The organism is Mesorhizobium sp. M0904 (assembly GCF_040319475.1).
Taxonomy (GTDB): domain Bacteria; phylum Pseudomonadota; class Alphaproteobacteria; order Rhizobiales; family Rhizobiaceae; genus Mesorhizobium.
The window spans coordinates 1-56,435 of the sequence record NZ_JAMYOC010000010.1 but is presented as its reverse complement, the minus strand read 5'-3'; the positions used below and the strand labels follow the sequence as shown (position 1 = coordinate 56,435).

Below are 56,435 nucleotides of genomic sequence, written 5' to 3'. Positions count from 1 at the left end.
GAGACGCCTTGGCGAAACAAACAAATAGCAATCGGCACCAACAGGAATAGAGTGGAACCAACGGACATAGATCGGAACGAACTTACTCGAAACGGGCCGATCACATTTGTATGACTTGGCGGGGGACGACCCTTTCCTGGTCGGGCAGCCTTTGAGCGTCTACCCATTCTTCACAACCTCCAGCTTCGGCTTGTTGTCGTCGAGGATGTCACCGAGAATCTCGCCGGCAAGGTCCAGATCACCGGTAGCCAGCTTCGCGTATTTTGGGGGTGGTCTCTATGTCTGTGCTTGTGGCCGAGCCACGTCTGGATGCGCTTGAGGTCGACGCCGTTCTGGACCGGCCAGCTCGCACAGGTGTGCCGCAGCGTATGGACCACAACATCGTCCCACCCGAGGGTCTTCTGCATCTCGTCCCACAGGTCTCGGAGGTGACGTGCCTTGCCGTCCGAGCCCTTCATGTGTTGGAACGGTCCCCTGATATCTGGGTAGGCACCATGTAGCCATCATTCTGTCAATGTCAGAGCCCACATCGGCATCATTGGCCGGAATGCAAAGATGGTTGAAAATCGGCCGCGCCTGTGACAAAAGGCGTGTCGAATGTGACGGGACGCGACGATCCGCTTCTGCAGAATGTGATAAGAAGTAGGAAAAACAAAGACTTATTCACATTTTGGAGCGTATTTCTGGAGGATTTGTGCCGCGTTGAGCGGACAGATCGCCAAGTCCCGCACCAAAAGCCATTCCCGGCAAGATCATACCGGCAGGCTGTAAGCGGCAGGGGCCGTTTGACGGCCTCATTGGTGGAAACAAAGGTTTTATGATGCAGGTCACCGAAACGCTCAACTCCGGTCTCAAGCGCGAGATCAAGATCACCGTGCCGGCTGGTGACATGGAAGCCAAGCTGATGGCGCGGCTCTCCGATGCGAGGAACAAGGTCCGCATCAACGGCTTCCGCCCCGGCAAGGTGCCGGTGCAGCATCTGCGCAAAGTATACGGCAAGTCGTTCATGGCCGAAGTGGTCAACGAGATCCTCAACGATTCGACCCGTTCGATCATCACCGGGCGCGGCGAAAAGGCTGCCATGCAGCCCGAAGTGATCATGACCGAGGACGAGAAGGAAGCCGAGAAGATCCTGGCAGGCGGTGCCGACTTCGAGTTCCGCCTGAACTATGAGGTCATTCCGCCGATCGAGATCAAGGATTTCTCCGACATCAAGGTGACGCGCCAGGTGTTCGACGTGCCGGATGAAGAGATCGATGAGCAGGTCAAGCGTGTCGCTGAATCTGCCCGCACTTACGAGCCGAAGACCGGCAAGGCCGCCGAGGGCGACCGCGTGACCATCGATTACGTCGGCAAGATCGACGGCGAAGCCTTCAACGGCGGCGCCGGCACCGATCAGCCGCTGGTGCTCGGCTCGAAGGAATTCATCCCCGGCTTCGAGGACCAGCTGGTCGGCAGCAAGGCCGGCGACGAGAAGCAGGTCACGGTTACCTTCCCGGAAAACTACCAGGCGGCGCATCTGGCCGGCAAGGAAGCCACTTTCGACGTGACCGTCAAGGAAGTGTCGAAGCCCGGCGAACTTGAGATCAACGACGAGATGGCCAAAAATCTCGGCCTGGAATCGCTGGAGCGCCTCCGCGAGGTGGTGCGCGGTCAGATCGAGAACCAGTTCGGCTCGATAACGCGCCAGAAAGTCAAGCGGCAGTTGCTCGACCAGCTCGACGCTGCCTACTCGTTCGAGGCGCCGTCCAAGCTCGTCGAGGCCGAGTTCAACAACATCTGGAACCAGGTCAATCGCGATCTCGAAGCTGCCGGGCGCACCTTTGCCGACGAAGAGACGACGGAAGAAGAAGCGCGTGCTGAATATATGCGGCTTGCCGAGCGCCGCGTGCGTCTCGGCCTGGTTCTCGCCGAAATCGGCGAGAAGGCCGGCGTCACGGTGACGGACGAGGAACTGCAGCGCGGCCTATTCGAGCAGGTGCGCCGCTATCCGGCAAACCAGCAGCAGGAAGCCTTCGAATTCTACCGCAACAATCCCGAAGCGCTGAACACGTTGCGCGCGCCGATGTTCGAAGAGAAGGTGGTCGACCATCTGCTCGGCCAGATTTCGGTCACCGATGTCAAGGTCAGCAAGGAAGAGCTGCTGGCCGACGACGAGGATACGGAGACAACCAAGGCCAAGCCGGCGAAGAAGGCGGCTGCGAAAAAAGCGGACGCAAAGAAGGCCGACGACGACGCCGAAGAGCCGAAGAAAAAGGCCGCGCCGAAGAAGAAGGCCGCCAAGGACGCTGAATAACGTTCCTGCTGAATTCCGAAAGGCCGCCTTCTCGAGGCGGCCTTTTTCGTTGTGGCGCAGACGCAACGGATTTCACGTATCTGGCGGTCGAGGTAGCGATACGAAGCTTTGATGATTATCTGCGCTGGGTTGCGAAATCGCAGCGGTTGTTGGAGGCATCGTTGAGACAGTTCTTCGGTATCAGAAGCGTGGCGGCGGCGTTCCTGCTTGCGTCGGTCTGTGGCATTGCCCAGGCTGATACGGTTCTCGCCAACTGGCGGTTCGACAAGAGCAGCGATGGCCTTGTCACCGCCTCGCTTTACGCGACCAACAAGCTCATCACCGGCGGCGGCGCATTGAGCTACAGCCCGGTGTTGACGATCGCCTGCCGGACCGCCGGCGAACCGCGTTGGAGCGAATGGCTGCAGCTGAGCGACACCGTTTCCGCCAGCCGAACCATCGCCATGTCGGTGACTGTCGACCAATCCGCCAAGCTCAACGAAAGCTGGTCGGTCGGGCCGCACAGCAGGATGCTGGTCCGCGACGGTGCCGATGGCATCAGGCGACTGATTTCCGCGGACCGGTTGCTGCTGTCCTGGCGGTTCGGGCTGCTGTCGGGGCGCGGCAAAGCCGAGTTTGACCTCGCCGGAGTTGAAGAGGCGGTCGGCCGGATCGCCGCCACCTGCAACACCAAATTGCCTTGAGCGGATTGTCCGCATTAATCCATTGCATGATCGAACTCTACCTGCCGGCCGGGTTCCGTGGTATGTAGGTGCCGCAACTCCAGGCAGTGGATATCCGTTCTGCCATTCAAGAGCGCATGCCAGCGGACTAAAGGTGGGCCTGCGCAGGTCAGCCAGGGCAAATTGGCGATCAGGGAGGAAATGCCATGCGTGCCATTGTGTTTTTTATCGTAATGTCCGTCGCCACCGTCATTGCCGGCCCCTCGCGGGCACAGGATGCGGCGGCGGGTGAGAAGGTCTTCGCCAAATGCAAGGTCTGCCACGTCGCAGACAAGGACCAGAACAAGGTCGGTCCGTCGTTGAACGGCGTCATCGGCCGAACGGCCGGCACGCATCCAGGGTTCAGCTATTCCAAGGCCATGACCGAGGCCGGCAAGTCGGGCGTCAAATGGGACGAAGCCACGCTGACGACCTACCTTCGCGATCCCAAGGCGATGGTCAAAGGAACGAAGATGGCGTTCGCCGGCCTCAAGAAAGACGAGGACATCGCCAATGTCATCGCCTACCTGAAGCAATTCTCCAAATAGCGCGGCTCTTCCGCCGGATCTTGGTATCGCAAACAGGTCGAGGCATAGCCTCGGCCGCAATCTGCCGGCAGTGTCGGTGGTGAGGGCGGCTCGTTGCAAAAAAGACATTGGCCGGCTAGGCTGCCGTTCCCATCGGTGGTCGTCTGAATGTCGACTGAAGAAAGCCGTCTCAAGGATACCGGCATCCGCCTCTCGGAGGCGACGGCGGGCGATTTCATTGCGCTCTTGAAACCGCGGGTCATGGCGCTTGCCGTGTTTACTGCCTTCGTCGGCCTGATGATGGCGCCCGGCGTGATGAATCCAGTTATCGCCGTAATCGCCATCGGCGCAATCGCGGTTGGAGCGGGAGCCGCCGGCGCGCTCAATATGTGGTACGACGCAGACATAGACGCCTTGATGTCTCGCACGTCCAAGCGACCAATTCCGTCCGGTCGCGTCACGCCTGGCGAAGCTCTCGGCTTCGGTCTGGTGCTTTCCGCACTGTCGGTCATGACGCTCGGCGTGTTGGTGGGGTGGCTCGCCGCATCGTTGTTGGCGTTCACCATCTTTTTCTATGTCGTTATCTACACAATGTGGCTGAAGCGCTCGACGCCACAGAATATCGTCATAGGCGGCGCGGCAGGTGCCCTTCCTCCGGTGATCGGGTGGGCGGCCGCAACAGGCGCAATAGGCATTGAAAGTCTCATTCTGTTTCTGATCATTTTCCTTTGGACGCCGCCTCATTTCTGGGCGCTGGCCCTTTTCAAGGTCGGCGACTATGCCGCGGCGGGCATCCCGATGATGCCGAATGTGGCCGGCCAGCACTCGACCAGAAAACAAATCTTCGCCTATTCGTTGCTCTTGGCGCCAATCGGCGTGCTGCCTTGGGGCTTCGGCTTCGCGAGCGGATATTACGGCACTGCTTCAGCCGCGTTGGGTGCAGGTTTCATTTGGCAGGCTTGGAAGGTTCTCGTCGCCGACAAGGAGATGAAGCCGGCAAAGGCGCTGTTTGCGTATTCGATTGTCTATCTTTTCGCAATATTTGCGGCGTTGCTTGCCGACACCATTGTAATGCGAGTGATCGCTTCAGCCGGCTATTGACTCCGGCTCAAAAAATCACGTTGGCAGAGCACAAAATCCCAGCAACAGCAGAATAACGACGCCAAGGCCGAGTATGAGAACTGTCCTTCCGTCCATGACCTTCACCTTCGACTAGAAGAGCATATCGAAGAACCACGTCCGTAGCTAGTCGGGCTACCCGGGACCTCCTACTCCCGGGCCTTCCTACAAAGCGCGACAAGTCCCCCGCATGAGAGTATATTGATCATGGTGCAGGTCGCGGTTTGCGTGGGCCAATCATGCAGAACGGCAGCACCGTAAAACGCGACCTTACCGGACCTGGTCTGGAGGAATGGTCATGGCAAGCTTTCACGTGATAGCAGGCGCCAGCGAGACGCTGGAACACACCAGAATTCGAAAAATCGGTGTCTCCGATCTTTTTGATGCGCTCAGGCGTGGCGTCGATGATTTCATGGTCAAGCCGTCGCACATCGTATTTCTCTGCCTGATCTATCCGATTGCCGGAGTCGTGCTTGCTGTCTGGACATCAGGCAACAACACGCTGCCGTTGCTGTTTCCGCTTGTGTCCGGCTTTGCGCTGATTGGTCCGTTCGCGGCGATCGGCCTCTATGAGATCAGTCGGCGGCGGGAAGCCGGGCTCGACGCCTCGTGGAGACACGCCTTTGAGGTCAGGAGTTCTCCAGCGCTGCCGGCTATTGCAGCGGTCGGTGTCATGCTGCTTGCGATCTTCATCGCCTGGCTTTTGACGGCCCAGATATTTTACCAGACCCTGTTCGGACCGGCGCCGCCGCAATCGCTGTCCAGCTTCATCAGTGAAATATTCGCCACGGGACGCGGCTGGACGCTCATCATCCTGGGTCACGCCATCGGCTTCGTGTTCGCGGCGGTTGTGTTGTGCACCACGGTCGTCGCATTCCCGTTGTTGCTCGACCGCGATGTCGGCGCCTACGAAGCCATCCACACCTCGGTGCGCGTTGTGCTGGCCAACCCGATCGTGATGGCGGTGTGGGGCCTTATTGTCGCCGTCGCCCTGATCATCGGATCGCTGCCAGTGTTCGCCGGGTTGGCAGTCGTGCTGCCGATCCTTGGCCATGCCACCTGGCATGTTTACCGGAAAGTTGTGGAATCGCCGCCGGCGACCAGACCGTGAGCTGAAAAAATGCACTCTGCCCGCACCGGCGAAAGTGCCGGTGCGGGCAGGGTGAGGCAGAGCTTTCAATAGGCGGGGTGGCTGAAACGGGCTTGGCGCGCGTCCTTTGTCAGGTCGCGGAAATCTTTGCCGCTCACATGCACAAGCGTCTTGTGGTCGCCGCCCTCGAAATAGATTTCGGGAGCGTCGCCGAGGCTTTCATCGAGAACCACCGGCACATCATAGGCAGCGCCGATCGGCGGCACAGCGCCGACGTCGCAATCGCCGAACAACGAGACCACCTCGTCTTCGGAGGCAAGTCCAAGAGGCTTCTCCATGACATCCTGCAATGTCGCGAGTTCTATCCTGTGCGTGCTTGGAACCACGGCGAGCGCGTAGCCACGGTCGTGGTGAACGACCACCGATTTGGCCATTATGCTGCCGGGCACATGTGCCGCAATGGCGGATTGTCTGCTTGTCGCGGTGCGGTGATGCTCGACGGTGTCGTAGGAAATTCCTTTCCTATCGATGAAGTCCTTCAGTCTGTTTGCGATGGTCATCTTGGGCGCCCCTTGCTCGTGTTCGCGACGCATGTGGAAACGCCGGCATCGCCTGTCGTTTCCGATATCAACAGAAATGGACCAGCCATGGATTGTTTCAAGGCTAAGCCTCAAGGACCGGACCGCGTGGATCCGGACTGCATGTCAGGGCCCGGCCCCGAAAAACGCCATTCGGGTGAGCAGCGTGTAGTCCGCTTCGAAGACCATCATCGTCACGAACACCAGCACCAGCACGGGCGGCAGGATGATCGCATATGTCAGCGCCAGCCGTTCCCAGGCCATGTGCATGAAGATGGCGACGATCAGTCCGGCCTTGAGCATCATGAAGATCAGGATCAGCGACCATCTGAGATAGCCATGGAGACCGAAATAGTCGACCAGATAGGAGCAGGTGCTGAGGATGAACAGCCATGCCCACACCACCAGATAGAGCTTGATCGGGTGCTCCTGATGAACCTCCGCCGGGGTAACGCCGGTCGTCGTCGCATCATGCCTATGGGCGCTGTCCAGTGCGTGTTGTCCCAGGCCGTTTGCGGTTGCTTCAGCCATGTCCTGCCTCTCACCAAAGATAGACAAATGCGAAAATGAACACCCAGACCAGGTCGACGAAATGCCAGTAGAGCCCCATGATTTCGACGTTCTCGTAGCGCCCCCTCCGGCTGGTGAAGAAGCCGGGCCGTCCGACGTCGAAATCCCCGCGCCAGACCTTTCGCGCCACGATGATCAGGAAGATCACCCCGATCGTCACATGCGTGCCGTGGAAGCCGGTAATCATGAAAAAGGATGCGCCGAACTGTGCAGCGCCCCAGGGATTGCCCCAAGGCCGCACGCCCTCGGTGATCAGCTTGGTCCATTCGAAGGCCTGCATGCCGACGAAGGTCGCGCCGAGTGCTGCGGTCAAGAGCATCAGGACCGCCGTCTTGCGGCGGTCGCGGCGGTAGCCGAAATTGACCGCCATGGCCATCGTTCCGCTGCTCGAGATCAGCACGAAGGTCATGATGGCGATAAGGATCAGTGGAATGTCGGAGCCGCCGATGCGCAGGGCGAAAACCTCGCTCGGATTGGGCCACGGCACGCGTGTTGAGATACGCGCGGTCATGTAGGAGAGCAGGAAGCAGCCGAAGATGAACGTGTCGCTGAGCAGGAAGATCCACATCATGGCCTTGCCCCAGGACACGTTTTTGAACGCCCGCTGATCCGAGGACCAGTCGGCGGCGATGCCTTGCCAGCCTGCGGGCCGCGGCTCTGTTCGGCCGATGTGGGCCAGTGTCGTCTCTGCCATCCGCCCGTTCCTCCTAGGTCAGCAACCCTCGGCAAATGTCGATTAAAGTCGAAGCCCAGCCGGCCAGAAGCGCAAAGATGGCGAGCCAGACGAAAAGCAGGAAATGCCAGTACATCGCGCACAGCTCGACACTGAGGCGAAGCCGCTGCGGCTGCGCTCCGTTCCAGGCACCGACGCTCGTTCTGCCCAGCCCGACCAGTCCTCCCAGTATATGCAGGCCATGCATTCCCGTTAGCAGGTAGAAGAAGCTGTTGGCCGGATTGGATGCCAGAAAATAGCCGTCCGCACTCAGTTCCCGCCATGCCACAAGCTGTCCAATCAGGAAGACGAGCGCCGTGAGTCCAGCTGTGGCGAGGCCGAGCCTGACCATGTCCACTTGACCCTTGCGCGCCGCGAGCGAAGCGCACTGTATCGCAATGCTGCTCAAGACCAGTACGCCGGTGTTAAGCCAGAGCAGGGGCGGGATGGGCAGAGGCCGCCAATCCGACAGCGCCATGCGCATGAAGTAAGCACTGGTGAACAGCGCGAACAGGCAGCCGACGACGGCAAGGAAGACGCCGAGACCGATCTTTGCGGTCGGCAGCGCCGATCGGTCCAGAGCGACAAAATCCCCGGCCATGCTTTGCTCGAGCCACGGCTTCGTCATTAGCCGCTGATGGGAAAGCCACCACCCAGCAATACCGGCGATCACGAGCAGGAAGACCAGGATTACGCTCATGCCGGCTCCCTGGAGGGCGCGAAGGAGCCCGGAACGTTTTGTGGTATGAAGTCCTCCTTGGCTCCCGGTACGCTGTAGTCATAGGCCCAGCGATAGACGATCGGCAAATCCTTGCCGAAATTGCCGTGGGCGGGCGGTGTTTGCGGCGTCTGCCACTCGAGCGTCGTTGCCCGCCACGGATTGCCGCCAGCCTCACGGCCATGGCGGATGCTCCAGATGAGGTTGAACAGAAACACAATCTGGGCAAAACCGACCATAAAAGCCATGATGCTGATAAACGAGTTCAGGTGGTGGGCCGATTCCGTCATGATCGTCATGTCGGTCAATTCGTTGTAGCGCCGCGGCACGCCCATCAAGCCGAGATAGTGCATGGGAAAGAAAATCAGATAGGCGCCGAGAAAGGTGATCCAGAAGTGGAACCGGCCCAGTGTCTCGTTCAGCATCCGGCCGGTGACCTTTGGGTACCAGTGGTAGATCGCCCCGAAAATCACGAGGATCGGCGCAACCCCCATGACCATATGGAAATGGGCGACGACGAACATCGTGTCCGACAGCGGAACGTCGACGACGACATTGCCGAGAAACAAGCCGGTCAGCCCGCCATTGACGAAGGTAACAATGAAGGCGAGGGCGAAAAGCATTGGAATGGTGAGGTGGATATCGCCGCGCCACAGCGTCAGCACCCAATTGTAGACCTTGATGGCGGTCGGAACGGCGATGATCAGTGTCGTGGTGGCGAAGAAGAAGCCGAAATAGGGATGCATGCCGCTGACATACATATGGTGCGCCCAGACTACGAAGCTCAACGCGCCGATGCCGACGATGGCCCAGACCATCATGCGGTAGCCGAAGATGTTCTTGCGCGCATGGGTGCTGATCAGGTCGGACACGATGCCGAAGGCCGGAAGCGCAACGATGTAGACCTCCGGGTGGCCGAAGAACCAGAACAGATGCTGGAACAGGATCGGGCTGCCGCCGCCGTGCTGCAACTGTTCGCCCATCTCGACGATCGCCGGCATGAAGAAGCTGGTGCCGAGCGCCCGGTCGAGAAGCATCATCACGCAGGCGACGAACAGCGCCGGGAAGGCGAGCAGCGCCATGACGGTGGCGGTGAAAATACCCCAGACAGTGAGCGGAAGGCGCATCAGCGTCATGCCGCGCGTGCGGCCCTGCAGCACCGTCACGACATAGTTCAGGCCGCCCATAGTAAAGCCGATGATGAACAGGATCAGCGAGACGAGCATCAGGATGATGCCCCAGTCCTGGCCGCCGGGCGTACCGGTCATGATCGCCTGCGGCGGATAGAGCGTCCAGCCGGCACCCGTCGGTCCGCCGGGCGCGAAAAAGCTCGACACCAGAACCAGCACGGCCAGCAGATAGATCCAGTAGCTCAGCATGTTGACATAGGGAAAGACCATGTCGCGAGCGCCGACCATCAGCGGAATCAGGTAGTTGCCGAAGCCGCCCAGGAAGAGTGCGGTGAGCAGGTAGATCACCATGATCATGCCGTGCATGGTGATGAACTGGTAGTAGGCTTCCGGGGTGATGAAGTCGAATGTGCCGGGGAAGCCGAGCTGCAGCCGCATCAGCCAGGAAAGCACCAGCGCGACCATGCCGATCGCTGTCGCCGTCGCCGAATACTGGATGGCAATGACCTTGGCGTCCTGCGAGAAAACGTATTTCGTCCACCAGCTGTGCGGATGGTAGAGTTCCATTTCCGCGACTTCGGCCGGCGGTACCGCATCTGCAGGTGTGATATCGACCATAGGAACACCTCCGTGCCCTTTTCGGCCAGCCCGACAGTTCGGGCTTGCCGCACTATTTTCAATCCCGACGGCGCACCGTCGTTTCGGTTTCCTGCTCTGCCGAGCCCATCTGTTGGGGCGCGGACAGCTGCGCAAAAGTCTGCTGCTGGCCAAGCCACGCCAGATAGTCTTCCTGCGTATCGACCATGACCACGCCATGCATCATCGGATGTCCCTGGCCGCAGAGTTCGGCACACAGGACCTGGAAGGTTCCGGTCTTGGTCGGAGTGAACCAGAAATAGGTGACCGAGCCCGGGATCATGTCCATCTTGGCGCGGAATTCCGGCACGTAGAAATCGTGCAGCACATCGATCGAGCGGAGCAGCATCTTGACCGGTTTGCCAACCGGGAGGTGCAGGTCGGCCGCTTCCACTACGACATCGTCCTGGCCGTTGGCATCGGTGGCGATGACGCCGAGTGGATTTTCAGCGTTGACGTCGCGAGTGTCGGATGTGCCGAGCTTGCCGTCCTTGCCGGGCAGGCGGAAACTCCATTGCCACTGCTGGCCGACGACTTCGACCTCGGTTGCGTCGCTTGGAACGTTAACGAACCGGCTCCAGACGAACAGGCCAGGAACGAGCAAAGCCGTGACGCCAACCGCGGTGACGACCGTCAGCCAGGATTCGAGCCGCCTGTTCTCAGGTTCATATGCCGCCTGATTGCCTTCCCGATGACGGAAGCGGAAGACGCAATAGGCCATGAAAAGAACCACGGCGGCGAAGACGACGCCGGTGATCCAGAAAGTTATGATGATGGTGTTGTCGATATAGTCCCAGTTCGAGGCAATCGGCGTCCACCACCATGGGCTCAGGAAGTGGAACAACACCGAGCCCACGACTATCAGAACGAGTACAAGCGCAACGGCCATGTCCCGGTTCCTCCCGGTATTCCAAGCGGCGCAAGCCGTCCCGGGAAATACCAAGTGCATCATAACTTGATTTGCGATGAAAATTCTAGAGCCGGCTGTGGGAAGGGCAAAAATACCATTCGCGGCGCTGGCGGTCCTTCGGTTCGGCGGTGACAGCGGAAGGCAATGGCGAGCACGCCGAATGCGCCTGGCAGAACCACCGGAACGGCGATCGCCGGGGATACCTTCCACCTGCTCGACCGACAGCTCGACGAAGGGAGCGGCGTCACCTTATTTGCCGGCAGATGTCACCCGCCAAACTGTGTTGCCGACGTCGTCGGCTATGAGCAGGGCCCCGGTTTTGTCGACAGCCAGGCCGACAGGCCGGCCGCGCGCCTTGTTGTCCTTGTTCAGGAAGTCGGTCACCACGTCGGTAGCGACGCCGCTAGGATGGCCGCCGTTGAATGGTACGAACACCACCTTGTAGCCATTGAAGCGCGTGCGGTTCCAGCTGCCGTGTTCGCCAACGAAAGCGCCGCCGCGATATGCCTCGGGGAGGTTGTTTGCCGTATAGAAGGCCAGTCCCAGAGGGGCGACGTGGGAACTCAGCGCATAGTCCGGAACGATCGCTTTCGCGACCAGGTCCGGACGCTGGGGCATGACGCGGGGATCGAGATGCTGGCCATAATAGCTGTACGGCCATCCGTAGAAGCCGCCATCCTTTACCGAGGTCAGATAATCCGGCACGAGATTGGGGCCGAGCTCGTCGCGCTCATTGATCACGGCCCAGAGCGCCCCGGTCTGCGGCTCCCAGCTCAGGCCGTTTGGATTGCGCAAACCGCTGGCGAAAATGCGCGACTGGCCGGTGGCCCTGTCCACCTGCCAGATGGCGGCGCGGTTCTTCTCGGCCTCGATGCCGTTTTCGGCGACGTTGCTGTTCGAGCCGATGCCGACATAGAGCAGCGAGCCGTCGGGGCTTGCCACCAGGCTCTTCGTCCAATGGTGGTCGATCGGGCCGCCGGGCAGGGCGGTTAGCGGCGTTCCGGGCGCGGTGATCTTGGTTTCACCGGTGTTGTAGGGATAGCGGACGATGGAATCGGTATTGGCGACGTAGAGATCGCTTCCCACCAGCGCCACGCCGAAGGGGGAGCTCAGGTGGTCGAGGAAGACGCTGGTCAGCTCCGGCTTGCCATCGCCGTCGGCGTCGCGCAGCAGCGTAACGCGGTTGCTCGGGCCGCTGTCGCCGCCCGAGGTGACCCAGGACTCGATCCAGCCCATCACCAAATCCTTGGGCCGTTTGATCGGTTCGCCGCCCGGCGCCTTGGACTCGACCACCAGGACATCGCCATTGGGCAGCACATAAAGCGACCGCGGATGCTGCAGGCCGTTGGCAAAGGCCTGGATCTGGAGCCCCTGCGCGACGGTCGGCTTTTCGTCGTTCTTCCACCCGACCACGGAAGCGAGATGCATGGGCGGGAAGAAATATTGGATCGGCTCGGGCAGGTTTGGATTCGGCCCTATCTGACTGCTGGGATCCGGGTCGTTGCCGCTGCACGCTGCAAGAGTGATCGCCGCAGTGCAAATGAGCACGGACACCGTGATGCGCCCGGCTTGTCTGATGGAGCTTTCTACGCGCATCAATCCGCCACTCCGACGTGATGCCGGTAAACCATGGACCAGCCCAGCCAACCGGTGAAGATGAGGATGAGCACGACAACCGCCGAGAGGATCAAGCCGGTAGGAACGATGGAGGTCCATGCATCGCGGGTGTGCACGAGCATGTTGATGATGGACAACGCCAGCGCCAGCAGATTGCCTAGCACGTGCGGCAAGGCGGGGGGCTGTGCTCTTATCAGCGGATTGGCCAGGAAATCGATCAGCCCCGCGATCGCTGCAAGGCAGCCCATGATCACGCCGACGGTAACCAGCCAAGCGGAGAAGTCAGCCCACATCATCTCCGCTGTTCGCCAGTAGGCCAGATCCGTCAGCAGGGTGCCGACGAAGCAGGCGATCGGAAACGGCACCAGCATCGGATGAACGGGATGTCCTGCAATCCTGGCCGTCGAACGCGGATTGTCACCGACCATGATGCGCCATCCTTCTTGGTTCTCGTCCAGACAACCGCCTACCCGGCCTCCGGCGGCTGTTGCCGAGAGGCCGGCAGACGACCGATCGATCTGTCAGGCCCAAAAAGGGCGCTGGCTGGCTGCGCCTGCTAGGCGGCCGACTGGGTCGGCGGGTTCTGATACATCATCCAGAGCTCGATCGCCGCCAGCACCGCGACCAGAATGCCGATCACGACATGCACGGTCATCGCCGTTGTCGCCTGGAATCCAAGCACCCAGGGCGATACGAGAACCCACAGCCCGACGACCAGGTTCACCCACTCTTCCCACACGGCAAATGCTGCGAGGGCGGCAACCGACAGCACGACGATCAAGATTCCGCTGCCGAGGGCGTTCTGCGTCTGCGGGCCTGCCGCAAACGTGAAGATCCAGGGAGAGAAGAACAGAATTGCCCCAAGGATCAGGTTGGCTACGTCACAGAGCCTGGCGTTTGTCCACTGGTTCATGGCATCCTCCATAGGGAGCGTTTATGGCTCCCGAGTTCGGCAAGGTGGTGCCTGAGTTCGGCGAGATGCGCCCGAAGCCGCTCACTCCGTGTCACGGTAGTGCCCTGCCCAGCTGGAATTCGCATCTGGCGGTACTCCAGCCAAATCCGGCTATCTAACTGAATTCCGGGCTTTATGTTCCATTCGGCACCGGCACGCCTGGATCACTTGGTGGTGATCGAGCGATCCAAAGCTGCCTGTCAGGGGGCGGCGGGGCGGCGGCGCGTAGCTCATTCTGTCTTTTTATCGAGCCGGTGAAACATTTCTTATGGATCGCAGTTCTTGGATCCAGAGGAGTTGAATAAGGGCAACCTGCTTGCACGGGAGGAGCACGGAAGGCACAACTATAAATACGCTCTGCATAGAATACTTCGCAACGAGAAGCTCTCGCTTGTCTTGGTTGCCGCCGAAGCTTGTTTGAAAGACGGCGGTCGCCGCCGAAAAGATTTTCTAAATGAAAATAGCCCAGATCGCGCCACTAACCGAATCCGTGCCGCCCCGAACCTACGGTGGAACCGAGCGAATTGTTTCGTATCTGACCGAAGAACTTGTCCGACAGGGCCACGAGGTGACGTTGTTCGCCAGCGCCGATTCTCGTACCTCAGCCGAGCTGGTGCCGTGTTGCGACGTCGCGCTGCGCCTGAATCCCAGGGTCCAGGACGGTGGTCCGCACCACGTCATGATGCTTGAACGGGTGCGCCGGCGAGCCGATGAATTCGACGTTTTGCATTTCCACGTCGATGTTCTGCACTTCCCCATCATTCGGGATTTTGCCAGACGAACGGTTACCACGCTTCACGGCAGGCTCGACCTGCCCGATCTGGCGCAACTTTATGCTATGTTCGACGATGTTCCCCTGGTCTCGATCTCCTTCGACCAGCGCCGGCCCGTGCCGCCAGTCAATTGGATTGGAACCGTGCATCATGGCCTGCCACGCGATCTTCTGCCATTCCACCCGAACACCTCTGGCTATCTTGCGTTTCTCGGTCGCATCTCGCCGGAAAAGGGGCCGGAAGCGGCCATAGAAATAGCAGTGCGGGCGGGGTTTCCCCTGAAGATCGCCGCCAAGATCGACAAGGTGGACCAGTCGTTCTGGAAGGAAAGGGTCGAGCCGCAAGTGCTGCGGCATTCGAACGTGGAGTTCATTGGCGAAATCGATGAGCGGCAAAAGGCGGATTTTCTGGGCAATGCGAAAGCGCTTTTGTTCCCGATCGACTGGCCGGAACCCTTCGGGCTCGTGACGATCGAAGCAATGGCCTGCGGTACGCCGGTGATTGCGTTCCGGCGTGGCGCCGTCCCGGAGATCATCGATGACGGTGTGTCCGGATGGATCGTGGATACGGTGGAGGAAGCTGTGGGCGCGCTCCGGCGCATAGACTGCCTCGATCGCGCACGAGTGCGGCAGACGTTCGAGAAGCGGTTCACGGTCGAGCGCATGTGCAGCGATTATGTGGCACTCTACCGAGCACTCACGAACGGCACGGCGGGCGCAGGTGCCCCCACAAACGAACTCTCCCGAAATGTCGCGATGGTGGCTGTGCCGGGCTGAGGAACCGACAATCCACATGCAGACCACGAGGATGGCGTCAGGTGCGCCTGCAGGGTCTTATTGCCAAGCGCGGCGACTGCGCCAGAAGCCTTTGATCTGCGGCAAGCGTTCCAGAAGCTATGGTGTCCGCGAACGGTGGCAAACTGCCGCCCGGTCCGGATTGACGCGCGATACTTTCGCTGCAAAGGTAGTTTAACGACTTGTTTACCATGCGTCAGTCAGGGGTGGGGGGAATTTGGAACGGTTTTTGGGTGCGAACCGCCTTAATTGGGATGATCGGGCCGAACTGCACTCGACCGACACAACGGGCAGCTACCACATCGAGAATGTGCTGGCCGGCGGATCCAATCTCTACGAGCTGGAAACGCGCGAGGTCGGCGATATTGCCGGCAAGGATATCGTCCACCTGCAGTGTCACATCGGCCTCGACACGATCAGCCTGAAGAATCTCGGCGCAGGCAGTGTGACGGGGCTCGACTTTTCACCGGCGGCGATCGCGGCGGCGCGGGATTTTGCTGCGAAGGCAGGCACCGACGTGCGCTTCGTGGAAGCGCCACTGTTCGAAGCGGTGGAAGCGCTCGGTCGGACCTTTGACATCGCTTACGTTACATGGGGCTCGGTAAACTGGCTGGACGACGTTTTCCGTTGGGCGCGGGTGGTTGCCGACCTCCTGAGACCCGGCGGCCGTCTCTACATGGCCGAGGGCCATCCATTGATGTTTCAGTGCGATCGAAAGGCCGCGGCCCTGGAATTGAAGCACGACTGGCGAACGCCGATAGCTCGACCGCTCGCCTGGAACGAGGAACTGACCTACACCGGCGATGACCGCATCTTGAAGCATCCTCGCTATTATGAATGGATCCACCCGATCAGTGACGTGGTGAATGCGCTGATTTCAGCTGGTCTGACGCTCGATTTTCTCAATGAGCATGACACTGTTTCGTGGCAGCACTTTTCATTTGCCGTGCTGGCCGGCAAGGATATGTACGGCCTGCCAGAGAACTCTCCCAAGATACCGATGGCCTATTCCATTGGCGCGACGAAGCGCAGCATCGGCAAGATACCATACCTTGTGTCTCCCAAGGCGATCGAGGGGCACTAGTCCAGGTCGACGCTCCTGAGTACTCGGGTCGGAGCGTCGAAGTTTGCAATCGCTCGCGCTCCTCGATCTTCCGAAGGATCGCCGGCGCCAGCGCATCTCAACTCAATCAGTGGGACCATGTCAGTGGAAGTCGGCAGCTGGCTCCAACCGCTCGGGCCTGCAGCATCAGCAACGGGTCGGAAAGCGCAAAGCTCTAAGGAGCGTGAAGGTGACATTAAACATTGAAAGCTAATGTTTCCTCATCGGGTCGACCCGGGAACCTGAAATGGCACTTGAGGAATCGCCTATTGGCTTTTTTCCGCGCTAAGTTCGGCGGCATCAAGGAGGTCGTCTTTTCGTCGGCAAATATTCCGGCGGCGATCGCGCTTGTCGTCATACTTATCAGCGCCGCGTTCGCGGAGCACCAGAACAAAGTCGTCTCGGACCAGGCCGTCCGTGCGGACGTGTTGACCAAGGTCAATCTCATCCGCGCCAAGCTCGAAGGCAATATCAACGGAAACCTTCAACTCGTGCGTGGATTGGTCGCCGCCGTCGTGACCGAGCCTTATATGGGACAGCAACGCTTCGCCTCGCTGGCGAGCAATCTATTTGGCGCCGACTCGCAATTGAACAATATTGCCGGCGCGCCCGATCTGGTCGTTTCCCTGATGTACCCGATGGAGGGTAATGAGCAGGCGATGGGCCTGGACTACCGCAAGAACGAGCGGCAGCGTGCGGCTGCGCTGAGGGCGCGAGATGAACGCAAGCTGGTGCTTGCCGGTCCCGTCGAGCTGAAGCAGGGGGGACAAGGCTTCATCGGCCGCTTTCCGGTTTTCGTGCCCAGCGCGGGCAACACGGAAAGGTTCTGGGGCATTATTTCAGCCGTTGTCGACGTGCAGCGCCTTTACAAAGCGAGCGGCATGCTTGACGACGATCTCGGGATCGACGTAGCGCTGATCGGCAGGGACGCCCTCGGTCACCGAGGTGGTCAATTCTACGGCAATGAGGAGATCAGCAAAAGCGATCCGGTGACGGCTGACGTTTTGCTTCCTTCCGGCTCGTGGCAGCTCGCTGCCATTCCCGAGAACGGCTGGCCTTCGACGCCAAGTAACGCATGGTTGTTGCGCGCGATCATGGCGACGGCCGGGGCCTTGGTTGTGTTCCCTTTCCTGGTCACTGGTCGTCTGATAGGCGAAAGACAGCGCAATTATGCGGAATTGCGCCGATTGTCACGACGCCTCGAACTCGCTCTGGAAGCTTCGGCTATCGGGGTTTGGGAACACGATCTCGCGACCAACGAGCTTACATGGGATGAACGCGTCAATGAAATATATGGCAAACCAGCGGGGGAGCACCGGGGCTACACAGACTGGGCGGGAGCGATCCATCCAGATGATCTGGCTGGCGCCAACGCAGATTTCGATACGGCGGTGGCCAGCGGACGACCATATTTGTCGGAGTACCGGATTGTGCGCCCGAATGGCGAGGTCCGTCATGTCCGGTCCAAGGCGATCCTTTACCGGGCCACAAACGACACCCCAAAAATGATCGGCGCGGAATGGGACGTGACTGCCGACGTCCTGCTGAACAAGGATCTGGTTCGCGCAAAACAGCTGTCGGAGTCGAAAAATGCAGAACTCGAGTCGGCCAAGGCGCGCATAGAGCACATTGCGCTTCATGACTCGCTGACCGGCTTGCCCAACCGGCGTTACCTCGACCAGGTACTGGAAGACTACGCGGCAAACGCCAGGCGCTCAGGCGGGCGTGCGGCACTGCTTCACATCGATCTGGATCGGTTCAAGCACATCAACGATACGCTGGGCCACGCCGCCGGTGACGCGATGCTGGTTCACGCGTCGACAGTCCTCAGATCGAAGGTCGGCGACGAAGGATTCGTCGCCCGCATTGGAGGAGACGAATTCATCGTTCTGTGCGTGGTACGCGACGATACCAAGCAACTGGCGCTGCTTGCCGATCGGGTCATCAGCCAGATGCGCGAGCCCGTCTATTATCAGGGCCACCGGTGCCGTTTTGGCGTCAGCGTGGGTATAGCTGTCGACAACGGAAAAGATGTCGAAGCCAAACACCTGCTGGTGAACGCAGATATCGCGCTTTACCGAGCAAAGAGCCGAGGGCGCAATCGATACGAATTCTTCACTGACGCGATGCAAAGCGAAATCGTCGATACAAAACGGATTGCCGACGAAATTCTCGGCGGCCTCGAGCGCAACGAGTTCATCCCGTTCTACCAGCCCCAATTTGACGCAAAGACGCTCGAAATCGTTGGGGTTGAGGCGCTGGCGAGGTGGCAACATCCAGTAAAGGGTATTTTGGCGCCCGACATCTTCCTGAGGATTGCGGAAGAACTGAACGTCGTCTCGATCATCGACCAAGCCATATTGAAGCAATCGCTTTCGGATTTCGAAGAGTGGTCCGCTGCAAAACTTAACATTCCACGGGTGTCGGTCAATGTCTCGGCGAGGCGCCTTCAAGACGAGGAGCTTATCAAGAGCCTGCGAGAACAAGATATCAAGAGAGGAACAGTTTCGTTCGAGCTTGTTGAGTCGATTTTCCTGGACGAGAACGACGATCTTGTCACGTGGAACATCGAGCAAATAAAAGAACTGGGGATTGACATCGAAATAGACGATTTTGGTACCGGCTACGCTTCGATGGTCAGTTTGCTGAAGTTGCAGCCGCGCCGGCTGAAGATAGATCGGCAGCTGGTCACCCCAATCGTCAAATCGCCGCAGAGAAGGCAGGTTGTCTCGTCGATCATCGAAATCGGCAAATCGCTGGGTATCGAGGTCGTGGCGGAAGGCGTCGAGACGATGCAGCACGCACGGCTACTCAAGGGCCTGGGCTGCGACATATTGCAGGGTTATGCCTTCGGCCACCCGTTAGACTCCGAGGGACTTAAGACATTTGTCCGATCGCGGCGCCTGCGCACGGCCAGCTGAGCCTCGGCGCCAGAATTTATCGAGCCGACCGCCTTGAGGTTGCGGTACATAGGCGCACAGCGGACAAAGCTGAAAACAACGCCAAACCTCAGATCAGCAGCAGGCCCTTCATGCTGGAGTGGCCTTTCCTGCCGATGATGATGTGGTCGTGAACGGCAATGCCAAGCGGTTTGGCCGTCTCTATGATCAGCTTGGTCATCTCGATGTCGGCGCGCGACGGCGTCGGGTCTCCCGACGGATGATTATGCGCCAGAATGATCGCCGTGGCAGAGAGCTCCAGGGCGCGCCTGACCACCTCGCGCGGATAGACCGGTGTGTGGTCGACGGTGCCGACCTGCTGCACTTCGTCGGCGATCAGCGCGTTTTTCTTGTCGAGGAACAGGATGCGGAACTGCTCGCGCTCCTCGAAGGCCATCACCGACCGACAGTATTCGAGAACCTGCGTCCAGGTCGACAACAGCTCGCGGCCGGCGATCTCGCCGCGCGCCATGCGTTGCGCCGTTGCCGCAACCACCTTGAGGTCGAGCGCCACCATCGGGCCGATGCCCTTCACTTCCTGCAGGCGCTCGACGGGCGCGCCGAGGACCTCGGCCAATGTACCGAAGCGTGCCAGCAAGGCCTTGGCGACCGGCTTGGTGTCGGCGCGCGGGATCAGCCGGAACAATAGAAGCTCGAGCAGTTCGTAGTCGGGGAGGGTGTTAGGACTGGCGGCGAAGCGCTCGCGCAAGCGGTCGCGATGGCCGAGATAATGCGGCTTGTCGGCGGCCACCGCCTTCGCAGGCGATCGCACCGGCCTTTCGGGAAAGAAGGCCCGCTCGTCGTCGTCGCCGTTCATGGCTGCCCCACCCAGCATTTGCCGGGCACGGTAACGCCCGATCTGCCAGACACTAGGCCCGCAGGCCGGGGCGGTCGAGGTTTTTTGGCGACAGCGTGAAGATCTCGCAGCCGGTTTCGGTGACGCCGATCGTGTGTTCGTACTGCGCCGAAAGCGAACGGTCACGCGTCACCGCGGTCCAGCCGTCCGACAGCACTTTCACATGCGGCCGGCCGAGATTGATCATCGGCTCGACGGTGAAGATCATGCCCGGCCGCATCTCGACGCCTTCGCTGGCGCTGCCGTAATGCAGGATGTTCGGCGCGTCGTGAAACAGCCGGCCGACGCCGTGGCCGCAGAAATCGCGCACCACCGAGCAACGCTCGGCTTCGGCGTAGGTCTGGATGGCGGCGCCGATGGCGCCGGTGCGGGCGCCCGGCTTGATTGCCGCGATGCCGCGCATCAGGCACTCATACGTGACTTCGAGCAGCCGCTCCGCGGCACGCTTGATCGTGCCCACCGGATACATGCGTGAGGAGTCGCCATGCCAGCCGTCGAGTATATAGGTGACGTCGATATTGACGATATCGCCATCCTTCAACGGCTTGCTGTCGGGTATGCCGTGACAGACGACGTGGTTGATCGAGGTGCAGGATGATTTCGTGTAGCCGCGGTAGTTGAGTGTCGCCGGAAGCGCGCCATGGTCCATGCCGAACTCGAAGACGAAGCGATCGATCGCTTCGGTGGTGACGCCGGGCGCCACCATCGATACCAGTTCGTCGAGGCAGCGCGCCGTGAGATCGCAAGCCTTGCGCATGCCGATAAAGCCTTCCTCGTCGTAAAGACGGATCTGGCCGGTGTTTCTGAGCGGTGCCGTGGCGGCGTCGAGATAGGTGACCATTTTTGTCCGTCTGCAGGGATGCAAGGGCTGGATGAGCCCCCGCCAGAGAAATCTCCCCAGATTTGGCACTGGAAGGCGCAAGGTTCAAGGACGAACTGCCGGCGACGACCGAAGACCGGCGATATTCAGGTCTTTGGGGCACTCTCCTTGCCTGTAGCTGCCCATGCTCCCGACCGGTTCATTTGGCTACCGCAGTGACGACACATTTCTAGGTGAGAAGTCGGCCCAAGCATGAGCCGCCACGGCAACTTTTTGTGCCGAACGATGTTGCTGCGGGGGTATCGGTTCGGGAGAGGTCGAATGGACAGACTGCAATTTGCGGTGCCGGTGCGTATCGCGCCTGTGCCCGGCCAGCCGGTCGAGGAAATCTACAGTGTCGAGCAGGCGCTCGATTTGCTGCAAACGTGGCCGGTTCGCCGGAAGGGGCCAACCTACCAGGCCGCGTTCAATGCCTGTTTTGGCGCCACGGTGGACATCGTCGAGACCGAAGACGCATGGCGGGCCTTCATGGCCTTTTGCCGGGTGAGCGGCTTGCTTGCCAGGGACATGATGGTTCCTCCGCGCAAGCGCGGCGGCGAGGCGAGGGGGCTGAGGGCGTAGGGAGCCGTCGACACGATCCGCAGTCTGTCTTCGCCCCTTTGCTGACACCCCCTCAGAGTGGGTAGGGTCCAGCCACGCTTGCCAGCATCACGCTGGCGATAGACATATGCCAAGTTGAAATTGCTGGTACGCCCAAGGGGAATCGAACCCCTGTTACCGCCGTGAAAGGGCGGTGTCCTGACCGCTAGACGATGGGCGCGCTCAGATGTGAGCGCTTATAGTTGCGTCGCGACAAACCGGCAACCCGTCTGCCGCCGGCTGCGACAACTTTTTTCCTTTGGCTCCAAACCGCGTCTTTCCGACAGCCAAGCTGGTTTTGCGGCATGATGTAGCGTCGCCGAGCGAACTTCGCAGTGGCCGAAGAACCTCGCCCTAACCGCGCCTGCGGCAACGCCAGTTCCAGTCGCGCTCGGGGCCGACATCGACATGGACGGATTCGGTGTGGCAGTAGGTGCCGACGCCGCCGCGGCCCGGCATGGTGCGGATGTAGCTTGCCAGTTCCCACTTCGAGACGCCGGGAACCTGGATGTCGGCGGCGGCGCAGTACATGTGCAGCGAATTCTTGGCGCCGTTGGCGCGGCGGTTGCGGGCCGGATCGCGATAGCCGGAGGTGACCGTCATCTTGCGGCCGTAGTGGCCTTCGATCGTCTTCAGCACGCGAACCAGCGACGGCTTCAAGCAGGCGACATCGACGCTTTCGTTCTGTTTCAGGAGGCCGTTGGGCGCCAGCCGGGCAAGGCCGGCGGCGGAGGCGACCTGGTAGGCGCCACCCGAACCTTCGTCTTCGTTGAGATCGACGTCGCTCTCATCGTCGAGGCCGGATTTGCGCTTGATCTCGAACAGCGCCGTCTGGCGCACGCCCGGCAGCGCATCGGCCGTGAAATGGCTGGTATCGCCGGTCGACACCAGCTGCACCGGCTTTTCTGCCGAATTGGCCGAGGCCAGGGTAACGGTGGGTTTTGCCGCAGGCGTCGCCTTGGCCCGCACGACCGCTGCCTGCCCGCCCGATCTGCTGTTGGCCGGCGATGCTGCCGAAGCGGGGGTGGCGCTGAACAGCGAGGCCAGGAAGTTTTTCTTCGGTGCGTAGGCCTGTGGCTGCGGCATCTCGCCGGCGGTTACATAGACCGGGTTGTTCGTCGCCGCCGCGGCGGCCTTGGCGTCGGGCTTCGATGCATCAGCACTGTTCTGTGCCACGGCCTGTTCGGCCGTCTGGGCGTTTGGTTGCAGCGGCTGCGGCGTGTGTCCCGCGATCGTCTCGGCTGCCGTTGGAACGGCGATCGGGAAGCCGGCATCGGGCTTGGCCCCTGGCTTGGCTATTGGCACATAGGCGACTTGCTCGGGAAGGTTGGCGTCACCGTCGGCATTCATCGTCATTTGTGCGGTTGTCATCTGCGACGATGATGCGGCCGTGCTGGCCTGGGGCGCACCGGCGGCCGTGCTGATTTCGGTAGCCGAGGTATTGTAGCCTGGCATGCCGACCGACATGGTCGGGTCGCCGGCCGAGGTGCAGGACGCCAGGAGCACCGAGAAAAGCGCCGCCACAATGGCGCGGCTTTCTCCCTTCGCGAGGCGCGATCCTGCTGATCTCAAAACAAAATTCCCCCTCGATATCCGACCGGTTCGTCATTGGCGCGGCGCCGAAACGTCTCGTCGAAATGACCCTTGTTCCCCGAACCGGAAACGAGACCTGTGTCAAATCTGCAAGCCTCAAAGTAATTTGGCGGCTAGAGGATGAATCAAGGCTGCTCAGGGTTGACGGCACCATTTCGCCCGCTTTTGGCGGCGCGTCAACTCACCACACATTACAGATGGTTACACGCGCACCTTGACATAGGTGCCGGGGGCTTCGCCTAGAACTTGCATGTGCTCGCCCGGTTTGCGGGCCGGAACGCGGGTATTGTCCTTGGCTTCGATCCAGCGTTGCCAGTGCGGCCACCAGGAACCGGGGTGGGCTGTGGCCCGGGCGAGCCATTGGTCAAAGTCGCCGGCCGGCTTGCCGCCGGTCCAGTATTGATATTTTTGCGCCGCCGGCGGATTGACGACCCCGGCGATGTGGCCGGAGCCGGCCATGACGTAGTCGACCTCGCCGCCGAAATATTTCGAGCCGAGGAATACCGATAGCGCCGGCGCGATGTGGTCCTCCTTAGAGGCGAGGTTGTAGACCGGAATGGTAACGTCCTTCAGCGAAACCGTGCGGCCCGCCAGTTCCATCATGCCTTGCGAGAGCCTGTTCTCGAGATAGCAATTGCGCAAATAGAAGGAATGGTTGGCAGCGCCCATGCGGGTCGAATCGGCATTCCAGTAGAGCAGGTCGAAGGGCAGGGGATCCTTGCCGCGCATGTAGTTGTTGACGACATAGGGCCAGATCAGGTCGCCCGAGCGCAGCATGTTGAAGGCAGTCGCCATCTTGGTGCCGTCGAGATAGCCTTTCTCGTTCATCGCCTTCTCGACGGCCGCGACCTGCTCCTCGTCGACGAACACTTTTAGATCGCCGGCATAGGTGAAATCGACCTGGGTCGTGAAGAAGGTGGCGGATTTGATGCGGTGGTCGCCTTCCTGCGCCATCAGCGCCAGGGCCGCCGCCAGAAGCGTGCCGCCGACGCAATAGCCGATGGCGTTGACCTGCCTTTCGCCGGTTGCCTTCTCGATCGTGTCGAGGCCGTATTGCAGGCCCTCCCTGATATAGGCCTCCCAACTCTTGGCGCCGTGCCGCTCGTCCGGGTTGATCCAGGAGATTACGAACACGGTGTGGCCTTGCTCGACCGCCCAGCGAATGAAGGATTTTTGCGGGTTGAGATCGAGGATGTAGTATTTGTTGATCCATGGCGGGCAGATCAGCAGCGGCCGCTTGAGCACGGTGTCGGTAGTCGGCTCGTATTGCAGGATTTCGGCGACGTCGCTGCGGCCGACCACCTTACCCGGCGTGGCGGCGAGATTCTTGCCGATCTCGAAGGGCGAATAATCTGCCTGCCGCAGCTTCAGGTCACCCTTGCCCGCGGCGATGTCCTCGGCGAGCATCTTCATGCCGCGCACCAGGTTTTCGCCGTTCGAGGCGACAGTCTCGCGAAACAATTCCGGATTGGTCAGGATGAAATTCGACGGCGAGATGGCATTGGACACCTGCTTGACATAAAAGCCGGCCTTGTGGCGGGTATGCTCGTCGAGGCCGTCGGCGTGCTCGACCAGTTCGGCCGCCCAGCGCGAGGTGACCAGATACGCCTGTTTGAGGAAATCGAAGAAGGCGTTGCGGCCCCATTCCGGGTCCTGGAAACGCTTGTCGCCGCGCTCGGGCTTGACCGCATCCTCGGCGTCCTCGGCGCCGGCGCCGACGCGCTGGACAGCATTGGCCCAGACGGTCATGTAGCCGGAAAACAGCCGCGTTTGCGCCTCCAGCGCGCGCTGCGGGTCGGAGAGCCAGTACTCGGTGAGCTTGGAGAACGTCTTCACCATGTCGACGACCGGCTCGGCGACGTGATCGCGTACCTCGCCCTTTTCCCGCGGCTCGGCCCATGCCGAGGCGGCTTTGCCGGCCTGCTCGATCATGCGGGCCATGTTCAGAGCGAATCGTTCCGGGTCCTTCACCAGATATTGCTCGACGGTCGAAGGTTGGTCATCTTCCGCTTTGCCCGAATCGGGTGTTTTGGCCATGGTTCGCGGGGTTCCTCCCGAAGCGTTTTGTTGACATATTACCATGGGATATCGAACAGGGTCCAATGTGCTCTAACCCGGCCGCCAGGAAAACAATATGACGATTAATATTGGCAAGAACGTTTTTTCCGGCACTGGTCGTTTTTGCCGCATGGCGCTCGTCATGTTGGCGATGGCCGGTTGCACGAGCAGCAACATGGAAGGTGCGGCGCCCGCCACCGGCCTTGTCGGCGCGAAGGACACCGGTTCCTATCCGAACCTGAACATCCGGCCGCAGGTGGCGGCCGAGCAATTCACCGACGAGGAAAAGAACGCCAAGCTCGCCCAACTGAAGGCCGAGAAGCAGAGCCAGACCGCCAAGGGCGGCGGCGTCAAGGTTGCGGACCAGGCAGCGCTGGACCAGCTGGCAAAAAAACACGGCGCCGAGGCGCTGAAGCAGATCGAAGGCAAATGCGACCCCGCTCTCGACCCTAGTTGCAAATAAGCTTATACGCGCGACCGCAACCTCACTGTCTGGAACTGCCATGGAAGAATTTCACAAGGTCCGCCGGCTTCCGCCCTATGTCTTCGAACAGGTCAACCGCCTGAAGGCCAGCGCCCGTTCGCGCGGCGCCGACATCATCGATCTTGGCATGGGCAATCCGGACCTGCCGACGCCCAAGGCCATCGTCGACAAATTATGCGAGGTGGTGCGCGATCCGCGCACGCACCGATATTCGTCGTCGCGCGGCATTCCGGGTCTGCGCCGTGCACAGGCCAACTACTATGCCCGCCGCTTCGGCGTGAAGCTCGACCCGGACAGCCAGGTGGTGGCGACGCTCGGCTCGAAGGAGGGCTTCGCCAATATGGCACAGGCGATCACCGCCCCCGGCGACGTGATCCTGTGCCCCAATCCGACCTATCCGATCCACGCCTTCGGCTTCATTATGTCGGGCGGCGTCATCCGCTCGCTGCAGGTCGAGCCGGACGACGGCTTTATCCCGGCCCTGGAGCGCGGCATCCGCCATTCGATCCCGAAGCCGCTGGCTCTGATCCTCAATTATCCGTCCAACCCGACGGCACTGGTCGCTTCGCTCGATTTCTACAAGGAGGTGGTGGCCTTCGCCAGGAAGAACGACATCATCATCCTGTCGGATCTTGCCTATTCGGAGATTTATTTCGACGGCAATCCGCCGCCTTCGGTGCTGCAGGTGCCGGGCGCCATAGACGTCGCCGTCGAGTTCACCTCGATGTCGAAGACCTTTTCGATGCCGGGCTGGCGTATGGGTTTTGCGGTCGGCAATGAACGGCTGATCTCGGCGCTGACGCGGGTGAAATCCTATCTCGACTATGGCGCCTTCACGCCGATCCAGGTGGCGGCGGCGCATGCACTGAACGGCGACGGCGCCGACATCGCCGAAGTGCGCGACGTCTACCGCAAACGCCGCGATGTCATGGTCGACTCCTTCAGCCGTGCCGGATGGACCATTCCCGCACCGGCGGCATCGATGTTCGCCTGGGCGCCGATCCCGGAGCCGTTCAAGCACCTTGGCTCGCTTGAGTTCTCCAAGCTCCTGATCGAGCACGCCGACGTCGCGGTGGCGCCGGGCGTCGGCTTCGGCGAGCATGGCGACGATCACGTGCGCATCGCGCTGGTCGAAAACGAGCATCGGATCCGGCAAGCGGCGCGCAACATCAAGCGCTTCCTCGCATCCAGCGCCAAGCAGCCGAATAATGTCGTACCGCTCGCCGCGCATCGCTGATCTTATACACATCGACCGAATTGTTGAGGGGCGTCGCCGGACATGGCTGAAGCGTTGCGTGTTGGAATTGCCGGCCTCGGCACCGTCGGTGCGTCTGTGGCCCGTGTGCTGCGCGACAAGGCGGCCGAACTGACGCGGCAGTGCGGACGCGATATCGTGGTGTCGGCGGTTTCGGCCCGCGATCCCAAACGCGACCGCGGCGTTGATCTTGGCACAGCACAGTGGTTCGACGATGCCGTCAAGATGGCGCAGATCGCCGAGATAGATGTCTTCGTCGAGCTGATCGGCGGCGACGAAGGCCCGTCGCGCTCGTCCGTCAAAGCGGCGCTCGAGGCCGGCCGACATGTCGTTACCGCAAACAAGGCATTGCTTGCCAAGCACGGGGTGGCACTGGCCGAGATCGCCGAGAGGAAAGGCGTGCTGCTCAATTACGAGGCGGCGGTGGCCGGCGGCATTCCGGTTATCAAGACAATGCGCGAGGCGATGGCCGGCAATTCGGTGACCCGCGTTTTCGGCATCCTCAACGGTACCTGCAACTACATACTGACACGCATGGAGGCCGAGGGCCTGTCCTTCGATGCCTGCCTGAAGGACGCGCAACGGTTGGGCTATGCCGAAGCCGACCCGACCTTCGACATCGAGGGCCACGACACCGCACACAAGCTGTCGATCCTGACCAGCCTGGCTTTCGGCACGAGGATCGCCGCCAACGATATCTATATGGAGGGCATCTCCAACATCAGCCAGGCCGATATCCGTGCGGCCGGCGATCTCGGCTACCGGATCAAGCTGCTTGGCGTCGCCCAACGCACCGAAAGCGGCATCGAGCAGCGCGTGCATCCGACCATGGTGCCGACGGCCTCGGTCATCGCGCAAGTGCACGGCGTCACCAATGCGGTGGCCATCGAGACCGACATCCTCGGCGAATTGCTGCTCTCCGGCCCCGGTGCCGGCGGCAACGCCACCGCATCGGCGGTGATCGGCGACATTGCCGACATCGCTAAAAGCCGGCCTGGCTTCCAGCATGGTCCGGTTTTCGGCCGGCCGGCGAAGGAGCTCAAGCCCTATAAGAAGGCGCAGATGCGCAGCCATGCCGGGGGTTATTTCATCCGGCTGACCGTGCACGACCGCCTCGGCGTCTTCGCGGCAATAGCCAAGCGCATGGCCGACAACGACATTTCGCTGGAATCGATCGTCCAGCATGCCGCCGGTCCGGAAACCGAGGCACAGAAGACCGTCATCCTGGTGACCCACGAGACGACCGAGGCGGCGGTGCGCAAGGCCGTCGACGGCATCACCAGGGACAGCCTTCTGACCGACAAGCCGCAAGTCATCCGCATCGAGCGGGCCGGATAGAAGTCTCCTTATTTGCCTTTAATCGATTGATATTGCTGCGTTTTCAAAAAGGTCCAGCGCAGGTCTTGCTGTTGTCACGGGGCTTTGACACAAGGAGCGCGTCTCTGGCGGGAGGCTAATGCATGTCGCCCAAAAGTGTGCGGCGGTTTTTGGGACGACGACATGCATGAAAACAAAGTGCCAACGAGGATTGTCCATCGATGAATGTGGCCCAGAACATTGTCGCCGGCCTCGACCGGATACTGACCATGGAATTGGTGCGCGTCACCGAACGCGCCGCGGTCGCGGCCGCCAGATTGCGCGGACGCGGCGACGAGAAAGCCGCCGACCAGGTTGCGGTCGATGCCATGCGGCAGGAACTCAACCGTCTTGCCATCAACGGCACGGTAGTGATCGGCGAGGGCGAGCGCGACGAGGCGCCGATGCTTTATATCGGCGAGGAAGTCGGTACCGGCAAAGGCCCGGCTGTCGACATCGCGCTCGATCCGCTCGAAGGCACGACGATCTGCGCCAAGAACCTGCCCAACGCATTGGCCGTTATCGCCATTGCCGAAAAAGTTAGCCTTTTGTTCGCGCCGGATGTCTATATGGACAAGATCGCGATCGGCCCGGGCTATGCCGACGGCATCATCGACATCGATGCCTCGCCGGCCGAAAACATCGCCAGCCTCGCCAGGGCCAAGGGCGTGCCGGTGGCGGAGATCACCGCCTGTATTCTCGACCGGCCACGCCATGGCGCGTTGATCGAAGCCGTGCGGGCGACCGGCGCCGCGATCCGTCTGATCGGCGACGGTGATGTCGCCGGGGTCATCCACACCACCGATCCGGACGAGACCGGTATCGACATTTATCTCGGCACCGGAGGCGCGCCGGAAGGCGTGCTTGCAGCTGCCGCCTTGCGCTGCACCGGTGGCCAGATGCAGGGCAGGTTGATCCTCGATACGCCGGAAAAGCTGGCGCGCGCCGCCAAGATGGGCATCTCCGACCCCAAACGGATCTACCACACGCAAGACATGGCACGCGGCGACGTGCTGTTTGCCGCGACCGGCGTCACCGACGGCAATATGCTGGCCGGCGTCAAGTTCGGCCACAATTTCATCACCACGCACACGATCGTGCTGCGCTCGTCATCGCGGACCGTGCGCGAGATCAAGGCCAGGCACCAGGATCTGGAAAAGTTTTGATTTCGACTCAGTTAGCCGTTGCATATTGTGCGCAATGACAAATTGCAGACGGCGCATCACGTGACGGGGGAAAGACGCTTTTTCCTCGATGTCAGGCAATCGGCCACCGGCGTTTCCTGGGAACACCGGCTGACCGAGCGCCAGGACATGGCCGCGCTCGCCATCGCGCAAGGTTATGGCGTGCCCGACATCGTGGCGCGCGTGCTGGCCGGGCGCGGCGTCACCGCCGAGCAGACCGAGCGGTTTCTCGATCCGACCATCCGCAACCTGCTGCCCGACCCGGCATCGCTGACCGACATGGACAAGGCCGCCTCTCGTATCGCCCAGGCGGTGACGGCCAGGGAAAAGGTAGCGATCTTTGGCGATTACGATGTCGACGGCGCCGCCTCGTCGGCGCTGCTCAAGCGCTTTCTCGCGCATTTCTCGGTGCCGTCGGAGATCTACATACCGGACCGCATCTTCGAGGGTTACGGCCCCAATCCGGAAGCGATGCGCGAACTCGTCTCGCGCGGCGCGACGCTGATCGTCACCGTCGATTGCGGCACCAATAGTGCTGCTTCCATCGATGCGGCGAAGGCCGCCGGCGCCGACGTCGTGGTGCTCGATCACCATCAGGTCGGCGGGCCGTTGCCGGCGGCGGCTGCGGTCGTTAACCCAAATCGCGAGGACGACCTTTCCGGCCAAGGTCATCTTTGTGCCGCCGGCGTCGTCTTCCTTTGCCTGGTGCAGACCGCGAAGATCCTGCGCGGCCGCTTGCCGGATGCCGCACCGCCGGACCTCCTTGCCCTGCTCGACCTGGTGGCGCTGGGCACAGTCTGCGACGTGGTGCCGCTCACCGGCGTCAACCGCGCCTTCGTGATCAAGGGGCTGCAGGTGGCGCGGCAGCAGAGAAACGAAGGGCTGGCGGCGTTGGCGCGGGTCTCGCGTATAGGCGAGCCGATCAGCACGTTCCATCTGGCCTTTCTGATCGGTCCGCGCATCAACGCCGGCGGGCGCATCGGCGACGCAGCACTTGGCAGCCGCCTGCTTGCAACCGACGACCCGGTCGAAGCCCGCACCATCGCCGAGACGCTGGATCGGCTCAACCAGGAGCGGCAGTCGATGGAGCAGGAGATGCTGGCCGCGGCGCGCTCAGAGGCCGACGCCGAGCTTGCCGGCGGCAATGGTCCGGCCATCGTGGTCACAGCCAGCAGCAACTGGCACCCGGGCATTGTCGGCCTGCTTGCCTCGCGGCTCAAGGACCATGCGCGCCGGCCCGCATTTGCCATTGCCTTCAACGCCAACGGTGTCGGTACGGGTTCAGGCCGTTCAGTGTCTGGCTTCGACCTCGGCCGGCTGGTGCGCGAGGCTGCCGATGCCGGACTTATCGTCAAGGGCGGCGGCCACGGAATGGCGGCCGGCATCACTGTCGAGCGGGCGAAGCTCGGCGAACTCAGGGCTTTCTTCGAAGAGCGCGCGGCGGTGGACGTGTTCCGCCTGCAAGGGCAGGAGAGCCTGGCGATCGACGGTGCGCTTGCCGCCGAGGGCGCGACGCTCGCGCTGCTCGATGCACTTGAGAGGGCAGGGCCGTTCGGCGCAGGGCATGTCGCGCCGGTGTTCGCGCTGCCGCGCCACCGGCTTGTCGATGCGCGGGCGGTCGGCACCAACCACATCCGCGCCGACCTGCAGTCGGAAAGCGGCGGCCGCATCCAGGCGATCGCCTTTCGCGCCGTCGATACCGCGCTCGGCGAATTCCTGTTCAAGAACAGGGGTAAGCCGGTGCATGTAGCCGGCTCGCTGTCGGGCAACCACTGGAACGGCAACCGCACGGTGCAATTTCGTATCGTCGACGCGGCGCTTGCCTGAGAAGCTCGCCGTCCGCTCTGCCTAAGCGAGGACGGTCTGCAGCCGGGTCAGGTCGCCGATCTGCGCCATCGTTGCCTGGTAGCCGATACGGATTGCTTCGTCGGCGCGGTGGAATTCGGTCAGGCCGATATGGCTGAGCTTCGGCTGCAGCGATATGTCCGGCGGGTCGCCGGCCAGCCTGGCGCGCGAAATGCGATCCTGAATGATGTTGAAGGCCTCGACCATGACGCCGGTAATGCCGAGCCGCGTCTCGCGCGACTGGCGTTCGGGATCGGCGTGGCCGGCCCGCGGCGCGTCTTTCTCGATGACCAACTCGCCGGCATTGTGCTTGATCACCGCGGCGCGGCCGAACAGATCGTAGTGAAGGTTCACCGCGACCACGAGCGGCTGCTCGTAGGCACGGCAAACCGAGACCGGCACCGGATTGACCAGGGCGCCGTCAACCAGCACACGCCCATTGCAGGCGACCGGCTCGAACACGCCGGGCAGCGCGTAGGAGGCGCGCATTGCGGTGCTCAACGAGCCGCTCGACAGCCAGATCTCATGGCCGGTGCGGATTTCCGAAGCGACGCAGACGAATGGTTTTGGCAGGTCCTCGAAGCGGATGCCGGCTATGTGCTCGCGTAGCCGCGCATCGAGCTTCATGCCACCGAACAGGCCGCTGCCGCGTAGATTGAGGTCGAGAAGGCCAAAAATGCGCCGCCTGGTCAGGCTGCGCGCGAATTCTTCCAGCTCGTCGAGCTTGCCGGCAACATAGCAGCCGCCGACCAGCGCGCCGATCGAGGTGCCGGCGATCATCGACACTTCGATGCCGGCTTCGTCAAGCGCGCGCAGCACGCCGATATGCGCCCAGCCGCGCGCACAGCCGCCACCCAATGCCAGCGAAATCCCTGTTTTGCCCGGAGATATGGTTTCGGATGCGCCCGCGGCCGAGGAGAGGCCATTCGCCTCCCGAACGTCAGGTCTGTTGCGCAATGACGCCCAGTCGAGCATCACAATCTCCCTTGTCCCACGGTCATCCTACAGGCGGGCCGTATCGAAATCATGAATACACGTGGCTGAAGTGCTGCGAATGGTTCATATTGATGGTGTATTGGGCTTTCGATAGGTTTTTTCCGCATCGAACAGCGGCTTGCTGCCGTCGCTGGCAAGCGTCCCTTTGCCATCGCTCAGCCCCACCGTCCGATAAAAGCATGAACGTCGGCCGGTGTGACAAGTTGCTTCATGACCCAGCACTTTGACGCGCAACCATATCGCGTCCTGGTCACAATCCGTGAGCATCTCGACGACCTGCTGGACATTGCCCGAGGTTTCGCCCTTCTTCCACAGCGCGTTGCGCGAACGCGACCAGTAGTGCGCGATGCCGGTCTCGAGCGTTAGCGCCAGCGCCTCGGCATTCATATGCGCGACCATCAGCAGCATGCCGTCTTCGGCATCGGTGACGACGGCGGTGACGAGGCCGCCGGCATCGAAGCGCGGCGAAAGGACCGTGCCTTCCTCAAGCGCCTTCTTGTCTGAGGGAGCTTTCGGGAATTCCAATGCCGACATTCGCCGGTCCTTATTTAACGAAGGTGGGGCGGGTCTGATCAGTTCCGCCGCCGCGCACCATGGTGACGAAGCGGACCTGCTCTTCGGGTGTATCCTTGAAGGCGCCGGTGAAGGTCGAGGTCAGCGTGGTGGAGCCCTGCTTGCGGATGCCCCGCATGGCCATGCACATATGCTCGGCTTCAAGCATGACCGCCACGCCGCGCGGATTGAGGACGTCCTGGATGACGCCGGCAATCTGCGCCGTCATCGCTTCCTGGGTCTGCAGGCGATGGGCGAAGATGTCGACGACGCGGGCGATCTTGGACAGGCCGACAACCTTGCCGTCAGGCAGATAGCCGACATGCGCCTTGCCGATGATCGGCACCATGTGATGCTCGCAATGCGAGTGGAAGGATATGTCCTTGACGAGGACGAGGTCGTCATAGCCGGCGACTTCCTCGAAGGTGCGGCCAAGTTCCTCGGCTGGGCACATATCATAACCGTTGAACATTTCGCGGAAGGCCTTGGTGACGCGCTTCGGCGTGTCGATCAGGCCCTCGCGGTCAGGGTTGTCGCCGGTCCAGCGCAGCAAGATGCGCACAGCGGCTTCGACTTCGGCCTCGCTCGGCCGGTCGGTGACCGGCTTTTCCATATAGGCGGACCGCGGCATGAGTTTCTTGATAACGGCGTCCATAAAGGCGTCTCCCGTAGTTCCTCTCTCAGGAGGAACGAGTTGAACGGACCACGACCTTTCGGGTGTCAGAAACTCGCCCGGTTTCCAGCCCGTAAGTGGCGTGAACAGAATTGGGCACGACGAGGTTTGTGGTCGCCTTGTCGATACCCGACTACCGCCATTATATATGCTCGTGCCGAGCGAAAGGAAGACGCCAGAGCGGCAATGACTGTTCGCTGGGCGGCGACGGATTGGAAAAATATGATCGACGATGTCTACAATGCGAAAATTCTGGGTTTTGCCGGAAACATCGCACGGATCGGCCGGCTCGACCGGCCCGACGCAACCGCACGAGCACATTCCAAGCTGTGCGGCTCGACGGTGACCGTCGATCTGAAGATGGATGATGGGGTCGTCAGCGATTTCGCGCATGACGTGAAGGCCTGTGCGCTTGGCCAGGCGTCCTCTTCGATCATGGCGCAGCATGTCGTCGGCGCCAGCGCCGAAGAATTGCGCAGCGTGCGCGAGACGATGCTGAAGATGCTGAAGGAAAATGGTCCGCCGCCCGAAGGCCGCTTCGCCGACCTGAAATATCTGGAACCGGTGCGCGACTATAAGGCGCGCCACGCCTCGACCATGCTGACCTTCGACGCAGTGGTCGACGCCATCGGTCAGATTGAGAAGAAGCGGGCCGAGGAGGCGGCCTAGATCTCGGCAAGGAAACGCCGGCTTTCGGCGAATTCCGCCCGGACCCAGTCGGCAAAAGCCCTGGCCGGCTCTGAAAGGTCATTCAGCCTTCTGGCCACCAGCCAATAGGCGCCGGACGCGACGTCGATGTCGAAAGGCTTGATCAGCGCGCCGGACGCAAGTTCTTCGCCGATCTGCAGAAGATCGCCCAGCGCGACACCATGTCCAAGCAAAGCTGCCTGCTTCGAAAGCGAAGCATCCGCCAGCATCGGGCCGCGCGCAGGCACGGCCTCAGCCGTCACGCCAGCCGCTTCGAACCAGCGCGCCCAAGCCTGACGGTTTTCTTCGTGCAGCAATGCGTAGCGACCAAGGTCGATCGGTTTTTCCAGAGCTGGCCCGGATGCAAGAAGCGCCGGCGACAGGACTGGTGAATCGACGACCGCGGCAAGCTGTTCGGCTTCGCTGCGTGGCCATGAGGTGGCGTGCGCACTGAAGCGCAGGGCAAGTTCGGGCTGATCGCTGCGAAACTCTATCAACCTCGGGTCGACCTCAAGGGAAACGTCGATATCGGGTCGCAACTCGCGAAAGCGGTTGAGCCGCGGGACCAGCCATACGGATGCAAGCGATGGCTCGACGCTGACACGGACCACGGACTGCGTCTGGGCCGCCGTCAACTCCGAAAGCAGCCTGTCGATGCCCTCGAAACTTCTGACCAACTGGTCGAGCAGCCGCCGGCCGGTGTCGGTCAACTCGACGCGGCGATGATGGCGGAAGAACAGAGGTTGGCGCAGGAAGGCTTCGAGCTCGCGGATCTGGCGGCTGATCGCTGCCTGCGAGACGTAAAGCTCCGCGGCCGCACGGCTGAAGCTCAGGTGACGACCGGCTGCTTCGAAGCTTCTGAGAGCCGTCAGGGGGAGGTGTCCGCGCTTCATTCGCATAACTCAGAGTTATCTGACGTGGACGTTATACTCGTTTGAAGGGCAAGGCCAGCGGCGCTCTAATCGGCGCTCAAGGAGTGCTGCCATGATCCAGTTTCTCAACGTTCTGGGCGATGTCGTACGGATCGCGACGTTTCAATGGCATGACGAGAAACCCATAGGGATTGGTGCGAGGAGAGGCCGCCGACCAGCGTCGCCGTATGCCGGAAGCCGACGCCCGACCGCTACCCGACTCGCCGTGCCAGGCCATGACGGGATTGCCGAAACGCCATTGCGTTCCTGGCCCGATGCGCACATCTATCGTGTTGAAAAACGTGATGTGGAGACTGCGGTGGTTGGCCAATATCGGCATGCGCGCGGTGCCAGGCCGATTCGACAAGGACGCAACTGGCCCGGCCCGTGGCGCAAGACGCCGGGCCGCCTCTTCGGTACCGCGCTTGTCCGACTCTACCAGCTGACGCTGTCTGGCTTTGTCGGCAATTCCTGCCGGCATTTGCCGACCTGTTCCGAATACGCGCACGAAGCGATCGCCCGCCACGGGCTGTGGGCCGGTGGCTGGATGGGGTTTTTCCGGGTGCTGCGCTGCGGACCGTTCGGAACGCACGGCATCGACCGCGTACCGGAGATCCTGGCTGATCGTTACCGTTGGTTCACGCCATGGCGGTACTGGCGGATCGGGAAAAAACGTGGCGACCTGGACAGTTGACCGCAACTGTTCGGTGCACAACCGGACCGCTTTTACGATCTGGTAGGGTTAACCGCAGCTTGCGCGGACATAGCGCATTTAAGACAAAATCGAGACAAGACGCCTCGCTAAGCCGCTCCTGACACCCTTCAGGAGAGATTGCCAAATGCGCCGGATAGATCGTCTTCCCTTCGTTTTCGCCGTGGTTCTCTATGTCGTGGCGTGGCTGTTGGGTTTTCCGATCCGTGCGCAATCGGCGCCGCTCGGGGACGTCGAATGCACGCTGATCGTCGACGCCGCAGGCGGCGAGACGCTGTATCGCGAAGGAACCTGCGATCAGCGCGTCAGCCCCGCCTCCACGTTCAAGGTTCCGCTCGCGCTGATCGGCTACGATGCTGGAATCCTGAGCGACGAGCACACGCCAAGCTGGGAGTACAAGGCAGAGTTCAATGCGCCGAAACGGGACCGCAAGACCGTCGACCCGACGATCTGGGAAAGGGATTCGGTCATATGGTTCTCACGCGAAATTACGCGCCGGCTCGGCAGCAAACAATTTGCCGGCTATGTGTCGAAATTCGAGTATGGCAACACGGACGTTTCCGGAACTCCCGGCAAGAATGATGGACTCACCCATTCCTGGGTGAATTCTTCGCTCGAGATATCGCCCGTCGAACAGGTCGATTTCCTGCGCAAGCTGCTGGCGCGAAAACTGCCTGTTTCGAACACGGCGCACGCCATGACCGGTGCGATCATACCGACGTTTCGAGCAGGCGATTGGACGGTGCAGGGCAAGACCGGGACGACCGGGCTCGGCGACGCCGACAAGCGCTCGCTTGGCTGGTTTGTCGGCTGGGCGCAGAAGGATGCTCGCAAGATCGTCTTTGCCCGCCTGGTAATCGATACGGAACGTTCCGACACGCCCAAGGGACCCAAGACGCGGGCGATGTTCCTGAAAGAGCTGCCGAATCTCGTCAGGTGACCATATCCGGCTTTACGGCGCCGAAAACTGTCCATAAAAGACCGCTCGCCGCCGGACGCATCCGGCTCTTACTTGATGTTCGTAACCCCAAAACAGCTAGGCAGTTTTGGGCGACGTGCATTTTACCACCCGCGCTCGTTTGCGGGACTGGATAGGAGAACTTTATGCTGAATTCCGTTTCCCTGACATTTCCCGATGGCTCCGTCCGCGACTACGACGCGGCGATGACCGGCGCCGGCCTGGCGGAATCGATCTCGAAGTCGCTGGCCAAGAAGGCCGTTGCCTATTCGATCGACGGCACGCTGCGCGATCTTTCCGACCCGATCGGCAAGCCGGGCAAGGTCGAGATCATCACTCGCGAGGACCCGCGCGCGCTGGAGCTCATCCGTCACGATGCAGCCCATGTGCTGGCCGAAGCCGTGCAGGAACTTTGGCCGGGTACGCAGGTGACCATCGGGCCGGTGATCGAAAACGGATTCTACTACGACTTCGCCCGCAACGAGCCGTTCACGCCCGACGATTTCCCGGTGATCGAGAAGAAAATGCGCGAGATCATTGCGCGCAACAAGCCGTTCACCAAAGAGGTATGGTCGCGTGAAAAGGCGAAAAGGATCTTTGCCGACAAGGGCGAGCGCTACAAACTGGAGCTGATCGACGCCATTCCCGAGGATCAGGATCTCAAGATCTATGCGCAGGGCGACTGGTTCGACCTTTGCCGCGGCCCGCATATGGCCTCGACCGGCCAGATCGGCAGCGCCTTCAAGCTGATGAAGGTCGCCGGCGCCTATTGGCGCGGCGATTCGAACAACCCGATGCTGACGCGCATCTACGGCACGGCCTGGGCCGACCAGGCGCAACTCGAAGCCTACCAGACGATGCTGGAGGAGGCCGAGAAGCGCGACCACAGGAAGCTCGGCCGTGAGATGGACCTGTTCCATTTCCAGGAGGAGGGGCCGGGCGTCGTGTTCTGGCACGCCAAAGGCTGGAGGATGTTCCAGAACCTGGTCAATTACATGCGTCGCCGCCTCGACGAGCAGGGCTATCAGGAAGTCAACGCGCCGCAGGTGCTCGACAAAAGCCTGTGGGAGACATCAGGCCACTGGGGCTGGTACCGGGACAACATGTTCAAGGTGACGGTTGCTGGCGACGACACCGACGACGACCGGGTGTTTGCGCTGAAGCCGATGAACTGCCCCGGCCATGTCCAAATCTTCAAGCACGGGCTGAAGTCCTACCGCGATCTGCCGGTAAAATTTGCGGAATTCGGCAATGTGCATCGCTATGAGCCGTCCGGCGCGCTGCACGGGCTGATGCGCGTGCGCGGCTTTACCCAGGACGATGCCCACATCTTCTGCACCGAGGAACAGCTCGCCGACGAGTGCATCAAGATCAACGATCTGATCCTCTCGACCTATGCCGATTTCGGCTTCGACGAAATCACCGTCAAGCTGGCGACCCGCCCCGAAAAACGGGTCGGCACCGACGCGATGTGGGATCATGCTGAGGGCGTGCTGCAGGACGTGCTCGACAAGATCGCGGCGCGGTCGGGCAACCGGATCAAGACGGGCGTCAATCCGGGTGAGGGCACGTTTTACGGGCCGAAGTTCGAATATGTGCTGAAGGACGCCATCGGCCGCGAATGGCAGTGCGGCACCACACAGGTCGACTTCAACCTGCCGGAGCGTTTTGGCGCCTTCTACATCGGCTCCGATTCGGAAAAGAAGCAGCCGGTAATGGTGCATCGTGCCATCTGCGGCTCGATGGAGCGGTTTCTAGGCATCCTGATCGAGAATTATTCCGGCCATTTCCCGCTCTGGTTCGCACCGCTGCAGGTGGTGGTGGCGACGATCACTTCCGACGCCGACGACTACGCGCGAAAGGTCGTCGCGCAGCTGAAGGCGGCCGGGCTGATTGCCGAAGCCGACCTGCGCAACGAGAAGATCAACTACAAGGTCCGGGAGCATTCGCTGGCCAAGGTCCCGGTCATCCTCGTCTGTGGCAAGCGCGAAGCCGAGGAAGAAACGGTCAATATCCGCCGTCTCGGTTCGCGCGACCAGGAATCGCTTGGTCTCGCAGCTGCCGTGAAGCTGCTTGCCGACGAGGCGGTGACACCCGACCGCAAGCGCCGCGCGGCCTGAACCAGCCGACCTGCAATGAATGGCGGTGGAGCGATCCACCGCCATTTTCATATGACTGTCGCGCCGCGGGCCTATCCGGCAAATCGATCTGGCGCGACGCATGCGCAAGGCAGCTTAGAGGGCGCGGCTTAGTCGGCGCCTTCCTCGGAATCGATGGCCGAAGCCTCTGTGGCCAGAACCTCGATATCCTGGTTGTGCCCCGCCACCACCGTAAAATCCTTCTGGTAGATGCGGTCGCGGTTCTTGGCGATGATGGTGTAGTCGCCCTCGGCCAGCACCATCGAGGCAAAGGCACCGACGGTTTCCTTGATCGGATCGCCGGATTCGTTCAGCAGCGACCAGGAGGTGTCGGCGATCGCCTCGCCGCCCGGTTCGCGCACCAGCTTCATGGTCATCTCGGCGGCACGGTGCTCGACGGTCGCTTCAGTCAGCTTGCCGGCCTCCACTCGGATGTCGGAGCGGATGACCGCGTTCACAGCGCCATAGGTCGAAACAACGTGGTAGGTGCCGGCATTGAGCCGCACGACGCTATTCGGCTCGACATCGGGTATGATCAGGGCGCGATCGCCGTCGGCCGCGGCGTGGCTCTCATAGATCGAGAAGCGCAGCTTCTTCGGCGGTATGCGCACCCCACCGGACAGCACGGCATCGAGCTTGAGGCCGCCTGCATCGAGCACGAGGCTCTCGCGCTTGGCTTCCTTGCCGACGGTGATGCGCTTGGTGGCGCCGGCCCTCCCGTAGGAGGCGTGGACCAGATAGGAACCCGGCTCGAGCTGGAATACGGCGGTACCGCCATGAGCGGAGGCGACCATCGGCAACTTGCCGTCGCTGGCCGATTCGGGCTTGAAGACGCGCCAGACGATGCCGCGCGTGATGTCGGCGCCCTTGTCTGTCAATTGCGCCGACAGCGTGATTGCCCCGCTGCTCCCCAACACCAGCGATGTCTCGCTTTTCGGAGGCGCATAGCCCGAAATTCCGGGAAGTTTCAGTTCGCCGAGGCCGTCCACATCCTGGGCGACGGCGAGCGAAACCGGCACCATCAACAGTGCGGCAGCGAGCCATATCAGGAAAAGACGCAATGTCCCCTCAAACATGCCTTGCGTTGAAGCCCAAGGCGGTGGCAATTTCAAGGCTTAAGAGTCCGGTCGGCTTCTGCTACACGGCTCTTTGTCCGGCGCGCCGCGCCAATGCCCAAGCCGCCCGATGTCCCGATGGTGCGCTTCAGCTCAAATTCCAGGAGACTTGCGCCCATGGCGTCGCCGATCATCGATTTCCTGCTGACCCGAAATTCCGCGCCGATCCCGGATTTGAAAGAACCGGCACCCGGCGATGCGGAGATCGCGACGATGATCGCCGCAGCCTCGCGGGTGCCGGACCATGGCCGGCTGGAGCCCTGGCGTTTCATCTTGTATCGCGGCGAAGCTCGCATCGAGATCGGCAAGAAGCTGGCGGCACTTGCCGAACAGCGTGAAGGGCCGCTGCCGGAAGGCCGCCGCAACCAGGAATTGGCGCGCTTTTCGCGGGCGCCGCTGGTTATCGGCGTGATCTCGATCCCCAGGGAAAATCCAAAGATCCCGCAATGGGAGATGTTCCTGTCCGGCGGCATGGCCGCGATGAACCTGATGCTCGCCGCCAATGCGCTGGGCTACGGCACCAACATGATCAGCAACTGGTATTCCGACGTGCCCGAGGGCAGGGCGATCCTCGGCCTGGCGCCACATGAGCGGGTCGTAGGCTTCGTCCATATCGGCTCCTACCAGGGGCCGGCACCGGAGCGGCCACGGCCCGATCCCGCAAAGCTCTATGCCGATTATTCAGGGCCGTGGGTGGGATAATTTCGGCGCGGAACAGACCTAAACGCCAAGCCCAGCTACCCCGGCCCGCGCCAGGAGCCGCTCGGCCAGTTTTAGATGCGGACGGTCGTACATCTTGCCGTCGATTCCGACGACGCCGGGGTTTCCCGCCGCCTTAAAGGCCTCGACGATCGCCAGGGCGCTTGTCACCGCTTGCGCCGAAGGCGTGAAGGCGGCGTTGATGACCGGCACCTGCGCCGGATGGATCGCCATCTTGCCGGTGAAACCGTCGCGCTCGGCCTCGGCGCATTCGGCCTCGAAGCCCGCCATGTCGCGAAAGTCCGGAAAGACGGTGTCGATTGCCGCGACTTCCGCGGCACTTGCGGCAAGCATGGTCATGGTGCGGGCGAGGCGGAACACATCCGTGTAGCGGCCATTCGCGTCGCGCGTCGCGTGCGCGCCGATCGCCGCCGACAAATCTTCCGCCCCCCAGGTGACGCCGACAAGCCGCGCGCTTGCACGGGCGTAGGTCGCTGCGGCCAAGACCCCTGCGGCCGTTTCTGTGATGATCGGTAGGATCTTTATAGCTCCATCGGGCAGGCCGCTTTCAGCTTCGTGCACCCTGAGCTTGGCCGAGAGATGCTGGACATCCAATCCGCTGTTCGACTTAGGCAGCATGATGCCGTCTGGTTTTGCCGGCACGAGCGCCGCCAGATCGTCGTCGGTCAGTCCGGTCGAAAGATCGTTGACGCGCACATAGATCACGGAGCTGGTTTGGTGCCTGTGCCCGGCGATGAAACGCGCCGCTGTGTCGCGCGCCAGCCCCTTGTTCTGCGGGGCAATCGAATCCTCGAGATCGACGATGACCACGTCGGCACCCACGCCAAAGCCCTTTTCCAGCTTCTTTTCCGAATCGCCGGGGACGAAGAGCAAAGAACGCATCGGCTACGCCTTTTTCATCATCATGGCTTGCCTCGTGCATTTGGCAACCAGCATGTCGTTCTGGTTATAGGCGCGATGCTCGAACTCGACGATACCGCGGTCCGGTTTGGACCTGGAGTCGCGCACCGAAACCACCGTGGTCTCGACGCGAATGGTGTCGCCGTGGAAGACGGGGTGCGGAAACACTGTCTCCTTCATGCCGAGATTGGCGATGGTGGTGCCGACGGTGATGTCGTTGACCGAGATGCCGATCATCAGGCCAAGCGTGAACAGCGAATTGACCAGCGGCTTGCCCCATTCGCTCTTGGCGGCGAAATCGAAATCGATGTGCAGCGGCTGCGGGTTCAGCGTCATCACCGAAAACAGCATATTGTCGCTTTCGGTCACGGTCTTGCGCAGCGTGTGCTTGAACACTTGGCCGACAGCGAACTCCTCAAGATAAAGCCCGGCCATGGTCGATCTCCTCTGCTGCCTAAGGGTTGATAGGCGTTGCATACCGGGCTCGCAAGCCAGTTAACGAACATGGTGAACCGTTCGTAAACCATTTGTGCCTACGGTCGCGACAGGGGCCAGAAGCGTTCTGGCAAAGGGCGTAAGCAGGCGACATGGTCGTTTCGCATTTCCTGAAATGGATCCACACGGCGAAGGTGTCGGAGCGCGTTGCAGCGGCAAGCGCACTTGCTCGCGCCTATGTCGATTCGGACCTGCCTTTCGAGGACCGCTGCGCTGCTGAGGCGGCGCTGACATTGCTGCTCGATGACGCATCCTCGAAGGTGCGACTGGCGATCGCCGACGCGCTTTCCATGAGCCATCATGCGCCGCCGCAGATCGTCAGCGCGCTGGCCTCGGACCAGCCGGAAGTCGCAGCCCTGGTGCTGGCGCGGTCGCCACTGCTTACTGATGCCGACCTGATCGATCGGGTTGCCGGCGGCCAGAAAGCGACGCAGAAGGTGATCGCCGACCGGCCGCGGGTGTCGATGTCGGTTGCGGCGGCGATCGCCGAGATCGGCGAGCCGGAGGCCTGCACCACGTTGCTCGCCAACAGCGGCGCCGACATCGCATCGATCAGCTTTCGGCGCATGGCCGAGCGGCACGGCCATCTGCCTCTGGTGCGCGAGGCGCTGATTGCCGACGCGCGCCTGCCCGCCGATTGTCGGCATTTGCTGCTGGTCAAAGTGGGCGAGACGCTCAAGGGCTCGCCGCTGGTGCTGGGGCTGATGGGCGCCGCAAGAGCCGAGCGCGTCACGCGCGATGCCTGCGTCAAGGCTTCCGTGACATTGATCGAAGGCACGCGTGCCGAGGAACATACAGCGCTTGTCGAACATCTGCGTCTGCGCGGTGACCTGACCGCAAGCTTCGTCATCCGCACCATCGCGCACGGCAAGGTCGACTTCTTTGGTTCGGCCCTGGTCGCGCTCAGCCAGCAATCCGAACAACGGGTGAGAGCACTGCTGGCCGGCGGCCATGACGTGGCGCTGCAGGCACTGTTCCGCAGTGCCGGGCTTGCCGCCGCCACCCACGCCATCATCCTGCGCGCGCTGAAGGTCTGGCGCGAGGTCGCCAATGGCAAACGCCTCGCCGGCGTGCAGGAAGTCAGCTGGCTGATGCTGAAGGAATTGGGCGGGCAGTCCGCCGCGGGCGATCTCGCCGGGCTGATCAAGTCGATCCATCTCGACGCGTTGCGCGAGAACGCGCGCGGGCACGCGCTGGCGATCGCGGCTGCCTAAAGCAATTCCAGGAAAACTGTGAAGCGGTTTTCCGTCCGGAATTGCTTTAGAACAAAGGAAAGAGCGGTTCGGCGTTTCCGTGAACGCTGAACCGTTCCAGGCCTCGTCCTTCGCGAAAATATCCGGGTAGCAACAACCGCCGTCTGTGGCTCACCTGGCAGAAGACGCTCAGATATCCAGCACTTCCGTCTCGGCGAATTCCGCGCGTTCCTGGATGAAGCGGAAACGGGCCTCGGGCTTGGTGCCCATCAGTGCGTCGACAGCATCCTTGGTCGCCGCCTCGGCGTCGATCACATCGACCCTGAGCAGCGTGCGCTTTCTCGGGTCCATGGTGGTTTCCTTGAGCTGGGCGGCCATCATTTCGCCCAGCCCCTTGAAGCGGCCGATCTCGACCTTGCCGCGCCCGGTGAATTCGGTGCGCAGGAGTTCGTCCTTATGCGCGTCGTTGCGGGCATAGCCGACCTTGCCGCCTTGGCGGATCGAATAAAGCGGCGGGACCGCCAGGTAGAGATGGCCGCCGCGGACCAGGTTTGGCATCTCCTGGTAGAAAAAGGTGATCAGCAGCGAGGCGATATGGGCGCCGTCGACATCGGCATCGGTCATGATGATGACCCGGTCGTAACGCAGGTCCTCGTCGCGGTATTTCGAGCGCGTGCCGCAGCCCAAGGCCTGGATCAGGTCGGATATCTGCTGGTTGCCGGCAAGCTTGTCGCTGCCGGCACTGGCGACGTTGAGGATCTTGCCGCGCAGCGGCAGCACCGCCTGGCTGGCGCGGTCGCGCGCCTGCTTTGCCGAACCGCCGGCCGAATCGCCCTCGACGATAAAGAGCTCGGCGCCGGCGGCGGCATTCTGTGTGCAGTCGGCGAGCTTGCCGGGCAGGCGCAGCTTGCGCACCGCACTCTTGCGCGACACTTCCTTTTCCTGGCGGCGGCGCACCCGTTCGTCGGCGCGCGCGATCACCCATTCGAGCAGTTTCGAGGCCTCCTGCGGATTGTCGGCCAGCCAGTGGTCGAACGGGTCGCGGATGGCGCTTTCGACGATGCGGATCGCCTCGATCGTCGCCAGCCTGTCCTTGGTCTGGCCGACGAATTCCGGTTCGCGGATGAACACCGACAGCATGCCCGCCGCCGAGATCATCACATCCTCGGAAGTGACGATCGAGGCGCGCTTGTTGCCGACCAGATCGGCGTAGGCGCGCAAGCCGCGCGTCAGCACGTTGCGGAACCCAGCCTCATGCGTGCCGCCCTCCGCGGTCGGGATGGTATTGCAATAGGAATTGATAAAACCGTCGCCGCCGAACCAGGTCACGGCCCATTCGAGCGAACCGTGACCGCCCTGCTTCTCGCTCTTGCCGGCGAACATTTCACGGGTGACCTGGAATTCGTCGCCGAGCGAGGCTTTCAGATAATCCTTGAGCCCGCCCGGAAAATGGAATTCGGCCTTGGCCGGCGTCGTGTCCTTTTCCCTGATCAGCGAGGGATCGCAGGTCCAGCGGATTTCGACACCGCCGAACAGATAAGCCTTTGACAGCGCCATGCGGTAGAGCCGCGCCGGCTCGAACGCCGCGCCCTTGCCGAAAATCTGCTCGTCTGGATGGAAGCGAATCTTCGTGCCGCGCCGGTTGTGCACGTCGCCGAGCTGCTCAAGGCCGGTCACCGGAACGCCTCGTGAGAAGCGCTGGCGATAGAGCTTGCGCCCAATCGCGACCTCGACCTCGAGATGGTCGGACAGCGCGTTGACGACGGAAACTCCGACACCGTGCAGGCCGCCGGACGTCTCGTAGACCTTGCTGTCGAACTTGCCGCCTGAATGCAGCGTCGTCATGATGAGTTCAAGCGCCGGCTTCTTGAATTTCGGGTGGGGATCGACCGGAATGCCGCGGCCGTTGTCGGTGACTGACAGATATCCGTCGGCGGAAAGCTCGACATCGATGAAGGTCGCATGGCCGGCGACCGCCTCGTCCATCGAGTTGTCGATGACCTCGGCGAACAGATGGTGCATCGCCTTGTCGTCGGTGCCGCCAATGTACATGCCCGGGCGGCGGCGCACCGGCTCCAGCCCCTCCAGCACCTCGATGTCGGCGGCACTGTAACTCTCGCTGGCGTCGCGGGGCGCCGGCCGCTTCGCCGCCTGCACCAGCGGATCGGCCGGGCGCGTGGCGGCGCGAGCCGGCTGCGGCTGCTTGTCCAATTTGGCGAAAAGATCGTTGTTGTCGTCCATGCCGGTCCTGGATTCCGATGCTGCGAATCACCACCCGATACTGCCACGCTTTTCGCGGGCAGGCGACGGAGGTTCCTGTTACGTTCGAGGATAGAGCCTCTTACTGCAAAACCATTCGACAGCCAAGCGGCGGAAATGGGGTCGAAGCTTGGAGCATCGACGCTTTGTAAACCTTGTCCGAAGGTTACGCCGGAAGACTGGCTGAAAAAACGGTATTTGCGGACTGTCGCTGACCTAGAATGCAGCGGAACGCTCACGAGGCTGTCGCTTACGCATGTTGGATTACAGTTCGCTCCTGCTCGCGGCGGCGCTGTCGGGCACGTGCCTTAGCATCACCATGTTTGCGATCTGGTTCACCGCGCCACAGGCACGCTTTGTGCTGACGGTGGCGTGCGGCATTCTCGTGCTCGTCGCACATGTGGTGCTGTTCTGGCATTACACCAGGGATCCAAGCGCCTGGCTCTGCCAGATCGTGCTTGCGCTTCTCAGCCTCGGTTTCCTGATTATCTGCCTGTCGGCCATGCAATATCTCGGCATAGGCGATTACAGGCGCGCCATCTTGCCGACCTTGGTTGCGACGGCTGTTTGCGCGGGCGCGACGTATCTCGGGTTTGATGGTGTCGGCTTCATCGTCACCTACGCGACGGTAACGGCGCTGCTCTCGCTCATCGGGGTGATGTTCTGGATTGAGGGTGGTCACGATCGACGGATATTGCTGGTCGTCTCGTTCCTGAGCGGCGTCTGTGCGCTGTCGTTCGGACTTTGCGGCGCGGTCCTGCTGGTCAAGGGGCAATGGGTGCTGGGTGTTGCGCCCGACAATTGGGCCGAGCGGGTGAATTCCGTCGTGGCTGTCGCCTGCATGACCGGGCTCGGCGCATTGACGCTCTCCCTGCACCATTTGCAGGCGCAGATCGAATTGAAGGCCGAGACGATGACCGATCCATTGACCGGGCTGATGAACCGGCGGGCGTTGACGGCACTCTACGGCGAGCGGGTCTTCGGTCCGTTCATGTCCGTCGCCATGTTCGACCTCGACCATTTCAAGAGAACGAACGACGTTTTCGGTCATCCGGTCGGCGACCAGGTTCTGCGCCGCTTTGCCGCCGTCATCAGGAAATACGCCAGGGCCGGCGTCGACGCGTTCCGGTTGGGCGGCGAGGAGTTCGTGCTCGTAATGTCGCGGATGACGGAGGAGAAGGCCTATGACATTGCGAGCAAGATCAGCGTCGCCTTCGGCACGGAAGTCGTGGCCACACAACTTGGTCCGTTGCGAAGCACAGTCAGCGGCGGCATCGGCTTTGGTGGAACAAACGGCACCGGTCTCGACGATGTGCTGGCCGAAGCCGACGCGGCACTCTATGCGGCAAAGCGCGCCGGGCGAAATCGCGTCGTCGTCCGGGACCGGGCGAGCAAGGCCGACGGGCCGGCCTTGCGTTCTGCCTGATTGGGGTTTCTATCTTCTTGTTAGACCCATGATCTTGTCGGAAACCGGATTCCACTTTTCGGAATCATGATCTATTCCGCCGCACCCAGATATTCCGACAGCGGCGGGCAGGAGCAGACCAGGTTGCGGTCGCCGGCGACATTGTCGATGCGTGACACCGGCGGCCAGTATTTTGCCGCCGTATCGGCATCGCCGGCGGGGTAGGCCGCCTCCAGACGCGAATAGGGATGTGTCCACTGGCCGGCCAATGCCTCGGCGGCCGTGTGCGGAGCGTTGACCAGAGGATTGTCGGCCAACGGCCATTCGCCCTTCGCCACCTTGGCCGCCTCGCCGGCTATGGCGATCATGGCCTCGCAGAAACGATCCAGCTCGCGCTTGGGCTCGGATTCGGTCGGCTCCACCATCAGCGTGCCAGCGACCGGGAACGACATGGTCGGCGCGTGGAAGCCATAGTCGATCAGCCGCTTGGCGATATCGTCGACGCTGATGCCGGCGCTGTCCTTGAGCACGCGGGTGTCGAGGATGCATTCATGCGCGACGCGTCCGTTGCGCCCCTTGTAAAGCAGGGGGAAATGCTCGCCAAGCCGCGTCGCCACATAGTTGGCGGAGATGATCGCCGTCTCGGTCGCCTGCTTCAGGCCGGAAGCGCCCATCATGCGAATATACATCCAGGTGATCGGCAGGATCGAGGCGCTGCCGAACGGTGCCGCCGCCACGGCATGGACCGAGCCTTCGGTGACGTGGCCGGGCAGATGCGGCTTCAGATGCGCCTTGACGCCGATCGGACCGACGCCGGGGCCGCCGCCGCCATGCGGGATGCAGAAGGTCTTGTGCAGGTTCATGTGGCAGACATCGGCGCCGATATCGCCGGGACGGGCGAGGCCGACCAGCGCGTTGAGGTTGGCGCCGTCGAAATAGACCTGGCCGCCATGGCTGTGGACGAGGGCGCAGAGGTCGCGCGCGCCTTCCTCGAAGACGCCATGCGTCGAGGGATAGGTGAACATCAGCGCCGCGAGATTATGCGCATGCTCGGCCGCCTTGGCCTGCAGGTCGTCCATGTCGATATTGCCGTCCTCGGTGCAGCGCACGACAACGACGCTCATACCGGCCATGGCCGCACTTGCCGGATTGGTGCCATGCGCCGAGGAGGGGATCAGGCAGACGGTGCGATGGCCTTCGCCACGTGACCGATGATAGCGGCGAATGGCGAGCAGCCCGGCATATTCGCCCTGGCTGCCGGCATTGGGCTGCAGGGTCACCGCGTCGAAGCCGGTGATCTCCGCCAGCCAGCCTTCCAGCTCGTCGATCATGGCGCGATAGCCTATCGAATGGTTTGCCGGCGCGAAGGGATGCAGGTTGGCGACATCAGGCCAGCTCACCGGCATCATTTCGGCGGCGGCGTTGAGCTTCATGGTGCAGGAGCCGAGCGGGATCATGGCGCGGTCAAGCGCCAGGTCCTTGTCGGCCAGCCGGCGCAGGAAGCGCATCATGTCGGTTTCCGAGTGGTTCTCGCGGAAGACGGGCTGGGTGAGGAACTCCTTGCCGCGCGGTTTTCCTGGCATGGAACTGTCGGCGGCAACGCCGGCCTTGGCGCCGAAAAGTGCTGCGATCGCCTCCAGATCGGCTTCGGTGGAGGTCTCGTCGAAGCTGATGCCGACATGGTCGGCGTCGATGACGCGCAGCAGGCGGCCCGTCTTTTCTGCGGCGGCGGCAATCGCGCCGGCTCTGCCCTTCACTTCCACAGCCACCGTGTCGAACCGGCTTTCGCCGACCACCGAAACGCCCGCTGCCTTGAGGCCGGCAGCCAGGCGGTTGGCCAGCGTGTGGACGCGGCCGGCAATCGCCTGCAGCCCGGCAGGGCCATGCCAGATCGCGTAGGCCGTCGCCATGTTGGCGAGCAGCGCCTGTGCGGTGCAGATGTTGGAAGTCGCCTTGTCGCGGCGGATATGTTGCTCGCGTGTCTGCAAAGCCAGGCGATAACCTGGACGGCCCTTGCTATCCGTCGACTGGCCAACGAGCCGGCCGGGCATCAGCCGCGTCAGCCTGTCGGAGACGGCGCAATAGGCGGCGTGCGGCCCGCCAAAGCCCATCGGCACGCCAAAACGCTGCATCGGGCCGACGGCGATGTCGGCGCCAAGCCTGGCCGGCGCATCGGTCAGCGTCAAGCCAAGCGGGTCGGCGATGAAGACGACCAGCGCGCCGGCGGCACGGGCCTTGTCGATCGCTGCCTTGTGATTGCCGTAGACGCCGAATGTATCGGGCCAGGAGACCAGCAGGGCGGCGGTGTTGTCGTCGATCACCTCGCCGTCCACCTCGATGCCGAGGGGCTCGGCGCGGGTGCGCACGACGTCCAGCGTCTGCGGGTGCGGCGTGCCGGCCAGTGCCACCTTGGTGCGCTTGTCGCGATGATGGCGCAGCGCAATGCCGACCGCCTCCGCCACCGCCGTCGCCTCGTCGAGCAGCGAGGCCGATGCCACCGGCAGGCCGGTCAATTCTGTCACCAGCGTCTGGAAGTTGAACAGCATTTCCAGCCGGCCCTGGCTGATCTCGGCCTGGTAAGGCGTGTAGGCGGTATACCAGGCCGGGTTCTCGAAAAGGTTGCGCTGGATTACCGGCGGCACATGGACGCCATGATAACCGGTGCCGATGAAGCTCTTCAGCACCGTGTTCCTTGCCATCGTCGCGGCGAGCTCGGCCAGCGCCTCCGCTTCGCTTGCGGGGGCGGGCAGGGCCAACGGCCGGTCAAGCCGGATCGACTTCGGCACTGCCTGACTGATCAGGGTCTCGACCGAAGGAACGCCGATCGTCGCCAGCATGGCTCTGACGTCTTGGAGGCCCGGGCCGATATGGCGAGCCGAGAAGGGGTAGGGTGCTGCGGTCATCTTCCTGGTCCTGCTATCAACCAATATGGGCTTTGTAAGCGGCTTCATCGAGGAGCCCGTCGAGCTGGCTCTCATTGGCCAGCTTCATTTTCCACAACCAGCCGTCGCCGGTTGCCGCCGAATTGACGAGCGAAGGATCCGATGACAGCGAGGTGTTGGCCTCGGTGATCTCGCCGTCGACCGGTGCGTAGACGTCCGAAGCCGCCTTGACCGATTCGACCACCACGGCCGTATCGCCCTTGGCCAGCTTTTTCCCTGGCTCCGGCAGTTCAACAAAGACGAGATCGCCGAGCTGCTCCTGCGCGTAATCGGTGATGCCGACGGTGGCGATGCCGCCCTCGACGCGCAGCCATTCGTGATCTTCGGTGAAATAGGTCTTTGCCATTGAAATCATCCTTTGCGGTAGCGATGGGGCGTGAAGGGCAAGGGGTGGATGTCGACCGGGATTTTCGTCCCGCGGACATCGGCGAACAGTTTTGCGCCGGATTTGGCAAGCGGTGTCTGGACGTAGCCCATGGCGACCGGATGACCGGCCGAGGGGCCGAAGCCGCCGGAGGTGACGTGGCCGGCAGAGTTGCCGTCGGCATCGAAAAGGGCAGCACCGGCGCGCACCGGCTGGCGGCCTTCCGGCTTCAGGCCGACGCGTTTTTGCGCCGGGCCGCGCTCCACGATGGCGCGCAGCGCATCGGCGCCGATGAAGGCGCCAGAGGCGCGAACCTCCTTGGGGGTCGCCCACATCAGCCCGGCGCTGGCCGGATCGATCTCCGGCGTGATGTCCAGCCCGTGCAGGCACAGTCCGGCTTCAAGCCGCAGGCTGTCGCGGGCGGCAAGGCCGACCCACATCACCCGCTCGTCCTCGAGCAGCCTGGCGACGAGGTTTCTTGCATCCGCTTCCGGCAGGCCGATCTCGAAGCCGTCTTCGCCGGTATAGCCGGACCGGCTCATGAACCATTTTTCGCGCGGTTCGATGCCGTGCATGAACACCAGCGAACCGGTCTCGATGCCGGCGCGGGAAAGGGCAGCCCACGCTTCGGGGCCCTGGATGGCAAGGAAAACGCGGTCGAGTGCGTCCACCTTCACGCCGAAATCGCCCTCTGCTTCGAAATTTTTGGCCAATGCGCGCAGATGCTTTTCGTCGGCGGCGGCATTGCCGGCATTGGCGACCATCATGAAGCGCTCGGCGCCAAGCCTGGTGACGATCAGATCGTCCAGAATGCCGGCGGCCTCGTTAAGGAAGAACGTATATTTGGACAGGGAAACCTCAAGCGCGCCGGCATCGAACGGGCAGGCGCGGTTCAGAAGCGCTGCTGCCCCCGGACCGCTGATTTCGAACAGCTTCATGTGCGAGATGTCGAACAGGCCGGCATGCTCGCGGCTGTGCAGATGCTCTTTCATCACACCGGCCGGATAGGTCAGCGGCATCGACCAGCCGGCGAAGGCGCCAAAGCGCGCACCGCCTGCCACATGCAGATCTTCGAGGGGAAGGTGTTTGGTGTCGTCGCCCGTCATGTCATCTCCAGAGTCGCACGCAAGCGGCCGCGAATGGCGACCAGTCCGTGCCCCTCTGTCTGAAGCCTGAGAGACTCGCGCCCCGTAACTCTGTCGGCAGCGCTTACACCTTCGGCGCGGGGGCAAGCCCCGACTTTCCAGAGTGTCTTTCCCGTCTACGGTTCTTTTGCCTGAGAGATTTCGGGCGATTTCCCCTTCGGCGGCAGCTCTCGCTGCTCTCTCCCGCAAACAGGTAGGACTCGGTCAGGAGCCCTCGACTCGTCATCCATAGCCCGTGGACGACACCTTGTCACCTGCCAGCGACATTTTTACTGGCAAGTCTTCGCTGCCTCGTTCAAACAGGTCGCGACCCTATTGTTTTGCGGGCTCGGGCTTGGCTGTCTCGAAGCGCGACATCCATTTGAAGCTGCCGAACCAGTAGCGGCGAACGCCGCCTATGGTGCCGTCGGCGGTGCGCGCGCCGATCCAGTTGTTGACGTATTGGATGAGGCGGACATCGTCCGGCCGCATGGCAAACGCTTCCGGCGTCCGCAACAGCGGGCCGCCCACCAGCTTGAGCTTGGCGTCATAAAGCCTGGCGGCCATTTGCGGCGTCGGCGATGTCGCCACCATCGCCTGTGCTTGCCCGCTGATGACGGCGGCGAAAACATCGGCCGCATTGTCGAATGACACGATGGCCGCTTTCGGGAATGCTTCCCTCGCGGCGGCTTCGTCCGTCGAGTTGGAGAGCACGGCGATCTTGTAGCCCGGCGCCGCCAGTGCCTTGCCCGGCCTTTTCCCAAGACTGGCGATCGTCGCCACCATTCGGATATCGGCGGTACCGGTCTGGTCGGAGAACACCACCTCGCGTGCGCGTTCCGGCGTGCTGGCGTAGCCCGCCGCGATCATGTCGAAATCACCCTTGAGCAATCGCGTCTTGAGGTCGTTCCATGGCACCTCGACCAGCTTCAGGTCGACGCCGAGATCGGACGCCAGCGCACTGGTCAGGTCGACATCATAGCCGGCGAACTTCCCGTCGGCCTTCTTGAGGATCCATGGCGGGTTGAGCGCGACGCCGACTGTCAGTGTCTTCTGATCGATGATGCGCTTGAGGCTGTCGTCCGCCCGGGCTGGCAGCAGCGACAAAGCCAACCATGCAGAAAGGGCAAGTATAATAGTGGCGATAATCTTAGCGCGCATTAATATAACCTCACTGAGCCCGTCCGGTTGTCAGACTTACACAGAGGTGCCATTCTGTCGATAGCGGACCCTGATGGAGAGTTGCAATGTCGGCACGGATGGCGGTTACCGGTTCGATGATGTTCCTGGGTTGCATCCTGGGCAACCCGGCGAAGCTTTCGTTGCTGCCGGCGGCAGCGCAGGCTGCGGGGGCAAAACGCGTGGTCTGCTCCAGCGCCGATTACCGTTATTCCTATTGCGGGGTCGATACGCGACGTGGCGTGCAGTTGACCTCCCGTCTATCGAAGGCACGTTGCGTATACGGTAGAAGCTGGGGCTATGACGGCGGCGGCATCTGGGTCGACAATGGTTGCTCGGCCGAATTCGCAGTCGCCGGCCCCGACCGTAACCCCTCTGCTGGCGACCTCGCCGCAGCCATTATCGTCGGCGGCGTGGTAGGCGCCATTCTCGACAACAGCAATTCGCATCGCCATCATTCCGATAATTACTATCCGAAGCCGCGCCCGCGCCGTTACGACCAATCGATCGATCCGACGCCGCAATTCGACAATCAGGGCAATCCCAACTTCGATACCCACGGCAACTACCAAGGACCGCACGGGCTTGGGAAGCTCGTCACCCCGGACGATAATCCCGACCTGAATCCGGCCCTGCGGAGCGACGGCGACGACGGCGACGACGACAGTTAATGCATGTCGCGCAAAAGTGCGCAGCGGTTTTGCGACAACGACATGCATGAAAAGAAGAGCCTACAGCGCGTCGCATGAGGCCGATCGAACGCGGCGCGCTTTAGGTGAAACTGAGATCAGGTTTCAGTCAGATGCCGCCGTACCAGTCGTAGCCATTGTCCTCCCAATAGCCGCCTCTGCCGCCGCCGATATTGGCGAAGCCGTCGACCAGCTCGATCTTGTAGAGGTATTTCGGCATCTTGTAGCCGAGCTGGCGCTCGACGCGGACGCGCAGCGGCGCGCCGTTCTCGACCGGCAACGGCTTGCCGTTGAGGCCATAGGCAAGGATCGTCTGCGGATGACGGGCATCGATCAGGTCAATCGAGCCGTAATATTTGATATCGCCGGCAAGGCTGCGGTCGATCGTATCGAGGCAGTGGAACATGACATAGCGCGCCTGCGGCTTGACCACGGCCTGGTCGAGCACCAGCGACAGCGGCGTGCCGGTCCATTTGGCAATGCAACTCCAGCCTTCGACGCAGTCGTGGCGGGTGATCTGGGTGCGGCTCGGCATGTTCATCAGCTGCTCGCGGGTCAGCGACAGCGGCTTTTCGACAAGGCCGGAAACCTCCAGCCGCCAGTCGGCGAAATCGCTGGCGAGCAGGCCCTTGTAGAAATCGTCGTCGGGTGCGGTGACGCCGTTCGGCCGCTGCGGCTGGCGAATGTCGGCCTCGGTGAATTCCCGCGCCAGCGCATCAGCGCCGGCAAGCAGTCGCTGCGCCCGCCAGGTCAGGCCATTGGCGCTTTCGAGGAAGCTGCGCAGGCTGTCGCCGACGCCAAGCTGGCTGTCGAAGGCGTCGCAGCCCGACAGCATGATGCCGGAAAGGCCGAGGCTGGCCGAGGTCAGGAACTTTCTTCGGCTTATCTGTAGCTTGGGGCTGATCTCGAATTTCGACATGTCAGGGACTCCTCTCTGGCGCATTGTCGGCATGCGCCGGCGGGTCGGTTCGATACCAGCCGGTGATGATTGAGCGCAGCTCGTTGATCGGACCGGCGGCCAGGATCATCAGGATGTGGATAATGAAGAAGGCGACGAGCAGCAGCATCACCGTGAAATGAATGGTGCGCGCCGTCTGTCGGCCGCCGAGCAAATCGTTCAGGAACGGCAGGACCGAATCCATGCTCGGCGACATGGCAAGGCCGGTGATGATCATCAGCGGCAGCAGCACGAACAGCACGCCGCCATAAGCCATCTTCTGCAAGGTGTTGTATTCGCGCCTGTGGTGAAACCTGAACCTGGCGTGGTCGACAATGTCTTGCGGCAGCCGCCTGATGTCATCGAGGCGCGGGGCAAGATCGCGGCGCAAATGGCCGTTGATGAGGCTGGCGACCAGCCAGACCAGCAGCGTGGTGGTCAGCACCCAGGCAAAGAAGAAATGAACGACGCGCGCGGTGCCGAGATCGTAGTAGGAAGGAATCGTAGCCCAGGACGGGAAGGCCCGGGAAGTCTCCTGGCCGGCCGGACCCGACCAGCCGAGCACACCAGTGGTATCGAAGCGCTTGCCGAAGATTTCGGTGTAGCCGCGCGGGCCAGCCGCGGTATTCTCGGCGCCGATGGCGAAGATGGTGTTGTTGTAGCCAAAGCCCGACTCCTTGCCGATGTAGAGCTGCGGGCGGGCGTTGAAGATCTGCAGGCCGGAAAGCAGCATGAAGAACAGCGCGATCGCCCATAGCCAATGCGTCAGCCGCGTCCAGCGCGACTGGCGATAGATCAGCGTCACATCGCTCGGCGCGGCGGTATCTGCTCCGGCGGCTTGGTTTCTGGCAAGCGATTCCATCTGTTGTTTCCTCCGGCCGCGCGTTCGCCACAGCCTCGTCAGATCTCTTCTCTCCCAAATACGTCCCCAGCCTAAGCGATGTTTCACCCGATCACGGATTTATTACAGACTGCCGAGGCTGACGGCGAGGTTGACCGCGGCTGCCACAATGACAGTGTTGAAGAAGAACGACAGGATCGAATGCACAAGCACGACACGGCGCATTTGCGAGGTCGTGACGTTGGTGTCGGCGGTTTGCGCCGTCATGCCGATCACTGTCGAAAAATAGAGGAAATCCGAGCCCTCCGGCCGCTTGCCGCCCGGGAAGTCGAGGCCGCCGACTGGAATCCTCTTTTTGGTGTCGCCATCCATCGCATCGCCGTCCAACCAATAGAGATGCGCGTAGTGAAGTGCCGCCATGGCATGGATGGTCAACCAGCCAAGCGGGATGGACAGCAGCGCCACCGTAAGCTCGACGGCGTCCGCGCTCTTCTCCCTGTTGATCAATTGAAACAACGAAATGATGGCAATGGCGACCACAACCAGAGTGACCGCGAAGATCGCCAATACCGGCAGGTCAGTGTCGCCTGCATTCTTGCGCAGATAGCTGCCGGTAAGCCGCGGCATGTGGGCGATGACAAGAACCAGATAGGCGGCAAAGAACACATTGGCGCCGATCGAATAGGCAAGCGGCGCACGCCAGATCAGCGCTGCGCCAAAGGCTGCCACGCCGATGCAGGCCGACACCGCGAACAGCGTGTGGCGTCGCATGGGCATCTTGGTCGTGGTACCGGTCGCCATGGTTTTCAGTCCGCTGGCGCGGATTTCAGCGCTCGCCGTAGGATGCGGTCAAGCTCGCCTAGGAACCGCGAGCGATCCTGCGGCGCGAAGCTCGAATTGTAGCCCTTGCTCTCGCCGGTTTCGCGCAGGTGCTGCTTGAGATCGCGCATTGCCACCGCCATGCCGATCGTTTCGGGCGTAAACGGGCGTCCGGTCGGACCAAGTACGTGGGCGCCAAGCGCCACCGCGCGCGCGGCAAGCGGGATATCGGCGGTCACCACAATGTCGTTGGACCGGGCATTTTCGACGATCCAGTCGTCGGCGGCGTCCGCGCCCTTGGAGACGACGACATTGCGGATCATCGGATCGCGCGACGGACGCAAGCCGCCATTGGAGACGAAGGTGACGACGATGCCGTGCCGCTCGGCGACTTTTTCGACCTCGGCCTTCACCGGGCAAGCGTCGGCGTCGACGAGAATAGCAGGTGCGGGCATCGTGATTCCAAATGTGAAAGAGCCGGGCGGCTTCGCCCGGCTCGATCGATGATAGTCGAGCGGCTACTAGGCCGGCAATGCGCCGGATCTCTTGGCCGTCCAGGTGGCGATATAGTC

At 61.9% G+C, this 56,435-nt stretch carries 52 protein-coding genes, 1 tRNA gene and 1 riboswitch; of the genes, 22 read left to right on the top strand and 31 right to left on the bottom strand.

The genetic code is table 11. The annotated features are described in order from the left end of the window. Window positions 1-170 precede the first annotated feature (170 nt). On the bottom strand, window positions 171-458 hold the full coding sequence (locus tag NKH80_RS12515) for a tyrosine-type recombinase/integrase (RefSeq protein ID WP_352991786.1): 288 nt from the start codon (window positions 456-458) through the stop codon (window positions 171-173). Window positions 459-820: 362 nt separating this feature from the next. Between NKH80_RS12515 and tig the strand changes: the two genes are divergently transcribed. From tig to NKH80_RS12490, 5 genes are all read left to right on the top strand, one after another. Continuing rightward, window positions 821-2,296 (top strand): trigger factor, encoded by a 1,476-nt coding sequence (gene tig, locus NKH80_RS12510; RefSeq protein ID WP_352804313.1) that lies wholly within the window; start codon window positions 821-823, stop codon window positions 2,294-2,296. A gap of 161 nt (window positions 2,297-2,457) precedes the next feature. Continuing rightward, on the top strand, window positions 2,458-2,979 hold the full coding sequence (locus tag NKH80_RS12505; protein WP_352991784.1) for a hypothetical protein: 522 nt from the start codon (window positions 2,458-2,460) through the stop codon (window positions 2,977-2,979). A gap of 212 nt (window positions 2,980-3,191) precedes the next feature. Beyond that, window positions 3,192-3,545 (top strand): c-type cytochrome, encoded by a 354-nt coding sequence (locus NKH80_RS12500; protein WP_502896050.1) that lies wholly within the window; start codon window positions 3,192-3,194, stop codon window positions 3,543-3,545. Between the two features lie 147 nt (window positions 3,546-3,692). After that, complete coding sequence (locus NKH80_RS12495) at window positions 3,693-4,625, top strand: heme o synthase (protein WP_352479773.1); 933 nt, start codon at window positions 3,693-3,695, stop codon at window positions 4,623-4,625. Window positions 4,626-4,941: 316 nt separating this feature from the next. After that, complete coding sequence (locus NKH80_RS12490) at window positions 4,942-5,754, top strand: DUF2189 domain-containing protein (protein ID WP_254818341.1); 813 nt, start codon at window positions 4,942-4,944, stop codon at window positions 5,752-5,754. A gap of 65 nt (window positions 5,755-5,819) precedes the next feature. On the opposite strand, the gene NKH80_RS12485 is transcribed toward NKH80_RS12490, so the two are convergent. From NKH80_RS12485 to NKH80_RS12445, 9 genes are all read right to left on the bottom strand, one after another. Then, window positions 5,820-6,293 carry an aminoacyl-tRNA deacylase gene (locus tag NKH80_RS12485; RefSeq protein ID WP_254818342.1) on the bottom strand — a complete coding sequence of 158 codons (474 nt, stop codon included), beginning with the start codon at window positions 6,291-6,293 and terminating at the stop codon, window positions 5,820-5,822. A gap of 144 nt (window positions 6,294-6,437) precedes the next feature. Continuing rightward, window positions 6,438-6,842, bottom strand: coding sequence for a cytochrome C oxidase subunit IV family protein (locus tag NKH80_RS12480; protein WP_352479772.1), 405 nt, complete (start codon window positions 6,840-6,842; stop codon window positions 6,438-6,440). A gap of 10 nt (window positions 6,843-6,852) precedes the next feature. After that, complete coding sequence (locus NKH80_RS12475) at window positions 6,853-7,575, bottom strand: heme-copper oxidase subunit III family protein (protein ID WP_352991782.1); 723 nt, start codon at window positions 7,573-7,575, stop codon at window positions 6,853-6,855. A gap of 13 nt (window positions 7,576-7,588) precedes the next feature. Continuing rightward, on the bottom strand, window positions 7,589-8,293 hold the full coding sequence (locus NKH80_RS12470; protein ID WP_352508764.1) for a cytochrome c oxidase subunit 3: 705 nt from the start codon (window positions 8,291-8,293) through the stop codon (window positions 7,589-7,591). After that, entirely contained in the window at window positions 8,290-10,059 is a 1,770-nt protein-coding gene (gene ctaD, locus NKH80_RS12465; protein WP_254818346.1) for a cytochrome c oxidase subunit I, read from the bottom strand. Before ctaD ends, NKH80_RS12470 begins: the two co-directional genes overlap by 4 nt. 58 nt (window positions 10,060-10,117) lie before the next feature. Next, a complete protein-coding gene (gene coxB, locus NKH80_RS12460; RefSeq protein WP_352991778.1) occupies window positions 10,118-10,966 on the bottom strand; it encodes a cytochrome c oxidase subunit II in 849 nt (282 codons plus the stop codon). Window positions 10,967-11,236: 270 nt separating this feature from the next. Continuing rightward, window positions 11,237-12,583 carry a PQQ-dependent sugar dehydrogenase gene (locus NKH80_RS12455; RefSeq protein WP_352876445.1) on the bottom strand — a complete coding sequence of 449 codons (1,347 nt, stop codon included), beginning with the start codon at window positions 12,581-12,583 and terminating at the stop codon, window positions 11,237-11,239. Further along, window positions 12,583-13,032 carry a DUF2231 domain-containing protein gene (locus NKH80_RS12450; protein ID WP_352991776.1) on the bottom strand — a complete coding sequence of 150 codons (450 nt, stop codon included), beginning with the start codon at window positions 13,030-13,032 and terminating at the stop codon, window positions 12,583-12,585. Before NKH80_RS12450 ends, NKH80_RS12455 begins: the two co-directional genes overlap by 1 nt. Before the next feature lie 128 nt (window positions 13,033-13,160). Next, window positions 13,161-13,517: an SPW repeat protein gene (locus NKH80_RS12445; RefSeq protein ID WP_254818350.1), complete on the bottom strand. Its 357-nt coding sequence runs from the start codon at window positions 13,515-13,517 to the stop codon at window positions 13,161-13,163. 493 nt (window positions 13,518-14,010) lie between these two features. On the opposite strand from NKH80_RS12445, the gene NKH80_RS12440 reads away from it, so the two are divergent. The 3 genes from NKH80_RS12440 to NKH80_RS12430 all read left to right on the top strand — a co-directional run bounded on the left by NKH80_RS12440 (window position 14,011) and on the right by NKH80_RS12430 (window position 19,146). Then, on the top strand, window positions 14,011-15,105 hold the full coding sequence (locus tag NKH80_RS12440) for a glycosyltransferase family 4 protein (protein WP_352508760.1): 1,095 nt from the start codon (window positions 14,011-14,013) through the stop codon (window positions 15,103-15,105). A 247-nt stretch (window positions 15,106-15,352) separates the two neighbouring features. Then, the gene (locus NKH80_RS12435) at window positions 15,353-16,207 is read left to right on the top strand and encodes a class I SAM-dependent methyltransferase (RefSeq protein ID WP_352991774.1); all 855 of its coding nucleotides are present in this window, start codon (window positions 15,353-15,355) and stop codon (window positions 16,205-16,207) included. Window positions 16,208-16,566: 359 nt separating this feature from the next. After that, window positions 16,567-19,146 (top strand): bifunctional diguanylate cyclase/phosphodiesterase, encoded by a 2,580-nt coding sequence (locus NKH80_RS12430; protein ID WP_352508769.1) that lies wholly within the window; start codon window positions 16,567-16,569, stop codon window positions 19,144-19,146. 88 nt (window positions 19,147-19,234) lie between these two features. Here NKH80_RS12430 and radC read toward each other — a convergent pair whose 3' ends face one another. Next, window positions 19,235-19,981 (bottom strand): RadC family protein, encoded by a 747-nt coding sequence (gene radC / locus NKH80_RS12425; protein WP_254818353.1) that lies wholly within the window; start codon window positions 19,979-19,981, stop codon window positions 19,235-19,237. A gap of 52 nt (window positions 19,982-20,033) precedes the next feature. Continuing rightward, entirely contained in the window at window positions 20,034-20,861 is an 828-nt protein-coding gene (gene map / locus NKH80_RS12420; protein ID WP_254818354.1) for a type I methionyl aminopeptidase, read from the bottom strand. A gap of 300 nt (window positions 20,862-21,161) precedes the next feature. Between map and NKH80_RS12415 the strand changes: the two genes are divergently transcribed. Beyond that, on the top strand, window positions 21,162-21,461 hold the full coding sequence (locus tag NKH80_RS12415) for a DUF982 domain-containing protein (protein WP_352704499.1): 300 nt from the start codon (window positions 21,162-21,164) through the stop codon (window positions 21,459-21,461). 124 nt (window positions 21,462-21,585) lie between these two features. Here the strand turns inward: NKH80_RS12415 and NKH80_RS12410 are convergent. The 3 genes from NKH80_RS12410 to phaC form a co-directional block, all read right to left on the bottom strand. Next, window positions 21,586-21,660 (bottom strand) — tRNA-Glu (locus NKH80_RS12410). A gap of 173 nt (window positions 21,661-21,833) precedes the next feature. After that, the gene (locus NKH80_RS12405) at window positions 21,834-22,946 is read right to left on the bottom strand and encodes a YcbK family protein (protein WP_352991895.1); all 1,113 of its coding nucleotides are present in this window, start codon (window positions 22,944-22,946) and stop codon (window positions 21,834-21,836) included. A gap of 327 nt (window positions 22,947-23,273) precedes the next feature. Next, a complete protein-coding gene (gene phaC / locus NKH80_RS12400; protein WP_352991772.1) occupies window positions 23,274-25,109 on the bottom strand; it encodes a class I poly(R)-hydroxyalkanoic acid synthase in 1,836 nt (611 codons plus the stop codon). Window positions 25,110-25,206: 97 nt separating this feature from the next. On the opposite strand from phaC, the gene NKH80_RS12395 reads away from it, so the two are divergent. From NKH80_RS12395 to recJ, 5 genes are all read left to right on the top strand, one after another. Beyond that, window positions 25,207-25,593: a hypothetical protein gene (locus tag NKH80_RS12395; RefSeq protein WP_352704470.1), complete on the top strand. Its 387-nt coding sequence runs from the start codon at window positions 25,207-25,209 to the stop codon at window positions 25,591-25,593. Window positions 25,594-25,633: 40 nt separating this feature from the next. After that, complete coding sequence (locus NKH80_RS12390) at window positions 25,634-26,851, top strand: LL-diaminopimelate aminotransferase (protein WP_254818358.1); 1,218 nt, start codon at window positions 25,634-25,636, stop codon at window positions 26,849-26,851. 42 nt (window positions 26,852-26,893) lie between these two features. Then, window positions 26,894-28,207 carry a homoserine dehydrogenase gene (locus tag NKH80_RS12385; RefSeq protein ID WP_352704468.1) on the top strand — a complete coding sequence of 438 codons (1,314 nt, stop codon included), beginning with the start codon at window positions 26,894-26,896 and terminating at the stop codon, window positions 28,205-28,207. A gap of 200 nt (window positions 28,208-28,407) precedes the next feature. Next, entirely contained in the window at window positions 28,408-29,391 is a 984-nt protein-coding gene (gene glpX, locus NKH80_RS12380) for a class II fructose-bisphosphatase (protein WP_352991770.1), read from the top strand. A gap of 60 nt (window positions 29,392-29,451) precedes the next feature. Beyond that, complete coding sequence (gene recJ, locus NKH80_RS12375; protein ID WP_352751291.1) at window positions 29,452-31,236, top strand: single-stranded-DNA-specific exonuclease RecJ; 1,785 nt, start codon at window positions 29,452-29,454, stop codon at window positions 31,234-31,236. A gap of 21 nt (window positions 31,237-31,257) precedes the next feature. On the opposite strand, the gene NKH80_RS12370 is transcribed toward recJ, so the two are convergent. The 3 genes from NKH80_RS12370 to folE all read right to left on the bottom strand — a co-directional run bounded on the left by NKH80_RS12370 (window position 31,258) and on the right by folE (window position 33,457). Continuing rightward, complete coding sequence (locus NKH80_RS12370; RefSeq protein ID WP_352689962.1) at window positions 31,258-32,229, bottom strand: patatin family protein; 972 nt, start codon at window positions 32,227-32,229, stop codon at window positions 31,258-31,260. An 84-nt stretch (window positions 32,230-32,313) separates the two neighbouring features. Beyond that, window positions 32,314-32,784 carry a phosphoribosyl-AMP cyclohydrolase gene (hisI, locus tag NKH80_RS12365; RefSeq protein WP_352479758.1) on the bottom strand — a complete coding sequence of 157 codons (471 nt, stop codon included), beginning with the start codon at window positions 32,782-32,784 and terminating at the stop codon, window positions 32,314-32,316. Window positions 32,785-32,794: 10 nt separating this feature from the next. Beyond that, entirely contained in the window at window positions 32,795-33,457 is a 663-nt protein-coding gene (gene folE, locus NKH80_RS12360) for a GTP cyclohydrolase I FolE (protein ID WP_254818364.1), read from the bottom strand. Window positions 33,458-33,697: 240 nt separating this feature from the next. Between folE and NKH80_RS12355 the strand changes: the two genes are divergently transcribed. Next, complete coding sequence (locus NKH80_RS12355) at window positions 33,698-34,144, top strand: iron-sulfur cluster assembly scaffold protein (protein ID WP_023678879.1); 447 nt, start codon at window positions 33,698-33,700, stop codon at window positions 34,142-34,144. On the opposite strand, the gene NKH80_RS12350 is transcribed toward NKH80_RS12355, so the two are convergent. After that, window positions 34,141-35,055, bottom strand: coding sequence for a LysR substrate-binding domain-containing protein (locus NKH80_RS12350; RefSeq protein WP_352689963.1), 915 nt, complete (start codon window positions 35,053-35,055; stop codon window positions 34,141-34,143). The two genes, NKH80_RS12355 and NKH80_RS12350, sit on opposite strands and share 4 nt — an antisense overlap. 337 nt (window positions 35,056-35,392) lie before the next feature. Between NKH80_RS12350 and yidD the strand changes: the two genes are divergently transcribed. The 3 genes from yidD to thrS all read left to right on the top strand — a co-directional run bounded on the left by yidD (window position 35,393) and on the right by thrS (window position 38,863). Further along, complete coding sequence (gene yidD / locus NKH80_RS12345) at window positions 35,393-35,767, top strand: membrane protein insertion efficiency factor YidD (RefSeq protein ID WP_352689975.1); 375 nt, start codon at window positions 35,393-35,395, stop codon at window positions 35,765-35,767. A gap of 145 nt (window positions 35,768-35,912) precedes the next feature. Beyond that, window positions 35,913-36,725: a class D beta-lactamase gene (gene blaOXA, locus NKH80_RS12340; RefSeq protein ID WP_352991768.1), complete on the top strand. Its 813-nt coding sequence runs from the start codon at window positions 35,913-35,915 to the stop codon at window positions 36,723-36,725. A gap of 164 nt (window positions 36,726-36,889) precedes the next feature. Further along, window positions 36,890-38,863, top strand: a complete 1,974-nt coding sequence (gene thrS, locus NKH80_RS12335; protein ID WP_352991766.1) for a threonine--tRNA ligase — start codon at window positions 36,890-36,892, stop codon at window positions 38,861-38,863. Between the two features lie 128 nt (window positions 38,864-38,991). Here the strand turns inward: thrS and NKH80_RS12330 are convergent, their stop codons facing one another. Beyond that, window positions 38,992-39,957 (bottom strand): RgsD C-terminal domain-containing protein, encoded by a 966-nt coding sequence (locus NKH80_RS12330; RefSeq protein ID WP_254818398.1) that lies wholly within the window; start codon window positions 39,955-39,957, stop codon window positions 38,992-38,994. A 156-nt stretch (window positions 39,958-40,113) separates the two neighbouring features. On the opposite strand from NKH80_RS12330, the gene NKH80_RS12325 reads away from it, so the two are divergent. Then, window positions 40,114-40,698, top strand: a complete 585-nt coding sequence (locus NKH80_RS12325; protein ID WP_352737125.1) for a nitroreductase family protein — start codon at window positions 40,114-40,116, stop codon at window positions 40,696-40,698. Between the two features lie 18 nt (window positions 40,699-40,716). Here NKH80_RS12325 and NKH80_RS12320 read toward each other — a convergent pair whose 3' ends face one another. Together NKH80_RS12320 and NKH80_RS12315 are read right to left on the bottom strand one after the other, a co-directional pair. Further along, the gene (locus NKH80_RS12320; RefSeq protein WP_352991764.1) at window positions 40,717-41,598 is read right to left on the bottom strand and encodes an HpcH/HpaI aldolase/citrate lyase family protein; all 882 of its coding nucleotides are present in this window, start codon (window positions 41,596-41,598) and stop codon (window positions 40,717-40,719) included. A gap of 3 nt (window positions 41,599-41,601) precedes the next feature. Then, entirely contained in the window at window positions 41,602-42,051 is a 450-nt protein-coding gene (locus NKH80_RS12315; RefSeq protein ID WP_352991762.1) for a MaoC family dehydratase, read from the bottom strand. A gap of 152 nt (window positions 42,052-42,203) precedes the next feature. Here NKH80_RS12315 and NKH80_RS12310 point away from each other — a divergent pair, with 152 nt between their 5' ends. Further along, window positions 42,204-43,325: a DUF2336 domain-containing protein gene (locus tag NKH80_RS12310; protein ID WP_352479749.1), complete on the top strand. Its 1,122-nt coding sequence runs from the start codon at window positions 42,204-42,206 to the stop codon at window positions 43,323-43,325. 168 nt (window positions 43,326-43,493) lie between these two features. On the opposite strand, the gene parE is transcribed toward NKH80_RS12310, so the two are convergent. Continuing rightward, window positions 43,494-45,545 carry a DNA topoisomerase IV subunit B gene (gene parE, locus NKH80_RS12305; protein ID WP_352991760.1) on the bottom strand — a complete coding sequence of 684 codons (2,052 nt, stop codon included), beginning with the start codon at window positions 45,543-45,545 and terminating at the stop codon, window positions 43,494-43,496. A gap of 274 nt (window positions 45,546-45,819) precedes the next feature. Here parE and NKH80_RS12300 point away from each other — a divergent pair, with 274 nt between their 5' ends. Further along, complete coding sequence (locus NKH80_RS12300) at window positions 45,820-46,989, top strand: GGDEF domain-containing protein (protein WP_352991758.1); 1,170 nt, start codon at window positions 45,820-45,822, stop codon at window positions 46,987-46,989. A gap of 71 nt (window positions 46,990-47,060) precedes the next feature. Here the strand turns inward: NKH80_RS12300 and gcvP are convergent, their stop codons facing one another. The 4 genes from gcvP to NKH80_RS12280 form a co-directional block, all read right to left on the bottom strand. Continuing rightward, window positions 47,061-49,871 carry an aminomethyl-transferring glycine dehydrogenase gene (gene gcvP / locus NKH80_RS12295; protein WP_352991756.1) on the bottom strand — a complete coding sequence of 937 codons (2,811 nt, stop codon included), beginning with the start codon at window positions 49,869-49,871 and terminating at the stop codon, window positions 47,061-47,063. Between the two features lie 16 nt (window positions 49,872-49,887). Next, the gene (gene gcvH / locus NKH80_RS12290) at window positions 49,888-50,256 is read right to left on the bottom strand and encodes a glycine cleavage system protein GcvH (RefSeq protein ID WP_352991754.1); all 369 of its coding nucleotides are present in this window, start codon (window positions 50,254-50,256) and stop codon (window positions 49,888-49,890) included. A gap of 5 nt (window positions 50,257-50,261) precedes the next feature. Next, window positions 50,262-51,380, bottom strand: a complete 1,119-nt coding sequence (gene gcvT / locus NKH80_RS12285; RefSeq protein ID WP_352991752.1) for a glycine cleavage system aminomethyltransferase GcvT — start codon at window positions 51,378-51,380, stop codon at window positions 50,262-50,264. Between the two features lie 148 nt (window positions 51,381-51,528). After that, window positions 51,529-51,615: riboswitch (glycine riboswitch) on the bottom strand. A gap of 116 nt (window positions 51,616-51,731) precedes the next feature. Next, window positions 51,732-52,559 (bottom strand): transporter substrate-binding domain-containing protein, encoded by an 828-nt coding sequence (locus tag NKH80_RS12280; RefSeq protein WP_352737118.1) that lies wholly within the window; start codon window positions 52,557-52,559, stop codon window positions 51,732-51,734. Between the two features lie 86 nt (window positions 52,560-52,645). Here NKH80_RS12280 and NKH80_RS12275 point away from each other — a divergent pair, with 86 nt between their 5' ends. After that, window positions 52,646-53,248 (top strand): DUF3011 domain-containing protein, encoded by a 603-nt coding sequence (locus NKH80_RS12275; protein ID WP_352689969.1) that lies wholly within the window; start codon window positions 52,646-52,648, stop codon window positions 53,246-53,248. Window positions 53,249-53,375: 127 nt separating this feature from the next. Here the strand turns inward: NKH80_RS12275 and NKH80_RS12270 are convergent, their stop codons facing one another. The 4 genes from NKH80_RS12270 to NKH80_RS12255 form a co-directional block, all read right to left on the bottom strand. After that, window positions 53,376-54,185: a molybdopterin-binding protein gene (locus tag NKH80_RS12270; RefSeq protein ID WP_352737117.1), complete on the bottom strand. Its 810-nt coding sequence runs from the start codon at window positions 54,183-54,185 to the stop codon at window positions 53,376-53,378. A gap of 1 nt (window position 54,186) precedes the next feature. Further along, entirely contained in the window at window positions 54,187-55,065 is an 879-nt protein-coding gene (locus tag NKH80_RS12265; RefSeq protein ID WP_352737116.1) for a cytochrome b/b6 domain-containing protein, read from the bottom strand. Window positions 55,066-55,167: 102 nt separating this feature from the next. After that, window positions 55,168-55,845 (bottom strand): DUF1345 domain-containing protein, encoded by a 678-nt coding sequence (locus tag NKH80_RS12260; RefSeq protein WP_352737115.1) that lies wholly within the window; start codon window positions 55,843-55,845, stop codon window positions 55,168-55,170. Window positions 55,846-55,850: 5 nt separating this feature from the next. Then, entirely contained in the window at window positions 55,851-56,318 is a 468-nt protein-coding gene (locus NKH80_RS12255; RefSeq protein ID WP_254818384.1) for a YaiI/YqxD family protein, read from the bottom strand. Window positions 56,319-56,435: the final 117 nt, after the last annotated feature.

Coding starts and splice junctions, on each gene's coding strand:
- hisI (WP_352479758.1), bottom strand. CDS start 32,784: ATGTCGGCATTGGAATTCCCGAAAGCTCCCTCAGACAAGAAGGCGCTT.
- ctaD (WP_254818346.1), bottom strand. CDS start 10,059: ATGGTCGATATCACACCTGCAGATGCGGTACCGCCGGCCGAAGTCGCG.
- glpX (WP_352991770.1), top strand. CDS start 28,408: ATGAATGTGGCCCAGAACATTGTCGCCGGCCTCGACCGGATACTGACC.
- NKH80_RS12270 (WP_352737117.1), bottom strand. CDS start 54,185: ATGTCGAAATTCGAGATCAGCCCCAAGCTACAGATAAGCCGAAGAAAG.
- NKH80_RS12500 (WP_502896050.1), top strand. CDS start 3,192: ATGTCCGTCGCCACCGTCATTGCCGGCCCCTCGCGGGCACAGGATGCG.
- NKH80_RS12315 (WP_352991762.1), bottom strand. CDS start 42,051: ATGGCCGGGCTTTATCTTGAGGAGTTCGCTGTCGGCCAAGTGTTCAAG.
- NKH80_RS12485 (WP_254818342.1), bottom strand. CDS start 6,293: ATGACCATCGCAAACAGACTGAAGGACTTCATCGATAGGAAAGGAATT.
- parE (WP_352991760.1), bottom strand. CDS start 45,545: ATGGACGACAACAACGATCTTTTCGCCAAATTGGACAAGCAGCCGCAG.
- NKH80_RS12260 (WP_352737115.1), bottom strand. CDS start 55,845: ATGGCGACCGGTACCACGACCAAGATGCCCATGCGACGCCACACGCTG.
- NKH80_RS12385 (WP_352704468.1), top strand. CDS start 26,894: ATGGCTGAAGCGTTGCGTGTTGGAATTGCCGGCCTCGGCACCGTCGGT.
- NKH80_RS12405 (WP_352991895.1), bottom strand. CDS start 22,946: ATGTCGGTCGGCATGCCAGGCTACAATACCTCGGCTACCGAAATCAGC.
- thrS (WP_352991766.1), top strand. CDS start 36,890: ATGCTGAATTCCGTTTCCCTGACATTTCCCGATGGCTCCGTCCGCGAC.
- NKH80_RS12275 (WP_352689969.1), top strand. CDS start 52,646: ATGTCGGCACGGATGGCGGTTACCGGTTCGATGATGTTCCTGGGTTGC.
- NKH80_RS12300 (WP_352991758.1), top strand. CDS start 45,820: ATGTTGGATTACAGTTCGCTCCTGCTCGCGGCGGCGCTGTCGGGCACG.
- phaC (WP_352991772.1), bottom strand. CDS start 25,109: ATGGCCAAAACACCCGATTCGGGCAAAGCGGAAGATGACCAACCTTCG.
- map (WP_254818354.1), bottom strand. CDS start 20,861: ATGGTCACCTATCTCGACGCCGCCACGGCACCGCTCAGAAACACCGGC.
- NKH80_RS12265 (WP_352737116.1), bottom strand. CDS start 55,065: ATGGAATCGCTTGCCAGAAACCAAGCCGCCGGAGCAGATACCGCCGCG.
- NKH80_RS12325 (WP_352737125.1), top strand. CDS start 40,114: ATGGCGTCGCCGATCATCGATTTCCTGCTGACCCGAAATTCCGCGCCG.
- coxB (WP_352991778.1), bottom strand. CDS start 10,966: ATGGCCGTTGCGCTTGTACTCGTTCTGATAGTCGTGGGCTCGGTGTTG.
- NKH80_RS12370 (WP_352689962.1), bottom strand. CDS start 32,229: ATGCTCGACTGGGCGTCATTGCGCAACAGACCTGACGTTCGGGAGGCG.
- NKH80_RS12280 (WP_352737118.1), bottom strand. CDS start 52,559: ATGCGCGCTAAGATTATCGCCACTATTATACTTGCCCTTTCTGCATGG.
- NKH80_RS12480 (WP_352479772.1), bottom strand. CDS start 6,842: ATGGCTGAAGCAACCGCAAACGGCCTGGGACAACACGCACTGGACAGC.
- blaOXA (WP_352991768.1), top strand. CDS start 35,913: ATGCGCCGGATAGATCGTCTTCCCTTCGTTTTCGCCGTGGTTCTCTAT.
- NKH80_RS12450 (WP_352991776.1), bottom strand. CDS start 13,032: ATGGTCGGTGACAATCCGCGTTCGACGGCCAGGATTGCAGGACATCCC.
- gcvH (WP_352991754.1), bottom strand. CDS start 50,256: ATGGCAAAGACCTATTTCACCGAAGATCACGAATGGCTGCGCGTCGAG.
- NKH80_RS12445 (WP_254818350.1), bottom strand. CDS start 13,517: ATGAACCAGTGGACAAACGCCAGGCTCTGTGACGTAGCCAACCTGATC.
- NKH80_RS12515 (WP_352991786.1), bottom strand. CDS start 458: ATGAAGGGCTCGGACGGCAAGGCACGTCACCTCCGAGACCTGTGGGAC.
- NKH80_RS12440 (WP_352508760.1), top strand. CDS start 14,011: ATGAAAATAGCCCAGATCGCGCCACTAACCGAATCCGTGCCGCCCCGA.
- NKH80_RS12350 (WP_352689963.1), bottom strand. CDS start 35,055: ATGAAGCGCGGACACCTCCCCCTGACGGCTCTCAGAAGCTTCGAAGCA.
- NKH80_RS12255 (WP_254818384.1), bottom strand. CDS start 56,318: ATGCCCGCACCTGCTATTCTCGTCGACGCCGACGCTTGCCCGGTGAAG.
- NKH80_RS12330 (WP_254818398.1), bottom strand. CDS start 39,957: ATGTTTGAGGGGACATTGCGTCTTTTCCTGATATGGCTCGCTGCCGCA.
- radC (WP_254818353.1), bottom strand. CDS start 19,981: ATGAACGGCGACGACGACGAGCGGGCCTTCTTTCCCGAAAGGCCGGTG.
- NKH80_RS12415 (WP_352704499.1), top strand. CDS start 21,162: ATGGACAGACTGCAATTTGCGGTGCCGGTGCGTATCGCGCCTGTGCCC.
- NKH80_RS12495 (WP_352479773.1), top strand. CDS start 3,693: ATGTCGACTGAAGAAAGCCGTCTCAAGGATACCGGCATCCGCCTCTCG.
- NKH80_RS12475 (WP_352991782.1), bottom strand. CDS start 7,575: ATGGCAGAGACGACACTGGCCCACATCGGCCGAACAGAGCCGCGGCCC.
- NKH80_RS12470 (WP_352508764.1), bottom strand. CDS start 8,293: ATGAGCGTAATCCTGGTCTTCCTGCTCGTGATCGCCGGTATTGCTGGG.
- NKH80_RS12455 (WP_352876445.1), bottom strand. CDS start 12,583: ATGCGCGTAGAAAGCTCCATCAGACAAGCCGGGCGCATCACGGTGTCC.
- NKH80_RS12395 (WP_352704470.1), top strand. CDS start 25,207: ATGACGATTAATATTGGCAAGAACGTTTTTTCCGGCACTGGTCGTTTT.
- NKH80_RS12390 (WP_254818358.1), top strand. CDS start 25,634: ATGGAAGAATTTCACAAGGTCCGCCGGCTTCCGCCCTATGTCTTCGAA.
- NKH80_RS12355 (WP_023678879.1), top strand. CDS start 33,698: ATGATCGACGATGTCTACAATGCGAAAATTCTGGGTTTTGCCGGAAAC.
- NKH80_RS12320 (WP_352991764.1), bottom strand. CDS start 41,598: ATGCGTTCTTTGCTCTTCGTCCCCGGCGATTCGGAAAAGAAGCTGGAA.
- folE (WP_254818364.1), bottom strand. CDS start 33,457: ATGGACGCCGTTATCAAGAAACTCATGCCGCGGTCCGCCTATATGGAA.
- gcvT (WP_352991752.1), bottom strand. CDS start 51,380: ATGACGGGCGACGACACCAAACACCTTCCCCTCGAAGATCTGCATGTG.
- NKH80_RS12310 (WP_352479749.1), top strand. CDS start 42,204: ATGGTCGTTTCGCATTTCCTGAAATGGATCCACACGGCGAAGGTGTCG.
- NKH80_RS12490 (WP_254818341.1), top strand. CDS start 4,942: ATGGCAAGCTTTCACGTGATAGCAGGCGCCAGCGAGACGCTGGAACAC.
- tig (WP_352804313.1), top strand. CDS start 821: ATGCAGGTCACCGAAACGCTCAACTCCGGTCTCAAGCGCGAGATCAAG.
- gcvP (WP_352991756.1), bottom strand. CDS start 49,871: ATGACCGCAGCACCCTACCCCTTCTCGGCTCGCCATATCGGCCCGGGC.